Raw genomic sequence first — 55468 nt, 5'->3', positions numbered from 1 at the left:
TGCGCCGCTATTACTGATCTCTGATCGGCTGAGCCAACGAAGCGCCCGTTCGCGTGGATGCGGACGGGCGCTTTGCTTTTTAGCGCTTCATCAGCCCCAGCCTGACAGCACCGACATAAAGCGAAAGCACGGCGGCATTCGAGACGTTGAGGCTCTTGATCTCGCCGGGCATGTCGAGCCGTGCCACGACGCTGCAGGTCTCACGCGTCAATTGCCTGAGGCCCTTGCCCTCGGCGCCGAGCACCAGGGCGAGCGGCTCGCGCAAGGTCACGTCAGAGAGATCCGCGCTGCCCTCGCTGTCGAGGCCGACGGTCTGGAAGCCGCGCTCGTTCAGGGCGGTCAGCGCACGGGCGAGGTTTTGCACCGTGACCATGGGCACCAGCTCCAGCGCGCCGGAGGCGGCCTTGGCGAGCACGCCGGTTGCTTCCGGACTGTGACGCGCGGTCGTGACGATCGCCTTCACCGCGAACGCCGCGGCCGAGCGCAGGATGGCGCCGACATTGTGCGGATCGGTGATCTGGTCGAGCACCAGCACCATGCCTTCCTGCTTCAAAGTCTCGATGTCGGGCGAGGGCAGGGGATCGGCCTCGGCGAGCAGCCCCTGATGCACGGCATCGGGCGAGAGCAGGCGGTCGATCTCCTGGGGACGGACGATCTCGGGCGCGATCCGGGTTTGGATGTTTTCATCGGCCAGGCGCCGTGCGGCGTTCTCGGTCAGCGTCAGCTTGCGGATCCGCCGCTGCGGGTTTGCGAGCGCCATGGTGACGGTGTGCCAGCCGTAGAGAATGACGGGCCTATCGGGGTGCGAATCGCGCTCGCGCCAGGCCGGCCGGCCAGCCGATTTTCCTGTTCTGTTGAAGGGCTTAGCCCCGCCACGGGGCCCCCTCGGGGCAATCTTTTTGTCCTTCATGGGCTCGCTTGTGTCACGGGTGCCGGAATATGGCAATTTGGGTGCCTTCAAGGGCGATTTTAGCTGTTCGCCTCGGTTGACTTTGCCCCACCGCATCGCCCATAAACGCGCCCGGTCGCGCCCCCATCCGGGCTGTCGCGGCCTTCACGTTCCATGGCCGTCTTCGGTCCGCCGGCAAGGTCCGGCCCGATTGTGCTGCCGTCGAGCGGGGGAGTGTCCCGAGTGGCAAAGGGAGCTGACTGTAAATCAGCCGCCTCATGGCTTCGCAGGTTCGAGTCCTGCCTCCCCCACCAGCCTTCGCTCGCTTCGCGAGCTACGGCTCGGCAGGCCAGCCCAGATGCTCGTCGCGAAGCTAGCGAAGGCTGCCGCGCCGTAGCCCGAAGGGCGCAGGCGGGCTGTGTACCGGCTCATTCTACCCTTCGTTGCGATCCGTCGACGCTCCATGCGAGCTCGGTATAGAGCGGAAGCGCACCGACCGGCGCGAAGCCGAGACGCAGATAGAGCCGCAGTGCCGCGGGGTTGCTGGATGCGACCTTGAGGCGGATCTCGCGGTTTGTCTGTCGCGCTTCCTCCATGAGGGACTGCAGGATCGCCGTGCCGATGCCGCGGCCGCGCATCTCTGGCACGATCGCCCAATCGACGATCGCGATATGATGACCAGCACGATCGGTGACCAGCCGTGTTCTCTGAACTGCGGCGGTACCAGGCCTATGCCGAGGCGCAGGCTGCACTCGGACGCATCTATGCGACGCTGGGCGTCGATCCGGTGCCGAGCGCGGCCGCTTCCTATGACGTCATCGAGCTGTCCAGGGAGATCAGGCGCGGCATGCTGGAATGGCAGCGCGGCCAGATCGCTGAGCCGGTGGCGGATGCAGGGCAGGGCGCCGCGCCGTCCGACGTTGCCAGCACGGCAACCGCCAAGACTGCAACGACCAAGCCGGAAACCGCCAAGCCGGAAGCGGTGAAGTCAGAAACGGTCAAGTCGGAGACCGCCAAGACCGTTCCGCCGAGCGCCGCGCCATCCAGCGTCGCCACCGCCACCACGGCTGCACCTCCGGCGTCCGATCAGAAGACCGGCGTCAACTGAGCAGGGGCGATGCCGGCGCATGAGCAGAAATGCGGGGCAGATCGAGCAGTCAATCTGCCCACGCGACGCCGCGGCGTGAAGCGCCGCTTTGCTCGGCTCGCTGCACTGGCGGTCCTCCTCGGCGTCTCGGCACCAGGCGCGCGTGCCCAGGCTCTGCCTGATGGCCCGGATGCTGCCGCGCTGGAATCGGGCCAGGAAATTCGCGCCCAGCTCACGCCGCGCCAATACACCACGCTATCGAGCGAGATGGCGGCGCGGATCGATCGCATCGCGACCCGGGTCGGCGAGCGCTTCAAAAAGGGCGATGTTCTCGTGGCTTTTGACTGTGCCGCCCAGAAGGCGCAGCTGGCGCATGCCCAGGCGGTGCTGACCCAGGCTGAGAAAACCTTCGTCATCAACCAGCGGCTGATGCAGCTGAAGTCGACCGGCCAGCTCGAGCTCGATATCGCGGCCGCGGAGGTCGAGAAGGCCAAGGCCGATCGCTCCGCCGCCGAAGCCGCGGTGGCCAAATGCACCATCATCGCACCCTTCGACGGCATTGCTGTGGACCAGAAGGCGCGCGAATTCCAGTACACCAATGCCGGCCAACCTCTGCTCGACATCCTCGATGACCACGGCCTCGAGGTCGAATTGATCGCGCCGTCGCGCTGGCTCGCCTGGCTCAAGCCCGGCATGGCTTTCAAGGTCGAAATCCACGAGACCGAGAAATCCTATACCGCAAAGGTGACGAGGCTCAGCGGGCGGGTCGACCCCGTCAGCCAGACCATCAAGGTGATCGGCGAGATCTCGCAGACCGCGCCGGAACTGATGGCCGGCATGAGCGGCCGTGCGGTGATCGCCCCACCGAGCGGGCAGTGAGGCGCGGCAAACATTTGCCGTTCGCTCGCTGTTACGCCGAATATCGGCCGTTCTCTTCCTATCTTGCGTGCTCTTCGCGCTCGTGGATCACGTTGGCGCGCCCGACCAGGAGATCGTCGACCATTCCGATCCGCTTGGTGTCCTTGCCGGCATAGGGCATCGCATGCAGCACGTAGCGCATCGCATTGAGCCGCGCGCGCTTCTTGTCGTCGGACTTGATGACGATCCACGGGCAGTCCGCCGTGTCTGTGTGGAAGAACATGCCTTCCTTGGCCCGCGTGTAGTCGTCCCATTTGTCGAGCGAGGCGAGATCGATCGGCGACAGCTTCCACTGCTTCAGCGGATGGCCCTCACGCTCCTTGAAGCGGCGCCGCTGCTCCTCGCGGCTGACGGAGAACCAGAACTTGATGAGATGCAGGCCGCTGCGAACGAGGTTGCGTTCGAATTCCGGAACCTGGCGCAGGAATTCATCGTATTCCGTCGGCGAGCAGAAGCTCATGACGCGCTCGACGCCAGCACGATTGTACCAGCTGCGGTCAAACAGCACGATCTCGCCGGCGGTCGGCAGATGCTGCACATAGCGCTGGAAATACCATTGCCCGCGTTCGACATCGCTTGGCTTTTCCAGGGCCACGACGCGGGCGCCGCGCGGGTTGAGATGCTCCATGAAACGCTTGATTGCGCCGCCTTTACCGGCCGCGTCGCGGCCCTCGAACAGAAGAACGAGGCGTTGCCTGCTCTCTTTCATCCAATTTTGCAGCTTCAACAACTCTGTCTGAAGAACGAACTTCTGCTCTTCGTAGTCGCGGCGGTACATCCGGGACTTGTAAGGGTAGCCGCCAAACCGCCAGTCGTCGGCCAACTCGTCGCTGGTGGTCCGCTTGGCACGCTTGGCTTCCTTGCCAACCAGAAGCGCCTGCAGATGCTTCGCATCGTCGGGCGCCGCGCCCGTGAGAATGGCTTGTACCGGCTCGCTATCCGGTCCGAGGGCCGGCGGCCCCGTCAAGACGCTGTCGAGTGCGGCCATCTCGGCCTGCAATGCGCCGGCGGATGATTGCTCGGCGAAGGAGCGCTCGATCGGAGTAAGCTCGATCGCTTGCGTCCGCGCGGCCGCTGATTTGGCCCGCCGGACCGGCTTGACGTCATTCTTTCGAGCGCGAGCCTGCCGGGACTGCCGGGGAAGAGATGTCATTCGTCTGCCTGCCCTGAGATGCGCCGGAATCCGCTTCTACCCGGAAATCGCCCGCATGCGGCTTGACGTGGATCAAACGGGAGCTTCAGGCGAGCATCTCCCTGACCATCGGCACCACCTTCCGCCCGTAAAGCTCGATGCCCTTCATCAGCTTTTCGTGCGGCAGCGGCCCCGCCGAATATTTCAGCTGAAACCGCGCAATGCCGAGCGCCTTGGCCGTCTTCGCGATCTTGCGCGCCACCGTTTCCGGTGAGCCCACATAGAGCGAGCCGTGCTCGGCCTCGCTGACGAACTCGTCGCGACCCATCGGCGGCCAGCCGCGCTCGCGGCCGATGCGGTCGCGCATCGCCTTGTAGTCGGGCCACAGCTCCTCGCGCGCCTGCTCATCCGTTTCGGCGACATAGCCGGGCGAATGGACGCCGATCGACTGCGCCGGACGGCCGAACTCCTTGAAGGCACGGTGATAGAGATCGACGTAAGGCGCGAAGCGCTCTGGATCGCCGCCGATGATGGCGAGCATCAGGGGCAGATCGTAATGCGCGGCGCGCACCACCGATTTCGGACTGCCGCCGACGCCGATCCAGGTTTTGAGCTGGCCGTTCTCGACCGGCGGATAGACCAGCTGCTCCTTCAGCGGCGGGCGCAGCTTGCCTTGCCACGTCACCGGATTCTGCGCCAGCAATGCGGCGAACAGATCGAGTTTTTCCTCGAACAGCTCTTGGTATTTGCGCAGGTCGAAGCCAAACAGCGGGAAGGACTCCGTGAACGAGCCGCGGCCGAGGATGACCTCGGCGCGTCCATTGGAAAGTGCATCCAGCGTCGCAAAGCGCTGGAACACGCGGATCGGATCGTCCGAGCTCAGCACCGTTACCGCTGAGCCGAGATGAATGCGCTTGGTGCGCGAGGCGACCGCCGCGAGCACGGTCTCCGGCGAGGAGATCGCAAAATCAGAACGGTGGTGTTCGCCGAGGCCGATGAAGTCGAGGCCGAGCTCGTCGGCCAGCACTGCCTCGTCGACGACGTTGCGGATCACCTGCGCATGCGGAAGCATGTTGCCGGTGGCGTCCTTGGTGACGTCGCCAAAGGTATCCATTCCGAATTCGAGCGGTGCGGTCATCGATCAGGTCTCTGTGGGGAGGATCGACCAGATTTAATTGATAGCCGCGACGTCACAAGGCTGCATTCCGGAAATGCTCGGTTTCCGTTTGTGCGTCTATTTCGAGATGCGCACGACCATCTTGCCGAGCGCCCCGCGTGTCTGCATCGTCCTGAACGCCTCGCGAAAGTCTTCCAGCGAGAAGACGCGGCCGACGACGGGCTTCAGCTTGCCGTCGGCGAGCCAGCCGGTCAGCTGCGCCATCAGGCGCTTCTGCACATCGGGCTCGCGTGTGGGGATCTGCGCGAGGTCGACACCCAGCAGGGCGCCGCCCTTCAGCAGCGGCAGATTGAACGGCAGCGCGGGGATCGCACCGCCGGCAAAGCCGACCACCAGGTGGCGCCCGCGCCAGGCGATCGAGCGAAAGGCCTGCACCGAGATGTCGCCGCCGACGGGGTCAAAGATCACGTCGGCGCCATGTCCTGACGTCAATTCTTTCAGCGTGTCGCGCCAGCCGGCCTGCGTGTAGTCGATGACAGCATCGGCACCGTGCGCCAGTGCGAATTCGCGCTTCTCCGGCGTCGACGCCGCTGCGATCACGCGAGCGCCGAGCAGCTTGCCGATCTGCACCGCCGCGATGCCGGTGCCGCCCGCTGCCCCCAGCACGAGTAGCTGCTCACCCGCGACGATTGTGGCGCGCGCACTCAGCGCATAGAGCGCCGTCAGATAATTGGCGCGAAACGAGGCGGCGACCTCGGCGGCAACGCCGTCCGGCAGAGGATAGACCGCCGACGGGTCGACGACGATTTCCTCGGCAAGTGCGCCCGACCGCGTCATTCCCACCACGCGCATGCCGGGCTGAAAGCCGCCAGGCCTGCCCGGAGCCTCGGCCACGACCCCAGCGAATTCAGTCCCGGGAGTGAAGGGCAGTGGATCCTTGGTCTGATAGCGTCCCTCGATCTTCAAGCCGTCGACAAAGCCGATTCCGGCTGCTTCCACCCGAATGCGCAGCTGCCCGGGCTCCATGATCGGGTACGGGATGTCCTTCAGCTCGATTTGATCGATGGGCGCGTATTGCTCGACGACGACAGCTTTCATCTCGGACCTCAGTTGTTCCAGTCATCCTAGCAGATCCCGAGACCAGCCTCTTGCGTCTACCGCCACATCCCCCGCATCCGCGCCCCGATGTCAATCTTCGGCCCCTGTGATCCGGTGCGCGCGGCTCCCGCAGCGGCCTTCGGCCAGGCGGTACGCTCGAACAGATAGACGAGCTGCTCCGGGATGAAGCGGGTGCGCGAGGCGTAGACATGACGATCGCCCTTGGCGGCCTGGCCGTGCACGAAGAAGCGCTGCGGCACGACGAGATGCAGATCATCCTTGGCGCGGGTCATCGCGACATAGAGCAGGCGGCGCTCTTCTTCCAGCTCGGCGCTGGTGCCGGCGCCGAGATCGGAGGGCATGCAGCCGTCGACGACGTTGAGCACGTACACCGACTTCCATTCCTGGCCCTTCGCTGAGTGAATCGTGGAGAGGATCAGATAGTCCTCATCGCGGAGCGGAGGTCCGGATTTGTCGCTGGTCGCGTCAGGCGGATCGAGCGTGAGCTCGGTCAGGAATTTCTCGCGCGAGGAATAGCCGCTCGCGATCTGCTCGAGCTGCATCAGATCGGCGCGTCGTGTCTCGGAATCCTCGTGGATGCGATCGAGATGCGGTTCATACCAGAGCCGCACGCGCTCGAGATCCACAGGCCATTCCGAGTAGCGCAAATTCTCGACCGTGCGGACGAAGCTGGTCCAGTCATCGCCGGTGCGCGCCGGCACCGGGAGATGGGCGAGCGCGTGCAGCGGGTCCATACTCTCCGCCATCTGGTCGAGCACGCGCTGCGCGGTGGCTGGGCCGATGCCCGGCAATAGATGCAGGATGCGAAAACCGGCGACGCGGTCGCGCGGATTTTCGGCGAAACGCAGCAAGGCCAGCACGTCCTTGACATGCGCGGCGTCGAGGAATTTCAGCCCGCCGAACTTCACGAACGGAATGTTGCGGCGGGTCAGCTCGATTTCGAGCGGGCCGGAGTGCGAGGACGTCCGGAACAGTACCGCCTGGTGCTTGAGCAACGCACCTTGCTCGCGGTTCGCCAGCACCTGCTCGACGATATAGCGCGCCTGGTCGGCCTCGTCATGGACGGTGACGAGCTGCGGCTTTTGCGTGGAGGTGCGGTCGGTCCAGAGGTTCTTGGTGAAGCGCTCGCGCGCGAGGCCAATAACGCCGTTTGCCGCCGCCAGCACGGGTTGCGTCGAGCGGTAGTTGCGGTCGAGCGTGATCATTTCCGCGCGCGGCGAGAAGCTCTGCGGAAAGTCCAGGATGTTGCGCACGGTCGCAGCGCGGAAGGAGTAGATCGACTGCGCATCGTCCCCGACGACGGTGAGCCCGCGGCCGTCAGGCTTGAGCGCCAGAAGGATCGAGGATTGCAGGCGATTGGTGTCCTGATATTCGTCGACCAGCACATGATCGAAGCGGCCGCCGATCTCGTCGGTGATCAGCGCATCGCTCATCATCTGCGACCAATAGAGCAGGAGGTCGTCGTAATCGAGCACGTGCTGCGCCTGCTTGGCCTCGACGTAAGCGGCGAACAGCCCCTTCAATTCGGCCGCCCAGCCCGCGCACCAGGGATAATGCTGACCGAGCACTTTCTCGATCTCCATCTCGGCATTGACGCAGCGCGAGTAGATCGACAAGCATGTGCCCTTGGCCGGGAAGCGGCTCTCGGTCTTCGACAATCCACGCTCGTGCCGGACCAGGTTCATAAGGTCCGCGGAATCCTCGCGGTCGTGGATGGTGAAGGCGGGATCGACGCCGATGCGCTCGGCATATTCGCGCAAGAGCCGCGCGCCGATGCCGTGGAAGGTGCCGGCCCAGGTCAGCGCGTCGCGCATGATCGCGGCATTGTTCTCGCCCAGCACTTTTCGGGTGATGCGCTCGACGCGTCCGGCCATCTCGGCCGCGGCGCGGCGGGAGAACGTCATCAGTAGGATACGGCGGGGATCGGCGCCGGCGACGATCAGATGCGCGACACGATGGGCGAGCGTATTGGTCTTGCCGGAACCGGCGCCGGCAATGACGAGCAGGGGTGCGCCCACGGTCGCGCCATCGGCCACGCCATGCTCTACGGCGCGGCGCTGCTCCGCATTGAGCGTGTCCAGATATGACGTCACGAATCGCCCCGATGAAGTGGTCAGAATCAACGATCCCCCGCCGAATCGCAATGCGGCTGGACGCCAGTCGCCTGAGGATTTAGGGGAGAGGGCAGCTCAAGTTCCAGTCCGGACGGATTGCAGACGCGGATTGCAGACATGGCCGATCCCACGCCCGACCTTTTCGAGATGCGCCGGCTGGAATCGCTGAGCAACACCATCTTTGGTGTGGCGATGACACTGCTCGCCAACGATCTGCCCAAGGCCGGCGAGTTCAAGGCCATGCCCACCTGGAGCGATCTCGCTCAGCTTTATTCCGGGCGCCTGACCGGATTGATCCTGAGCTTCATCATCGCGGGCGTGTTCTGGATCAGCCATCACCGCCGGCTCGCCCGCCAGCCGGAGGCGGGCCGCCATATTGTGCTGCTCAACCTTTTGTTCCTGCTGTCGATCGTGCTCTTGCCGGTGACCAACGGCCTTTACGGCAATTACGGCGCAAGCAGCGCCGTGGCCGTGCTGTTTGGCCTGCATCTCACTGTCATCGCCGGCCTCAATGCCGCCCTGTGGTGGCTCGTGATGCACGGCTTCCGCCACCAGCTGATCGCAGCCCTGTTTCCGCTGGCCGTATTTTTGCCGGGAACCATCGTGGCTGCGTTTGCCCCGCAATACGCATCCTATTTCTGGTTCCTGGCTTTTGGCGGACTGCTGATCCGCCGCCGCCTGGATACGGCGGCGGCCGGCAAGACCTGACGGCGCGGCTGTCGGTCATCCCTTTGACGGTGTCGCACCGAACCCGTCGGCCGGCACGTAAAGCTTGACCGGCCGGATCTCGTAGACCGCACTCGGGTTGACCTCACGCAGCTTCCGCGCCGCCGCGATCGCCTCTTCATCCGTGTCGTAGTTGACGAGGTGGAAGCCGAGAAGCTGCTCCTTGGTCTCGGCAAACGGGCCATCCAGCACCATGCCTGCGCCTGGGCCGCGCAAGGTCCGGGCCTTTTTGGTGTCATCCAGACGAGCGGCCGGCCCGAGATGTCCGCTGGCCCGCAAGGGTGCCTGAACCTCGATGACCTTGGCGACGACCGCGGCGTCCTGCTGCGGCGTCCATGCCGAAAGCTCGTCTTCCACGTGGTAGGCCAGGATCGCGTAAAGCATTCTCACCTCGCTTGTTTTTTTGGCGCGCAACCGGAAGGATGTATCACCGCCGCCGATGCCGGCAATGGCCGGTGCGCAAAATATTGCGTCACGGCGATGCTGACGAAACCATTCTGAAACCCGATTGCGGCCCGGCACCGTGAACGCCGGCCAAACGCGGGGCGACTGATGGCCACCAAGAGCAATCAAGGACTCGGAGGCGGCCATGTCGACCATCAAGATCATCTGCGACGCGCGGCGGGCGGGGAAGTCGGAGCCGGCTGATCTGCATGACCAGGCAGGCCATCACCGCTACTACGGCAGCTCGGTCGAGAACGGCGGCGAACGCATTGTCGAGAGCCGCCGCGGCAAGCGCGCGTCCGTGCTCGCCATCTTCGGATTTTGAATCGCGCTTTCAGCCGGCATCGTCAGGGCGTGTTCAGCACCTGCTTGACGAGCGCCTCACGCAGCGTCGCCAGCTCGCCGCTCGCCTCCATCTGCGCAATCACCTGTCCAACCTTCGGCACCAGGTCGCGGTGGCTTTCGTGCAGATAATGGAAGATGCGGATACGCTCCAGCTGCGGCGAGAGCGGATAGATTCTCGCTTGCAGATTGAGCTTGCGGACCGCGACCAGCCCGCTGAAGAGGTCGGTGACCATCACGTCGAAACGATCCGCATCCAGCATCGTGATCATGTTCTCGATGCCGGTGGTTGCCGTGACGCGGTCCATGCCGCGCGTGCCGGCTTCCGACGAGCCGACGCCGCGGACGATGCCGATGCGGTAGTCCCGGATCGAATTCCAACCGTCCACGACGAAATGGAGTTTGGTGGTGAACACGGCCGGCTCGATGTAGTTGATCGAGGGCGTCACCTGCAGCAGCGTCGGGTAATCGCGCGACAGCGTTCCGATGCGCTGGATTTCGCCGTCGACCTCGCCGGCGCTAGACAGCGCGAGCGCCCGCTTGCCGGGGACGTCTACGAATTCGAGCTTGATGTTCAGCTTGGCGTAGACGGTGCGCAGCATTTCGCCGCCGACATATTGATCCGGGATGTCGGCGATCCGGGCCAGCCGGATCACCGACTGCGCCTGGGATGCGCCGGCTGCAAACAGCGACAGGCAGACGACGATGATCCGCCACATTAGCGCCTCTCGGCCGTTCCTTGCTACCATTGAGTTCTGATACGAGCGCGATCTACCGGAGATGGCGGCGGCGCGGAGCCACAACGCTCACCGCTCGCCCGCCATGCGCGCGAATCCCTGATATCACCAATGTCATTCTAGCACGCGAAGTGGTAGTTTGCGCGAATATCCTGCTGCTGGGCGCGAGATATGACCCCGCCGACCTCAGATCGCCCAAGGGCCGACAGGATTGCTGCGCGCACCGCGTGCTGAGGAAGATTCAAAATCGTCGAATCGCGTGCGGCTGCGACCAGCAGGCCGAAGAGGAGTGTCGCCATTTTTCGGGGCGGGGTTCATGGGCAACGCAGGTAAAGAGAGTCCCGATCGCAGCCGCGCTGTTGCGCCAGCGGCGGCGAAGCAGGATTTGAGTGGCATCGGAGCTGCGTTCACGTCCCCGATGCTCGCGAGCCTGTCGTCGCGGGCATTCAACTGGTCGCGCAGCGGTATCGGGCCACGCCTGCTTGCGGCCGTGCTGCTGTTCTCATCGATCGTGACGCTGACCCTGACTGCGCTCCAGCTCTATCTGGACTACGATCGCGAAGTCGGCATGATCGAGACAAGGCTCGGGGAGGTCGGCCGCAGCACTACGGGCAGCCTCGGCGAGAGTCTGTGGAGTCTCGATCAGAACCAGCTCAAGCTTCAGCTCGAAGGAATCCTGCGGCTACCTGGTCTGCGCGCCGCCGAGGTCCGCGAGATCGCCGATCGGCCCAACCCTATCAGTGTCGCCGTCGGCGAACGAGGTCGCCGCTCGGTCGTCACGCGCGACTATCCCCTGATTTACACGGTTCAAGGGACCGCACGCCGAATCGGCGTGCTCCATGTCGAGGCGACGCTCAGCGACGTCTATCAGCAATTGCTGAACCGGGCCCTCGTCATCCTGGCAAGTCAGGCCGCAAAGACGTTCCTCGTCTCGCTGTTCATCATCTATATGTTCCACGTTCTGGTGACGCGACACCTGGTCGCCATCGCCGAGTTCGTCAGCAAATACAGTCTGGCGCGGCCGCCTCCTCCATTGCATCTGGAACGCCGGCCCCCTTCCGATCCCGACGAGCTGGACAAGGTAATCGACGCGTTCAACGGCATGTGCACCAACCTCGAGCGTGCCTATGGCGAGCTGCGCGAGGCCAATGCGAATCTCGATCGTGATCTGAACATCCGCCGGCGCGCCGAAGAGGATGCGCGCGCGAGCGAGCAGCGCTTTCGCGACTATGCCGAGACCGCCTCCGACTGGTTCTGGGAAACCGGACCGGATCACGTCTTCACCTACATCTCCGAGCGGGCCGATGCCTTCGGAATGGACCGCCAGGCCCTGATCGGCAAGCGACGTCCGGATGCCGCCTTCGACCAGAACGCCGAAGTGGAGAAGTGGCACGACCACATGGCGACGCTGGACCGCCACGAGCCGTTCCGGAAGTTCGAGTATCGCGGCCGCGACGGGGCCGGGCGTCTGCATTGTTTCAGCGTCAACGGCCAGCCGGTGTTTGGCGACGGCGGACATTTCATGGGCTATCGCGGCTCCTCCACCGATCTCACCGCGCAGCACGAGACCGAGGAGCGGCTTCGCCAATCCCAGAAGATGGATGCGATCGGCCAGCTCACCGGCGGCGTCGCGCACGACTTCAACAACGTGCTGACCGTCATCACAGGCACCATCGAGATCATCCAGGAGGGGCTCGCGGACAAGCCCGAGCTCGCCGCGATCGCCCAGCTGATCGACGACGCGGCCTCGCGCGGCGCCGAGATCACCTCGCAACTCCTGACCTTCGCGCGGCGCCAGCCGCTGGAGCCGCGCGAGATCGATGTCAACGCTCTCGTCGCCGAGACGGCGAAGCTGTTGCGGCCGATCCTCGGCGAGCATGTCGAGATCGTGACCCGGCTCGCTGACGATGCGTGGCCAGCCATGGCCGATCCGTCGCAGCTTTCGTCGGCGATCGTCAATCTCGCGGTCAACGCACGCGATGCGATGCCGGGCGGCGGCAGACTGACGCTCGAGACCGTAAACCGGGAATTCAACGGCACCGACAATGGTGAAGGCGAAGCGGGCTCTTACGTCATGATCGCGGTGGCCGACACCGGTCACGGCATTCCTGCCGAGATTCGCGACCGCGTGTTCGAGCCGTTCTTCACCACCAAGGGGGTCGGTCGCGGTACCGGACTTGGATTGAGCATGGTCTACGGCTTCGCCAAGCAGACCGGTGGCACCGTCGCGATCGAGAGCGAGGAGGGGCGCGGCACGGTGATGCGGCTGTTCCTGCCGCGATCGGCGGGCGAGGCGACGGCGCGGACGGAGCCGGCTCCGACGCCGGCGCTGACGCGTGGACACGAGACCATCCTCGTGGTCGAGGATGATCCGCTGGTGCAAGGCTACGTCATCGCCCAGCTCGGCAGCCTCGGCTATCGCACGCTGACGGCCAGCGAGGGCGCAACCGCGCTGGCGTTAGTCGACCGGGGAGCGAGCTTCGATCTTCTGTTTACAGACATCATCATGCCCGGCGGCATGAACGGGCGGGAATTGGCAGAGTCCGTCCGGCTCCGCCGGCCGGACGTGCGGGTGCTCTACACCTCCGGCTATACCGACAACGCCATCGTTCACGAAGGGCAGCTCGATCCCGACGTGGCGCTGCTCCGCAAGCCATACCGGAAGGCTGACCTGTCGCGAAAGATCCGAGAGGTGCTCGGGGGGCGGGGGCGCTCTGAGTGAGGGGCGCGATATCAGCGAAAATGGCCTGACCAAAGAAAAGGCGCGGCGGGGAGACCCCGTCGCGCCCGATTTCTTGCTCGCTGGTCCAGGGCTGAGAGCGCCCCGATGCCAAGCCCAATCCAAGGCTTAGCGGGCGATCCCAGCGAGGTGACAGCGCTTGGTAAAAGACACTGGATCACCTCCTTTCGTTGATTGCGGGAGACCTCAATATAGGGCGGAAGTCCGTACCTGTTAAGGGGGCGGCAGGCCGAGCGGAACCGGCTCCTGTGCGCAAAGGGCGGAAAGCCCGCGAAAGCCGTCCTGGGGGCAGTTGAGACCGCCGCCCGGCCGTGTTAGGGAGCCCCTGTCGCGGGTGTAGCTCAATGGTAGAGCAGCAGCCTTCCAAGCTGAATACGAGGGTTCGATTCCCTTCACCCGCTCCAGACTTTTCATAGACTTCGCTCAAAGACTTGGCGGGTGGTCGGATTTCATTCTGACCACTGGGCCGCTTGACGCGTTCTGACGCGTCTTTCCCATTGCGTGTTTTGCGTGTCGCTTGATGTATAATCCCGCTCAGCGCGCGTCTCGCTCGACCGAACCCAGATGCAGGTTGACGAAAACATGGTCAACCGGTCACTAGGCATGGCCGTCACTGTTGAAATCAAGACCGGCTCGCGCGCCGTCATCACACATCTGCTCTCGCCACTCCTGCGACGTAAGCAGAAGGCCTTGCGTGAGAGGTAATAGCGACTTGGTGTCGGCTCTCGACTGATCCCACCACATCCCAATTGATCTGGAGGACGGGACGCCGCGCGCCCGTCCTCCCGTTGGGTTACTTCTTCATCGCTTCGATGACGGCGAAGCTGTAGGCGCCTTCGGGCTTCTTGGTGATGACGGGATCGGAACCGCCCGACATCAGCGTGGCCACGGTACGCTCATAGTCCTTGACGTCGAGCTTGCCGTCGGTGTCCCCAAGCAGCTTGCTGATCTCGCCCATCATCCGCTTCTGATCCTTCTCGGTCTTGGCGCCGGTCGTGTCGGCGGCGAGGATGATCTTCACGGCCTCGTCCGGGTGCGCCTTGGCATATTCCCAGCCCTTCATCGAGGCCTTCACGAACTTCGCCATCTTGGCGACGAAGGCCGGGTCCTTAAGGTTCTTCTCCAGCACGTAGAGGCCGTCCTCCAGCGTGGCGACGCCTTCGTCCTCGTACTTGAAGACGACGAGCTGGCTCGGCTTGTAGCCGCCGTCGATGACCTGCCAGTACTCGTTGTAGGTCATCGTGGAGACGCAGTCGGCTTGCTTCTGCAGGATCGGGTCGACATTGAAGCCCTGCTTGATCACCTTGACGCCGCCCGCCGAGCCGTCGGTCTTGAAGCCAAGCTTCGACATCCAGGACAGAAACGGATATTCGTTGCCGCCATACCAGACGCCGAGCGTCTTGCCCTTGAGGTCGGCCGGCTTCTTGATGCCGGTGTCGGCGCGGCAGGTCAGCTCCAGGCCGCTCTTCTTGAAGGTCTGCGAGATATTGACGAGCGGCACGCCCTTCTCGCGCGAGGCGAGCGCGGACGGCATCCAGTCGACGGTCACGTCGGCGCCGCCGCCGGCGATCACCTGCGGGGGCGCCACGTCGGGGCCGCCCGGCTTGATGGTGACGTCGAGGCCGGCCTCCTTGTAGAAGCCCTTGTCCCTGGCGACGAAGTAGCCGGCGAACTGCGCCTGGGCGACCCATTTGAGCTGGATGGCGACGGGTTCGGCTGCTTGTGCGTTCGAAAGCGTCAGGCCGAGCGAAAGAGCTGCGGCCAGTGCCAATGCGTGCTTCATGCAAGACTCCAATTCAACGTGGACCTCGCCGACCTAGGTCCGATAGGACGGATGCCAGAACGTTGTCGCGCGTTCGGCCAGCGTGACAATGCCGTAGAAAGCCATCCCGGCGAGGGCGGCCAACGCGATCTCCGCCCAGACCATGTCGATGGCCATGCGGCCGGCCTCGGTGGAAATGCGAAATCCGATACCCTGCGTCGGAGTTCCGAAAAATTCTGCAACGATCGCGCCAATCAGGGCAAGCGTGGCGTTGATCTTGAGCGCGTTAAAGATGAAAGGCAACGCGGCGGGCAGATGGAGCTTGGTCAGCGCCTGGGCATGGGTGGCGCCGTAGGAGCGCATCAGGTCGCGCTCGATATGGCCGGCTGCATTCAGCCCCGCGATGGCGTTGACCAGCATCGGGAAGAAGGTCACGAGCACGACCACGGCGGCTTTCGACGGCCAGTCGAAGCCGAACCACATCACCATGATCGGCGCGACGCCAACGAGCGGAAGCGCCGAAAAGAAGTTGCCAAGCGGCAACAGGCCGCGGCCGAGGAAGGCGTAACGGTGCGCCAGGATCGCGACAAGAAGCCCGGCGCCGCAGCCGATGACATAGCCCGCCAGCACGCCGCGCACGAAGGTCTGGACGAAGTCGGCCCCGAGGATCGGCAGCGAATGGATGAATTTGGTCGCCGCCGCGCTCGGTGACGGCAAAAGCACGGCTGGCACGCCGAAGCCGCGCACCGCGACCTCCCAGAGATAGAACACGGTGAGGCCGAACAGGAGCGGGACCAGCAGATCGACCGCGCGCCGCCGCCTACCCCGGGCTTGATGCGTCCCGGCGAGATTGACCACGCCAAGTGCCGCCGACAGCCAGCACGCCATCACGATCATCCAGAAGCTGGCACGTGCGGTCCCCGCCATGGCCGGATCCTCCAGCAGGATGAGTGAGGCGGCGGCGGCGAGGATCGCGCCGGCAAGACCGAGAATGGTCGCCCGCTGATCCGACAGCCAGGCCGCCAGCAGGAACAACAAGCCGGCTGCGCCGACGACGGGCCAGAGGGCGGGGCGAGCCGACAAGGGCAGCGATTGCGGCGCGAGCGGAAGGGCGAAGGCGAGCGCCAGAGCGGCGGTTGCGGCGATGAACCCCAGCCTCAGCTTGCGCGGATCCATCAATGCACTCCCATGCGCCGGCCGACGGTTCGTTCGATCAGTCCGATCAGCGCGATCAAGGCGGAGGAGAGGACGGCGGCGGCGACCAGCGCGGACCAGAGTTGGACCGTCTGGCCGTAGTAGGAACCCGAGAGCAGCCGCGCGCCGATGCCGGCTTCGGCGCCGGTCGGCAATTCCGCGACGATGGCGCCGATCAGCGAAATCGTCACGGCGACCTTGAGGCTCGCAAACAGATAAGGCACCGAGGCGGGCCAGCGCAGTTTCCACAACACCTGGCGCGGCGTCGCCGACCATGTCCGCATCAGTTCGAGCTGGAGCGGATCGGGCGAAGCAAAGCCCTTCACCATCCCGATCGTGATGGGAAAGAAGCACAGATAGGCCGAGATGATCGATTTCGGCAGCAGTCCGTGCAGTCCCAGCGCCCCCAGCACCACGATGAAGATCGGCGCCAGCGCCAGCACCGGCACCATCTGCGAGCAGATGATCCAGGGCAGTAAGCTCCGCTCCAGCACCCGGCTGTGCAGGATCAGCAGCGCCAGCACGATCCCGAACAGCGCGCCGAGCAGGAAGCCAAGCAAGGTCGCCGACAATGTCACCAGCGAGTGGTAGACCAGGCTGCGCGGCGCCAGCGGCGGATAACCGAATACGGAATCGAGGAACGCGGCGGCGATCTGGTGCGGCGCCGGCAGCAATGGCCGCTCGGCATCCATCGTGCCCGCGAGCACGTCGCTCATGGTATAGGGCGTCTCTTCGCGCTCGAAGCCGTCGCGGACCAGCGACCAGTTCATGGCAACGGCCGCGACGTACCAGATCGCGACCAGCGCCAGCACCATGGCGAGAACCGGCGCGTAACGCGTGACCAAGGGATGGTCCCGAAGCGCGCGCGAGGGACGCAAGGGCAGGGCGAGCGTGCTACTCGTCATAGGAGTGCCCGGCGCGCAGGCCGTTGCGGACGCGCTGCGCCACCTTCAGAAATTCCGGCGTCTCGCGGATCTCCAAGGATCTCTCGGTCGGGAAATCGCAGTCAATGACATCGATGATGCGGCCCGGGCGCGGCGACATCACGACGATCCTGGTCGACAGGAATACGGCTTCCGGAATCGAATGGGTCACGAACAGCACGGTCTTGCCGGTCGACTTCCATAGCTGGAGGAGTTGCTCGTTGAGGTGATCGCGCACGATCTCGTCGAGTGCACCGAACGGCTCGTCCATCAGCATCAGCGCCGGATCGAACGACAAGGCGCGCGCGATCGAGACCCGCTGCTGCATGCCGCCGGAGAGTTGCCAGGGGAACTTACGCTCGAAGCCGGTGAGGTTGACCATCGACAGATAGCGCTCGACCCGCTGCTGCTGCTCGATCTCGGAATAGCCCATGATCTCCAGCGGCAGCTTCAGGTTCTTCTCGATGGTCCGCCATGGGAACAGGGCCGGCGCCTGGAACACATAGCCATAGCTGCGGGCAAGGCGCGCCGCTTCCGCGCTCATGCCGTTCACCGTGAGCGTGCCGGAGGAGGGCTGCTGCAGATCGGCGATCACCCGCAGCATCGTGGTCTTGCCGCAGCCGGACGGCCCGATGAAGGAGACGAACTCGCCCTCGGCGACTTGCAGGTTGACGTCGGAGAGCGCCTCGACCCGGCCGTCGGCCGTGTCGAAGGTCAGCGAGATGTTTTGGGCGTCGACGACGAGCCGCCCCGGTCGGGAGTCGGCGAGCGGTTCGTCGGGTACGGAGAGACTTGGCTTTGGCATGGCGATGCGAAATATTGTCGCAAAAGCGGATTGTCGTGGCGCGCCCAATGTTTGCGCAGGTGAGGCGCATAATAAGCAGGTTCTTGTCCGATTTCGAAGCAATTGACGCGCGGGTGGCTTTTGACTTGCGTTGTTCACAGCAGATAGTTTCGTGTTCGCTTTCGCAACAAGCGCGCGAGCCCTCGATATGCGAGCCATATGAAGCCTGCTCCGTTCAAATATGTCCTGGCGTCGTCGCTCGACCATGCGCTTGCGCTGAAGGCCGAACATGGCGACGAAGCGCGCTTTCTCGCAGGTGGCCAAAGCCTTATCCCGGCAATGAATTTTCGCCTGGCGCGGCCTTCGGTGCTGATCGACATCAACGGGCTCACCAGCCTCGCCGGCATCGATCGCCCGGAAGCGGGGCAAGTCAGGGTCGGTGCTCTGATGCGCTACCGGGCGCTCGAGCGGGATGGCGAGTTTCTCAGGAGCTGTCCGCTGTTTGCCGACGCGCTGCCGCATATCGCGCATCCCCAGATCCGTAACCGCGGCACCATCGGCGGCAATCTCTCCCACGCCGATCCGGCCTCGGAGCTGCCGGCGCTGGCGGTCGCCATGCAGGCGAAGATGCGGATCAGGTCGGCAGCGGGCGGGCGAACGGTGGCGGCGTCCGACTTCTTCGCCGGCCTGCTCACCACCGACCTTGCCAGCGACGAGATGCTGGTCGATATCACTTATCCGGTCCTGGCCCCGCGCAGCGGCGCCTGCTTCATGGAAGTCGCGCGCCGCCGCGGCGATTTTGCCATCGCCGGCGTTGCGGCTGTCGTGACCTTGGATGAGGAGCGCCGCTGCGCGAGTGTCCGGCTCGCGCTCTGCGGTGTCGGAGAGACGCCGGTCGATGCCGGCGCGGCAGCATTGCCCATGGTCGGCAGCCGCGTGACGGGCGAGTCGATCGACGCAGTCGCCGCGGGCGTGCGGGAGCTGATCGCGCCGTCCGGCAATGTTCACGCCAGCGCCGACTACCAGCGGCATGTGGCCGGCGAGCTGGTCCGGCGCGCCATCCGCACCGCTCATCAACGGATCAGCCATGCAGCCTGACCAGCACGAGATTGAGCTCACGGTCAACGGCACCCGATATCGGCGCACGGTCGAATCGCGCATGCTGCTGTCCGATTTCCTGCGTCACGAGCTCGGGCTGGCTGGTACCCATGTCGGCTGCGAGCACGGCGTCTGCGGTGCTTGCACCATCCTTCTCGAAAGTGATCCGGTTCGCTCCTGCCTGATGCTCGCGGTGCAGGCCAATGGCCGCGCGCTCGCGACGGTCGAGGGGCTGGCGTCTGCGGACGGGGAGCTGCATCCGGTGCAGCAGGCAATGCACGCGCATCATGGCCTGCAATGCGGCTATTGCACGCCCGGGATCCTGATGACCATGACGGCCTATCTGACCGAGCATCCGTCCCCCTCGGAGGACGAGGTGCGAGAGGCGCTATCAGGCAATCTCTGTCGCTGCACCGGCTATCAGAATATCGTCGACGCGATGATGGACGCGGCCGCGCGGATGCGGGAGGAGGCGTCATGAGCACCCGCTTCTTCGGCGCACCGGTCAAGCGCAATGAGGACAGGAAGCTCCTGACCGGGCAGGCGCTGTTCATCGACGATGTCGAGCTGCCGGGTATGCTGCATGTCGCCTTCCTGCGCAGCCAGGTCGCGCATGCCCGCCTGAAGCATATCGACGTATCGCGCGCGCGGAAGCGGCCGGGCGTCGTCGCGGTCTATGTGGCCGAGGACTACGGCGACTATTGGCAGCCCTGCCCGCTTCTGGTGCAGCCGCCGCCGATTCCGGGAAGCACCTTCAATCCGCGCACCCAGGTGCCGCTCGCAAGGGACAAGGTGCGTTATGTCGGCGAGCCACTCGCTGTCGTCGTCGCGGAAAGCCGCTACCTCGCCGAGGATGCACTCGACGATATCGACGTGGAGCTGGAGTCGTTGTCCGCGGTCGTCGACATCGAACGGGCGCTGAAATCCTCATCGGCGCGGGTCCACGACGATCTCGGCTCGAATATCGCGGCGCATGTTCACCAGATGAAGGGCGACTATCGCAAGGCCGCCGCGAACGCGCAGATCATCGTCAAGCGCCGCTTTCGCTATGAGCACGGCATCTCGTCGCCGATCGAGACCCGCGGCGTGGTCGCGCACTGGAATGCACGGGGCCAGCAGATGACGATCTGGGACACGACCCAGGCGCCGGTCTTCATCCGCAACGGCCTTGCCGCCATGCTTGGCCTCGGCGAGCGGCAGGTGCGCGTCATCGCGCCCTTCGTCGGCGGCGGCTTCGGGCCGAAGATCATGATGTTCTATCCGGAAGAGGTGGCGCTGCCGTGGATCTCCATGCGGCTCAACCGTCCGGTCAAATGGATCGAGGACCGGCTCGAGCATTTCGTTGCGACCACGCACGAGCGCGGTCAGATCCACGACGCCGAAATCGCGCTCGCGGCCGACGGACGGATCCTCGGGGTCAAGGACGTCTTCCTGCACGACACCGGTGCCTACAACACGTACGGCCTGACGGTGCCGATCAACAGCCAGTGCACAATGCTCGGGCCCTATGTGATCCCGGCCTACGACAGCACGTTCACGGCCGTGTTCACCAACCTGCCGATCGTCACGCCCTATCGCGGCGCCGGCAGACAGCACGGGGTGTTCGTGATCGAGCGGTTGCTGGATCTCGCCGCACGGGAGCTCGACATCGATCGCGCCGAGATCCGGCGGCGCAACCTGATTCCGCCAGACGCCTTCCCGTACAATAACGAGATCATCTTCCAGGACTTTGCCCCGCTCAGCTATGACAGCGGCAATTACGAGCCTGTTCTCGCCAAGGCGCTCGACGCGATCGGATATCAGCGCTTCCTGAAGGAGGAGCAGCCGAAGTTTCGCGAGGAAGGACGCTGTGTCGGCATCGGCATCGCCTGCTACGTCGAGGGGACCGGCATCGGTCCCTATGAGGGCGCCAAGGTGCAGGTGCAGGCCAACGGCAAGGTCAATGTGGCGACCGGCATCGGCACCCAGGGGCAGGGGCATTTCACGAGCTTCGCGCAGATCGTCGCCGACCAGCTCGGCATCGATCCTTCCGATGTCGATATCGTCACCGGTGATACCGACCAGTTCTACTGGGGCGCCGGCACCTTTGCCAGCCGCGGCGCGGTGGTGGCGGGCAACGCCGTCAACGAGGCGTCGGCCGCGGTCAGGCGGAAAGCCCTGAAGCTCGCGTCCGACGCCTTCGAATGCGCCGAGGAGGACCTCGTTCTTGCCGACGGAAAGGTGTCTATCGCGGGGATTCCGGGAAAGTTCATCCGCCTCGGCGAACTTGCGCAGCGCGCCAATCCGATGCGCGGTGCGGTGAGGCCGGGCACCGAACCCGGTCTCGAGTCCACGCAATATTTTGGCCCGCCCTCAGGCGCCACCGCCAACGGTGTTCATGCTGCGATCGTCGAGATCGATCCGCTGACCTTCGAGCTGAAGGTGCTTAGATATGTCGTGGTCCATGATTGCGGCACGGTGATCAATCCGATGATCCTCGAAGGCCAGATCCACGGCGGCGTCGCGCAGGGCATCGGCAATGCTTTCTTCGAGAAACTTGCTTTCGACGATCAGGGCCAGCTTCTGAACGCGTCGCTCGCCGACTATCTGCTGCCGACTGCGCTCGACGTCCCGCGCATGGAGCTCGACCATACGGTGACGCCGTCGCCGCTCAACCCGCTCGGTATCAAGGGCGCCGGCGAGGCGGGAGCCATTCCGGTCGGGGCCGTGTTTGCACAGGCGATCGAGGATGCGCTGCAGCTCACCTCGCGCAAGATCGAGCTGTTGGAGATTCCGCTGAGCCCGAGTCGGCTGTTCGAGCTGACCCGACAGGAGGGCACATGAGAACGGCGCGCGTGTTTCGCCTGTCAATGGCCCATCCCGGCGACCTCTCCGAGCTCGACGAACTGATCGTGCGCGGCACGATCAAGGCGGCCGATGTCGCGGCCATCATCGGCAAGACCGAGGGCAATGGCGGCGTCAACGATTTTACCCGCGGCTACTTCACCCAGACGCTGATGGCGCTGCTGTCGAAGCATCTCGGACGGCCGGCCGCCGAGCTGATCCGCGAGGTTCCCTGCGTGCTCTCCGGCGGCACCGAGGGGGTGATGAGCCCGCATTACAGCGTCTTCTGTGTCAGAGAGGGGGAAGCCGCAACGCGATATCCGTCCGCGCTGGCAATCGGAACCGCCTTCAGCGCGCCGGTGCCGGCCGAAGAGGTTGGCCGACGCGCCCATGTCGAGAGCGTGGCGGCGACCGTGCGCGCCGCCATTGTCGATGCCGGAATTGAGAAGCCCGAGGACGTACACTTCGTCCAGGTGAAATGCCCCTGCGTGACGGTGGCGCGTGCGGCCGCGGCTATCGCAGCCGGCAAGGCGCCGCTCACCAGCGATCCCAACAAGTCGATGGCCTTTGCGCGCGCCGCCGGTGCCTTTGGCGTCGCGCTCGGGCTGTCCGAGATCAAGCCGGATGACTTCTCCGATGCCTCGCTGCTCGCCGATTTCTCGATCCAGTCGCCGCGTGCCAGCATTTCTTCGGGCGTCGAAGTCGAGAGCAACGAGGTCGTGGTGCTCGGCAATAGCCCGAGCTGGGCGGGCGATTTGCGCATCGCGCACCGGCCCATGATCGATGCGCTCGACATCGGTGCGGTCGTCGACGTGCTCGCCGATCTCGGCATCGCGGCCAGCCCGCAGGTGTCCGCCGCGGACTCGGAGCGCATCGCTTCGGTTCTGGTCAAGTGCGAGCCGGACCGTCGCGGCCGGATCCGCGGCCGCCGCCACACCATGCTCGACGACACCGATATCAACGCGCAGCGCCATATCCGCGGCGCGGTTGCCGGCCTCGTGGCCGGCGTGATCGGCGATGGACGGATTTTTGTGTCGGGCGGCGCCGAGCATCAGGGGCCGGATGGCGGCGGCCTGATCGCCGTGATCGCGTCGCAGGAGGGGGCTGGCTAGATGCGGATTGTCATCATCGGCGCCGGCGTCGCGGGATGCGTGATGACACGCAAACTCGCAGCTCTCGACGGCGTCGAAGTCGTCTGCCTCGAGCGGGTCAGCCGCGACGACCATTCCGAGGCCGGCACCGGGCTCAATGTCGGGCCGAATGCGGTGAAGGCGCTCAGCGCGGTCGATCCGGAGCTTGCCGCGCGCATCACCGCTGCGAGCTTTGTCTGGGCGAATTGGCGCATCTCGCTGACCGACGGCACCGTGCTGTTCGACCTGCCGCTCAAGGACGTCGCCGAGGGGCCCGGCTGGCGCATTCGCTGGTCGGAGCTCTATCGCGTTCTGCGCGAGGCGGCCGGTGAGCGCGTTGCCTATGGCTGCGAGATCACGCATATCGCACGCGATGCTACCGATCCGCGCAAGACGGAAGTCGCCTGGCGCCAGGATGGCCGCGAGCATCGGCTCGACGGCATTGATCTTTTGATTGCCGCCGACGGTCGTTACTCCGATGTGCGGCGGACCATCTCCGGCGAGGTGCCGGTGCGCCTCACGGGCGTTGCGATCTCGCGCCTGCTGGTGCCGGACAGCTCGCGCGGCCTGATCGATGACTATGAGCAATGGTTCAACGGGCCGAACCGGCTTTTGGCGTTCCGCGTGCCGCCGGATCACGTCTATCTGGCCGGCACGTTCCCGATCGAGTCCGAGATCCCCGAAGCCCGCAAGGCGCCCGAGGCGCTGCGCGCCGCCTATACGCCGGCTCAAGCGCCGCCGAGCGATCAGGCGCGCTGGCTGATCGACCAGCTCTGCAGTGGTGTCACTGATACGCATTGGGCACGGATGCAGGAGCATGATTTGCTTTACCGCGCCGCCGACTGCAACGTGTTATATCTTGGCGACGCCGCCCATGGCATGGTGCCGACGCTCGGCCAGGGCGCGACCCAGGCGATCGAGGATGCGGCTTGCGCTGCTGCGCTGATCACGCAACGTCACGAGGTCGGCGCCCGTGACGTCGCGCGTTGGCTGAGCGAGATCGAGGCGCTGCGGTCTGATCGTATGCGCTTCGTGATGGAGTTTTCGCTGGCCGCGAGCGACACGATTCTCGCCGGCGGAAATCCGGTCGCCGGGACGCGCAAGAAAAGCGACGAGCCGTTTCGCAGCAATCTGAAGGCGCTGTATCGTCAAATCGGCCTGCCGGTCGACGGCGGCCAAGCGTGAGGAGATATTGAGATGACCGATCTGCCGCTCGCGACCGTCCATGGTCTCTATCACATTGCGATCAAGACCGATGATCTCGCAGCGACCCGGACGTTCTGGACCGCGATCATCGGGCTGCGCGAATTTCCTCGGCCCGATTTCGGCTATCCCGGTGCCTGGCTCGGCTGCCCCCAACCGGGCGGGCTCGGCATCATCCATGTCTATGCCGGCGGTCCCGCGCTCGGGCCCGAGGGCAAGGCGCCGGCCGGCACGGCGGCGATCGATCACGTCTCGCTGTCCTGCTCGGGCTATCGCTCCTATGTATCGCGCTTCAAGGCAGCCGGTCTCGACTGGCGCGAGTTCATCGTGCCCGGAACCTCGCTGTGGCAGCTCTTCGTCTACGATCCCTCCGGTGTGCAGCTCGAACTGACGTTCGAATGCGGTGGCGAAGGCGAGGAGAAGCCGGATATGTCGCCGGGCCGCAAATATGTCGCGGGCGCGAGCTTCTTCGACAAGGCGACCTATCCGAAGCTCGCTTGAGATGGACGATCGCGCTCCGCTCTGGGCGATGTCGGCGTGTGAGTTCGCGCGTGCCTTTGCGGATGGCCTTTCGCCGCGCGCGGTGATCGAGGCGACGCTCTCGCATATCGCTGCGACCAATCCGCGCGTCAATGCGATAGTCACGCTGGATGCTTCAGGCGCGCTCGCTGCGGCCGATGCAAGCGCGAAGCGTTGGCGCGACGGCCGCCCCGCAAGCGCACTAGACGGCGTGCCTGTTACGGTCAAGGACAACATCCTCGCCGCGGGGCTACGTGCGACCTGGGGGTCAAAGCTCTATCGCGATTTCGTGACCGGCGAAGACGAATTGCCGGTGCGTCGGCTGCGCGAGGCTGGCGCCATCATCCTCGGCAAAACCAATGTGCCTGAATTCACCGTGCACGGTTACACCGACAATGCGCTGTTCGGTACCACCGGCAATCCCTGGGATCCGGCTCTGACGCCAGGTGGTTCGAGCGGCGGTGCGGTGGCAGCGGTCGCCAGCGGCATGTGCGCGCTTGCGCTCGCCACCGACGGCGGCGGTTCGATCCGGCGCCCGGCCGCTCATACTGGCCTCGTCGGCTTCAAACCCTCACGCGACATTGTGGCGCGCGGCAAGGGCTTTCCGGCGATCCTGGGTGAGTTCGAGGTCATCGGCCCGATCGCGCGCTGCGTCGAGGATATTCGCGCTGCTATGGAGGTGATTGCTGCGCCTCTGTGGTCGCGCCTCATGGCCGAGCCGACCCTGCCGCGGCTGCGCATCGCCTATGTGCCGACATTCGGCGATGCGCCCGTCGACCCCATCATTCGCGACGTGATCGAACGCACGATCGTGCAGGCTCGGGCCCTCGGCCTCGACGTCGAGACCGTCGCGCCGTTCACACTGGCCGATCCGCTTGATGCTGTATGGCCCGTGATCAGCCAGACCGGTATTGCCTGGCTCCTGGAACGGCATCCGGGTTGGCAGGGCCAGGTTAGTCCCGCCATCGTCGAGATGGAGGCGGCCGGGCGCAGCTTGTCAGCGCGCGACTATCTCAATGCACTTGACCAAGTCGCGGCGTTGCGGCGGTCTTTCGATGCGTTGTTCGCCCAGTACGACTTCCTGATCACGCCGTCCACCGCGGCGATGCCGTGGCCGGCTACCGAATCCCATCCCGCCGTCATCGACGGCCAACCGGTCGGGCCGCGCGGCCATGCCGTGTTCACGGCGATCGCAAACGCGCTCGGCCTGCCTGCAATATCTCTTCCCTGTATCATCCCGGACGGTGCACTTCCTGTCGGACTGCAAGTGATCGCGGACCGCGATCATGATGGCCGGCTGATCAGGTTTGCCCGTGAATACGAAGGCCGGTTGTTCGTCCACCGATGGCCGAGTTCACCCTGATGGCTGCTGTGTAACGGCGTGGTTCGGCAGTCTCCAGACGCCCCGGCGGGTCAATCCTTCAACGCGTAGGCGATGACGTAATCACCGCGCTTGGTACCGAACGAGCCGTGACCGCCGGCTGCGGTGACGACATATTGCTTGCCGCCCGCCTCGTAGCTCATCGGTGTCGATTGGGCGCCGGCGGGCAGGCGGTCTTCCCAGAGCACCTTGCCATTGCGCACGTCGTAGGCCCTTATCGTGTACTCGTAGGTCCCGGTGTAGAACGCGACCCCGCCGGCGGTCGTGATCGGCCCGCCCAGCATCGGCACGCCCATCCTGAAAGGCAGCGGCAGCGGCGTGGTGTCCCGGATCGTTCCGTTGGGATGCTGCCAGACAATCTTCATCGTCTTCAGATCGATTGCGGCCATCGAGCCCCATGGCGGCCGGTAGCACGGCACGGAGAGGGGCGAGAGGAAGCTCTGGATATCCACGCCGAACGGCGTGCCATACATCGGCTGGGTGCCGACCTCGCTGCCGACAGGCTTATCGGCCGTCGGCGCGGGCGGATTGCCGGGGCCGCGCGGAATGAGCTTCGAGACGAAGGGCAACGACATCGGATTGGCAATGGCGATCTGTCTCACCGGATCGATCGCGATGCCGCCCCATTCGAACATGCCGAGATTGCCGGGAAAGACGAGCGTGCCCTGCAACGATGGCGGCGTGAACGTGCCCTCGTAACGCAGCCGGTTGAACATGATCCGGCACAGAAGCTGGTCGAAAATCGTGCCGCCCCACATGTCCGCTCCGGTCAGCTTCGCCTCGGGGCGGAATGTCAGCTCGGAGAACGGCTGCGTCGGCGCAGTACGGTCGCCGGGCGCGGGGCCTTGCGGCACGGGGCGCTCCGGCGCCGGCACGATCAACTCGCCGGTCCGTCGATCGAGCACGAAGATGTTGCCCACCTTGGTCGGCTGAACGATGGCGGGAACAACGCCCCTGGCCGTGGTGACATCGACCAGACTCGGCTGCGAGGGAACGTCCATGTCCCAGAGATCGTGATGCACCGTCTGGTATGACCAGACGCGTTTGCCGGTGTTGACGTCGAGTGCAACGATCGAGCTGGAGTAGCGCTCGACCAGCCCATTGCGATTGCCTCCCCAGATGTCGGGCCCGTTATTGCCGGTGGGGATGTAGACGAGGTTCAATTTCGGATCGAACGAGGCGGTGATCCACGAATTCGGCGAGCCGTTGGTGTAGTGACGCGTCGGCGACGGCAGCTCATTTTCATCGGCTGCACCGGAGTCCCAGGCCCAAACCAGTTTGCCAGTGTAGACGTCGAAGCCGCGGATGACGCCCGACGGCACGTCGACCGCATAATTGTCAATCACAGCGGCGGCGACGACCAAAATCTTGTCGCTGACGACCGGCGGCGATGTCGGCTCGAAGAAGCCCGCCGTCTTGATCCCCATGCCTTGCTGGAGGTCGAGGCTGCCATGGTCGCCAAAACTCTCGCACAGCTTGCCGCTGTCGGCATCGAGCGCGATCATGCGGCCGTCGTTGACCGGCAGGAAAATCCGGCGAGGGCATTCGGCGGGGGCTGGAGCACCGCCGCTGTCGACGGCGCCTGCCGTGGTTTCGTGGTAAGAGACCCCGCGGCAGGTCATGTGCTGGAACGTCTTGTTGAACACCAGCTTGGGATCGTATCGCCAACGTTCCTTGCCGGTGCTGGCGTCGAGCGCAAACAGCACCTGGTGCTGCGAGCAAAGATAAAGCGTGTCGCGCACCTTGATCGGCGTAACCTCGAAGGTCGTTTCGCCGGAATCCTCTGGCGTCGGCACGTCGCCGGTGCGGAAGGTCCAGGCGACCCGCAGCTTGCCGACATTGTCGGGCGTGATCTGCTTCAGCGGTGAGTAGCGCTGTCCGAATTGTGTGCGTCCATAGGCCCGCCAATCGCTATCCGGTTGAGGGTCGGCTTCGCTTTGCGGCACGGCCGATGCTTGCTCGGCGATCGTGCCGTTGACGTCGTGATAGCTGGACACAAGTGCGATGATAAGGACGACGGACGACGCAGCAACGGCGACCCAGAGTGGCAGCGTCGCGCTTCGATACGACACCGGCTGGTCTCGCAGCAGCCCGCGAACGATCACGGGCATGAGCAGCCAGAGCGCCATGGCGAAGACGATGTCGCCGCGCGATGCCAGCGGCCACCAGTCGAACTGCACTTCCGAGATGGCCCACGCCACGGTGCCGACCAGCACGATCGCAAACAGCCATAGCGACTGACGGCGCTGCGCCAGCAACAACGCGGCCGTCGCGAGAACGCCGACACCGAGAACAATATAGAAGATGGATCCGCCCAGCGCGGCGAGCCAGAGGCCGCCCCCCGCGATCACCAGACCGATCAGAGCATAGACGAGACCTGTGACAAAGACGGCCGTGGATCGCTGCATGGCTGCTCCGGTGCGGCAAGAAGATCGAGCACTGTCAGGTGCAAACGCAGCAGACGGCGCTGAGTTGCAGTCACTGTGGTCCAGTCAACCAGGGCTGGCAACCTTCAACTGCTGCGTCGATGCAACATCTGCAGGCAAAAACTTGCGATCCGATGTGATAAGTCTTTGTTCGGAATTGCGCGCTCGTTGAATACCATCATTGTTGCGCATCGCGTCCTCAGGACTCGCACCACCCCGGGAACCACATTAGTCATGTATCTGGGCATCGATCTCGGCACCTCCGCAGTCAAGACCGTTCTCGTCGACGGCGCGCAGCGCGTCATCGCGAGCGAGAGCCGGGCGCTGACGATCGCCTCGCCGCAGCCAGGCTATTTCGAGCAGGATCCGGCGCAGTGGATCGAGGCGACTTTTGTCACGCTGGACGCCCTGAAGGCCTCGCATGGACAAGAGCTGGCGAGGGTCGAAGGCATCGGGCTGTCAGGCCAGATGCATGGCCCGACGCTGCTCGATGCCAACGACACGCCATTGCGGCCCTGCATCCTCTGGAACGACGGACGCTCTGCCGGGGAGTGTCGCATTCTGGAGCAGCGCTGGCCCGCCTTGCGCGCGATAACGGGCAACAAGGCGATGCCTGGCTTCGCAGCGCCAAAGCTGCTCTGGATCGCAAAGCACGAGCCCGGGATCTTTGCGGCGACGAGGCGCGTCTTGTTGCCGAAAGCCTATCTGCGCCTCGTTCTATCGGGCGAGGCAGTCGAGGACGTCTCCGACGCATCGGGATCGCTATGGCTCGACGCGGCGCGCCGGGACTGGTCGGATGCGGCATTGGCCGCGACCGGCTTGTCACGCGCGCACATGCCGCGTCTGGTTGAGGGGTGCGCGTTGGCGGCCACGTTGCGCAGCGAGCTTGCGCAGCGTTGGGGCATGGTTCGCCGGCCGATGATCGCAGGCGGCGCTGGCGACAATCCGGCCGGCGCCGTCGGCATCGGCGCGATCAGTCCGGGGACCGCGTTCATCTCGCTGGGAACCTCGGGCGCATTGCTGGCGCCGACCGACCATATTGCCGCCAATCCGGACCGCGTGGTCCATACCTTCTGCCACGCAATCCCACGCATGTGGATTCAGGCCGGCGCCATCCTCTCGGCGGCGTCGTGCCTTGCCTGGGCCGCGCGCCTGTTCGGCGTCCCGGAAGCGGATCTGCTGTCCCCGCTGGGGGCGCACCCGCAGGCGCCGTCGCCGGTGCGCTTCCTGCCATATCTTGCGGGCGAGCGGACGCCGCACGATGATCCCGTCGTGCGTGGCATGCTCGATGGGTTGAGCCACGGTACCGACCGCACGGCGATCGTGCAGGCCGTGCTGGAGGGTGTTGCCTTCGCGCTGGCCGATTGCCGGGACGCGCTTGGCGATGCCGGCATTGCAGTGACGGAAGCCGATGTCATCGGCGGCGGTTCGCGATCCAGGTTCTGGCTGTCGGTGCTATCAAACGTTTTGAACGTTCCGATTCATCGCTTTGCCGAAGGCGAGACTGGTGCCGCGTTCGGTGCGGCGAGATTGGGGCGGCTTGCTGTCACCGGCGAGGCAATCGAAGCCGTCTGCACGCCACCGCAACGCGTCGAGACTTTCGAACCCGATCGCGTGCTGGTGCAGGCCTATGCCGAGCGGCTTCCCGCCTGGCGCCAGCTATATCGGCCACGCCACTAACATCGCTTTGGTTGCGCATTTCTCCCTGTTCGCTGTTGCCCTGCGCGATGGCCTTTTGTTTAATGGGCGAACCGCGCCTGAAATGAAACGCGGACAAGAAATGCATTGTGCGCCGGGAGGCACGATGAACGATCCAATCCTCGAGATGCGAGGAGTGTCAAAATCCTTCTTCGGCATCAAGGCGCTGCGTGCCGTTGATCTGACCGTCTACGCCGGCGAGGTCCATGCCTTGATGGGCGAGAACGGCGCCGGCAAATCGACCCTTATGAAAATCCTGTCGGGGGCCTACCGGCCCGATCCCGGCGGCGAGATCCGCATCGAGGGCAAGCCGGTGCGGATCGAAGGTCCGCTCGGAGGCCGCGCCGCGGGCATCTCGATCATCTATCAGGAACTATCTTTGGCCCCCAATCTGAGCGTTGCGGAGAATATTTATCTCGGTCGTGAGATGTCGCGTTCAGGTTTGCTGGCGCGCGGTGCCATGCGCGAAGGTGTTGGTCCGATCCTGGAACGGCTGGGCGCGGATTTCCTGCCGTCGACATTGGTGGCGCATCTCTCGATGGGGCAGCGCCAGCTCGTCGAGATTGCGCGTGCACTGCACGCGCGCTCGAAAATCTTGATCATGGATGAGCCGACCACGGCGCTGTCCGCCGGCGAGAGCGAGCGGCTGTTTGCGCTGATCCGGCAACTTCGCGCCGAAGGGCTTGCCATCATCTACATCTCGCACCGCATGGACGAGGTCTATGCGCTCGGCGACCGCGTCACCGTGCTGCGCGATGGCCGGCTGGTCGGTTCGCTCGACAAGCAGGACATCCGCGCCGACGCTATTGTTCGCATGATGGTCGGACGCGACGTCTCCTCCTTTTACAAGAAGGATCACGATCCCGAGGCCGGGAAGGGGCATCCCGTGCTCACGGCCACCGACATGGCGGATGGGCAGCGCGTCAAGGGTTGTTCGCTCACCGTCCATGCGGGCGAGGTGGTGGGGCTTGCCGGATTGATTGGCGCCGGCCGCACCGAACTTGCGCATCTCATTGTTGGCGCCGCACCGAAGACGTCAGGCCATCTCGAACTCGAAGGTCAGCCGATCGACATCCGCACGCCCGGCGAGGCGCTCGAGGCCGGCATTGCCTATCTGACCGAGGACCGCAAGGCGCTTGGCCTGTTCCTCGACATGTCGTGCCTAGACAACATCAATCTCGCCGTAATCGGACGCGATGCCAAGCTCGGCTGGTTCCTGGATCGCGACAAGGCGCGCGAGCGCGCCGACAGGGCGTTTGCGGGACTCAGCATCCGCGCCGCCAATGCCGGCGTACCCGCAGGAGGCCTGTCCGGCGGCAACCAGCAAAAGGTCCTGTTGTCGCGGCTGCTCGCCATTGCACCGAAAGTACTGATCCTCGACGAGCCGACGCGCGGCGTCGACGTCGGCGCCAAGTCGGAGATCTATTCCATCATCGACAATCTCGCCAAGGCCGGCACCGCAATCCTCGTCATCTCGTCCGATCTGCCAGAAATCATCGGTATCTGCGACCGCGTCCTGGTGATGCGGTCGGGGCATATCGCAGGCGAGGTCAGGCGAACCGAGACAGCGCCTTTGACTCAGGAAGACATCATGGCCCTCGCCACGGGGACGGAGCATCTCGATGCCTGACAACGGATCGACGCAGGCGAAGGCCGCGACTGCAAACGGCCTTGCCGCTGCCCAGGAGACAAAACGTCAGCGCATCAGGCTCCTGATCCGCGCGGCCGGCATGTTGCCGGTGCTGCTATTGCTATGCATCGGCTTCCACTATCTGTCGGAGGGCCGTTTCTTCACCGGACAGAATCTCGGCATCGTCCTGCAGCAGGCTGCCGTCAACACCGTGCTCGCCGCGGGCATGACCTTCGTCATCCTCACCGGCGGCATCGATCTCTCGGTCGGCTCGATCCTGGCGGCGTCGGCAATGGCCGGCCTGACGATGTCCAAACTGCCCGAGTTGAGCGCGCTCTGGCTGCCGGTCGCTGTGCTCACCGGTCTTGGCTTCGGCATCGTCAATGGCGCGCTGATCGCGCTGTTGCGCCTGCCGCCCTTCATCGTCACGCTCGGCTCGCTCACCGCCGTGCGCGGACTGGCGCGGCTGCTCGGCGCCGACACCACGGTGTTCAATCCGTCGATTCCCTATGCCTTCATCGGCAACGGTTCGCTCACGCTGATCCCCGGCGTGGCCTCGATTCCCTGGCTGTCGGTCATTGCGCTGCTCGTCATTTTCGTTTCGTGGGTGGTGCTGCGCCGGACCGTCCTGGGTGTGCACATCTATGCGGTCGGCGGCAATGAGAGCGCGGCGCGGCTTGCCGGCATCAAGGTTTGGGCCGTCCTGATCTTCGTCTATGGCATCTCGGGATTGTTGGCCGGATTGGGCGGCGGCATGCAGGCGGCGCGGCTCTATGCCGCCAACGGCTTGCAGCTCGGACAAAGCTACGAGCTCGACGCCATCACCGCGGTCATCCTCGGCGGCACGTCTTTCGTCGGCGGCATCGGATCGATCTGGGGGACGCTGGTCGGCGCACTGATCATCGCGGTGCTCTCGAACGGGCTGATCCTCGTCGGCGTCTCCGACATCTGGCAATATGTGATCAAGGGCCTGGTGATCATCGGCGCGGTGGCGCTGGATCGCTATCGGTTGCAAGGCTCCGCCAGAACTTGAACGGTTCTGCGCGCATCTGAGCGCGCGGTGTGAAATTCGGTTGCGGCAACTGGTCTGCCGTACCGTCTTTGAAAACAGACCAGGGAGGAAGACAATGTTGAAGATGACCATGCTCGCCGGCGCCGCGATGGCGCTTGCCCTCGCCACCGCACCGGCCTCTGCCAAGGAGCTCAAGTCGATCGGCGTCTCGCTGGGCTCGATGGGCAATCCGTTCTTCGTCGCGCTGTCAAAGGGCGCCGAGTTCGAGGCCAAGAAGACCAATCCCAATGTGAAGATCACCACCGTCGGCTTCGAATACGACCTCGGCAAGCAGGTCACCCAGATCGACAATTTCATCGCCGCTGGCGTCGACCTGATCCTGTTGAACCCCGGCGACCCCAAAGCGATCGGGCCGGCGATCAAGAAGGCGCAGGCGGCGGGCATCGTCGTGGTCGCGGTCGATACCGCGGCCGAAGGCGCCGACGCCACGGTGACCACCAACAACGTCCAGGCCGGCGAGATCTCGTGCCAGTACATCGTCGACAAGCTGGGCGGTAAGGGCGACGTCATCATCGAGAATGGGCCGCAGGTCTCCGCGGTGATCGACCGCGTCACCGGCTGCAAGAACGTCTTCGGCAAGAATGCCGGCATCAAGGTGCTGTCCAGCGACCAGGACGGCAAGGGCTCACGCGAAGGCGGCCTCACCGTCGCGCAAGGCTATCTGACCCGCTTCCCCAAGATCGACGCCATCTTCGCCATCAACGACCCGCAGGCGATCGGCACCGATCTCGCGGCGAAACAGCAGAACCGCAGCGGCATCATCATCACCGCGGTCGACGGCGCGCCCGACATCGAGGCCTCGCTCAAGGATGCCGGGTCGCCGCAGATCCAGGCGTCGGCATCGCAGGACCCGTTCTTCATGGCACGGCGCGCGGTGCAGGTCGGCGTCGGCATCCTCAATGGCCAGAAGCCGGCCTCGACCGTCGAACTGCTGCCCTCGAAGCTCGTGACCCGCGACAATATCAAGGATTACAAGGGCTGGACCTCGGACCGTTCGCAGTAGCGCCTCCGCAGCTTTCGCGGGCTGCGGTCCAATTCGACAGTGGCGCCCGGGAAACCTGCCCGGGCGCTTCTGCGAGGTTGACCTCAGCGATCGATATGTCAAAGAAGGAGGGAATTTTGACAGTGGGGCGACCGTATGGGCGCGCCCACAGGTGCTATCGGGATATTGTGAATGGCAAGCGGACCGTTTGAGCTGAAGGGCAAAAGCGTCTACGTCGCTGGCCATCGCGGCATGGTCGGTAGCGCGATCGTGCGCCGGCTGGTGCGGGAGGACGTGAATCTCGTCACCGTGGACCGTCGCGAGGTCGATCTCTGCAATCAGGCCCAAGTGTTCGACTGGTTCGCGCGCGTGCGGCCGCAGGTGATTTTCCTCGCCGCAGCCAAGGTCGGCGGCATCGTCGCCAACAACACGCTGCGCGCCGAGTTCATCTACGACAACATCGCGATCGCCGCGAATGTGATCCAGGCCGCGCATCAAAACGGCGCCGAGAAGCTGATGTTCCTGGGCTCGTCCTGCATCTATCCGAAGCTGGCGCCGCAGCCCTTGCGCGAGGACTCGATGCTCACGGGCCCGCTGGAGCCGACCAACGAGCCCTATGCGATCGCCAAGATCGCCGGCATCAAGATGGCGGAGGCCTATCGCAGCCAGTACGGCAGCGACTTCATCAGCGTGATGCCGACCAATCTTTATGGCCCCGGCGACAGTTATCACCCTGAATTGAGCCACGTCGTAGCCGCCCTGATCCGCCGCTTTCATGAGGCGAAAGAGTCTGGCGCCAAGAGTGTCGTCGTCTGGGGCACGGGGACGCCGCGGCGCGAGTTCCTCTATGTCGACGACATGGCGGATGCCTGCGTGCATCTGATGAAGACCTATTCAGGCAGCGACCTCGTCAACATCGGCACCGGAGAGGACATCGCCATTGCCGAATTTGCCCGCGTGGTCGCCGAGATCGTCGGCTATCGCGGCGAGATCTCCTACGATACGTCGCGGCCCGATGGCACGCCGCGGAAGCTGCTCGATGTCGGCCGTCTGGAAAGGCTCGGCTGGCGCGCGACGACCTCGCTCAAGGATGGTCTGAAGCGCGCTTACGAAGCTTATCGGGCTGGCTTGGTCGTCCACGCACAACAGTAGGAACTATCGCTCGCAGCACGAGTTGGCCGATCGGGTGGGTAACACACGAGGCCCTCAGTGCAAGACATCGTGCGCGTGCGCTCCATAGCGCAAATCGCAGGCCATCCCATTCATCCGATGCTGGTGCCGATCCCGATCGCGTGCTTCATCGGCGCGTTGCTGACCGACATCGCCTATCTCGTCTCCGCCGAGATCATGTGGGCGGATTTCTCCGCCTGGCTTCTGGTCGTCGGCGTCGTCTTCGGTGTGCTGGCGGCGATCGCAGGCCTGACCGATTTCCTCGGCAATCGCTTGGTGCGTGCGCAGACGCCGGCCTGGCCGCACCTGATCGGCAATGTCTTGGCGATGATCCTCGCAACCATCAATGCGCTGATTCACACGCGCGATGCCTGGACCTCGGTGTGGCCGTGGGGGCTGGTTCTTTCGGTTCTCACCGTGCTGATCCTGCCCGTCACCGGCTGGCTCGGCTGGGCCATGGTATATCGCTACGGTGTGGGAGTTGCGCGATGATGTCTTTTCCCATGCGCGCGCTGCTGTGCGCTTCGTTCCTCGCTCTTCTCGCCGGCTGCAATGACGGCAGCGGCGATCCCAAGGCGCAAATCGGCGCCAATCCTGTACTCCCTGACATCCAGCAATATCTGCTGCCGCCGATGCACATCGCCCGCATCATCGGCTGGAAGGAGGACGAGGCGCCGACGGTTGCACAAGGTTTGCAGGCCAAGGCATTCGCCACCGGCCTGCAGCACCCGCGCTCCATCTACGTGCTGCCCAACGGCGACGTGCTGGTGGTGGAATCCAAGGCGCCGAAGGCCGCCGCGATCAAGCGGCCGAAGGAGATCGTGATGGGCTATATCGAGTCCTGGGCGACCTCGGGCGGCGATACCGGACCCAGCAATCGCATCACGCTTCTCCGCGACACCAACGGTGACGGTGTGCCGGATACGCAGAGCGTCTTCCTCGACCATCTCAATTCGCCGTTCGGCGTGGCCCTGGTCGGCAACGATCTCTACGTCGCCAATACCGATGCGATCGTGAAATATCCCTACGCCGAAGGCGACACCAAGATCACCGCACCGGGCACGGTGCTGGCACCGCTGCCGGGCGGCCCGATCGACCATCACTGGACCAAGAGCCTGGTCGCAAGTCCGGACGGCTCAAAGCTCTATGTCGGCGTCGGCTCCAACAGCAACATCACCGAGAACGGCATGGAGGCCGAGCACAATCGCGCCGATATCCTCGAGGTCGATCGCGCCAGCGGTCGCTGGCGGATTTTTGCCAGCGGCCTGCGTAATCCGAACGGCCTCAGCTTCGAACCGCAGACCCACGCGCTGTGGACCGTGGTCAACGAGCGCGACGAACTCGGGCCGGATCTCGTGCCTGATTACATGACTTCGGTGAAGGACGGCGCCTTCTATGGCTGGCCCTACAGCTATTACGGCCAGCACGTCGATCCCCGCGTCAAGCCGCAGCGGCCGGACCTCGTGAAAAAGGCGATCGCGCCCGACTATGCGCTGAGCTCGCATGTCGCACCGCTCGGACTTGCTTTCTCCACCGGCAGCAGCTTGCCGGAAGCCTATCGCGGTGGCGCCTTCGTCGGCGAGCATGGCAGCTGGAACCGGCAGGTTCTGAACGGCTACAAGGTCGTCTATGTGCCGTTCACGAACGGCAAGCCGAGCGGACCGGCACAGGACGTCGTCACCGGCTTCCTCACCACCGACAACCAGGCGCGCGGCCGTCCCGTCGGCGTCGCCTTGGACAAGACTGGCGCGCTGCTCGTTGCCGACGATAGCGGCAACACGGTGTGGCGGGTGACGGCGGCCCATCCGCAAGTAACGCAGCGATAGACAAGCCGCGCAGCGATAGGAGAGGAATGATGGGCCTTGCCCAATACGCGATCGTACCGGTCCAGGACGAATGGGGCGTGCTGCATGACGGCAACGTCAAGAGCAGATACGCCACGAAGGAGGCCGCGTTCGAGTCGGCGGTTGCTGCAGCATCTCTGGCGCTACGTGAGGGCCACGAAGTCCATGTCAGCGTGCCTGGCCGCCAACAGGGCGAAAACGCGCTCGGAATCTAGCCGCTTCACACGATTAACCGGCCGCGCCGCTTGGCGATCCCGATCGTGACTTCGGCGCCCGCGTTGAAATCGAGCCGGTCGGCTTCGACGCCGTCGCTGAAGATCACGCCGTTCTCGGCCATCAGCGAACGGATGCGCAATTGCTCTTCGGATGCAAGCCGACCGCAGACGAGATTGGTCTGCGAGTGGCGGCTCGGAAAGGGCTCGCGGACGGCAAAGCGCAGCTCGGCTGCGTCCCAGGGCACGGCGTCGTAGCCCGTCAGAGCGGGCGGCTGGCCGAAGCTGCCGGCGATCGCAAGCGAGCCGGTGACGATGCTCTTGAACCAGGCGGTCGATCCGAGCCCGGTCGAGACGATCAGCCCGCTCGAGGATTGCCGCTCCGTCGTCCCGCCGGCCGCGATCTCGTAGATCGCAGAAACATGCGTGCGCGCGCCGATGAAGAGGTCGTTCACGGCGTGAAGCACCTGGCCGTCGCTGAGCCGCGCTTCCGCCATGGTCACGGCCTTGCTGTCCCGCTTGTCGGCGGCGACATCAGGTAGCAGCTTTGCAAGATCGCGCGGCGCGAAGGGCAACAGAATGCCGTCATAACGCGCGGGATCCGGGTTGAGTCCGATCAACGGATGGTCGTCGAGATATTTCATCGTATTGGCGACGACGCCGTCCTGGCCAAGCGCGACGACGATGTCGTCAGGGGCGAACATGAAGTTCGGCAGGAAAGCACGCTCGATCACCTGATAGCGGCCCCATTTCTCGAGCACCTGAACCGTCGCGTGCCGCTGCGCATGATAGATCTCGTGCTCGCGCTCATAGTCGGAGAAGTCGGCGCCGAGATGCTCGACATAGAAGCGTGCCTGCGCCGCCGTCAGGTGACGCGCGACCAGGTCTTCCAGCCTGGTCTTGCGCGTCACCAGCACGATCTTGCGGTCATTGGCGGCGGGCATTGGCAGCCTCCGGCTTCGGCTTCTCGATCAGCTGGCTGAGCAGGTCCGGCGAGACGTTGAGCTGACCGATCTTCTCCGCCTTCTCGGCGATGCCGGTGAAGGCCTGCGCGATCAACTGGCCCGGCTGCATGCCGGAGGCGGCGAGCGCCTGGATCACGCGGGTGTCGACGCCCTCGAAGATCTTCATCAGCGCGCCGACGCGATAGGCCTCGGCATCGGCCAGCGTGCGGGTGTTCTCGGCGTTGAGGCCGACGAAATCCTTACGCTTGCCTTCCAGCACGATATCCGCGGCCATGCCGGCCTCGCGCAGCTCGTTGCGCTTGGCGGCAACGCTCGCCTCGGCGTCCATCTGGGTCTCGCGGATGGAGCGCTTCTTCTGCTCGACCGCGATCTCGGTGTCGAGCTCGCTCTCGCGAATGGCGCGCTCCTGCTCGACGGCGAAATTGCGCCGCGCGAAGATCGCTTCGTCCGCGTTCTTCAGGATTGCCTCGCGTGCCTGCGCCTCCAGCGCCTTGGCTGTATCCGGCGTCGGCTTGATGCCGCGGATCGATACGCCGAGGATTTCGAGGCCAAGCGCTTCAATGTCGGCGCGGCCCCGCAAGCCGCTCGCGATGATGTCGGCGATGCGGTCGGAGGCCTGCAGCGCCTCCTTCAGCGTCAATTCCTTGATCGCCTGCTGCGCGAGTACCTCGACCGTGCCGAGAATGCGCTCAGGCAGCTTCTCGGGATCGTCGCTCTCATAGGTCTTGCCGTCGGGCTTCAGGGTGAAGTTGAGCATCGAGGCCGCCTTCTTCGGCTCGCTGACGCGATAGGTGACGTGGCCCTGCACGGTCAGGGTCTGAAAGTCGCGCGCGATTTGCTGAAAGATGAAGGAAGCGTCGCGGCTGCCGACGGGCACGGCGACCAGCGTGGTCACCGGAGCGTAGTAGAACGCGGAAAGGCCGGTGCCCTCCGCGACAACAGCACCGGCGCGGTACTTCATCAAATAGGTGGTGGGCTGGGCCTTGATGAACCTGATGCCAAACATGGCTGTCTCCAATGGTGAGCTATAAGTTTGTCTGAGCAACTAAGTAAGTTGGACTGTACAACTAACTGTGCTACTGTCAAGACCCAACAGGGGAGGCCGTCGATGGCGGGCGAGGATCGGGCCGAAGGCTCTGAAAAATCAGGACATCTGGACTTCCCGCGGCCCCTGACCACGGTCGACGTCGTGATCTTCTCGATTCGCGACGACAGGCTTCAGGTGCTCCTGGTGCAGCGCCCGGCCGGCGAGGGCGAGCCGTTTCCGCTGACCCTCGCTCTGCCGGGCGGCTTCGTGGACGTCGCGAAGGACCGCGATCTTGCAGCCTGCGCGGCGCGCAAGCTGAAGGAGAAGACCGGGGTCACCAGCCCTTATCTGGAGCAGCTTGGAAGCTGGGGAAGCGCGTCGCGCGATCCGCGCGGCTGGTCGGCAACCCACGCTTATTTCGCGCTGATTCCGGAAGAGGCGGGCGTGCTGACATCGGATGCGCGTTGGTTTCCGATCCGAGACGGCAGGCTCAAGGAAAAGCTCGCCTTCGATCACGGCGATATCCTCGCCAGCGCGATCCAGCGCCTGCGCAACAAGGTGGAGTACACCTCGCTGCCTGCCTACCTGATGCCTCCGGAATTCACGCTGCCTGACTTGCAGCGCGTCTACGAGCGCGTGCTCGACCGACCGCTGGAGAAGAGCGCCTTCCGTACAAGGATCCTGTCGGCCGACATGATCGAGCCGGTCGCAAAGATGCGGCGCGGCCCGAACCGCCCGGCGCAGCTCTATCGCCTGAAGAAGAACAGCGAGCCCGTGTACTTCGTACGGACGTTCAATCCGCCTGAGTGATGCAGCTCCGGGCGCTCCGGCCGCTAGAATAACATCATGTTAGGTTTATCGCATAACTGGGTAATTGTGTTAGGCGAGCGAAAGCCTATTGTCGCGTCATCAAGCAGCTATCGGCAGTGACGAACGCTTGCGGAAAGTCCGCACGGCGCGCGGAGAATGCTGCCCATTTTCTCCAAGAAGCCCGCCCACGGGCCGCCCGCAAAAACAAATTTGGAGGACTCCCAGGATGACCGGAATCCATCACGTGAGCCAGTCAAGGAAGGCCGCTGCGAGCGGCTGGATCGGGTCGGCTCTCGAATATTATGACTTCTTCATCTACGCGACCGCCGCGTCGCTGATCTTCCCGCAGATATTCTTCCCGTCGGAAAATCCGACCGTCGCCATCGTCGCATCGCTGGCCACTTACGGCGTCGGCTATATAGCCCGGCCGATCGGCGCCTTCGTGCTCGGACATTGGGGCGACACCCATGGCCGCAAGACCGTTCTTATCGTCTGCATGTTCATGATGGGTCTGTCGACCATGGCGGTGGGCCTTCTGCCGACCTATCAGCAAGTCGGTATCCTCGCGCCGATCCTGCTGGTCATCCTTCGCCTGATCCAGGGCTTTGCCGTTGCCGGTGAAATCTCCGGTGCGAGCTCGATGATCTTGGAGCACGCGCCGTTCGGACGCCGTGGCTTCTATGCGAGCTTCGCGCTTCAGGGCGTGCAGGCCGGACAGATTCTCGCAGCCGCCGTATTCCTGCCGCTGGCGGCCTATATGCCGACCGACGCCTTCAACAGCTGGGGCTGGCGGATTCCCTTCCTGCTCAGCTTTTTCGTCATCGTCGCAGGCTACATCATCCGCCGCGAGGTCGACGAAACTCCTGCCTTTGCCCGCGAGGACCAAAGAGGAGAAACGCCGCGCTCGCCCATCATCCAGGCCATCAAGCTGAGCTGGCCCGACATGCTCAGGGTCATCTGCATGGCGCTAATGAACGTCATCCCTGTCGTCGCGACCATCTTCGGTGCGGCCTACGCGGTGCAGCCGGCCTATGGCATCGGTTTTGCCAAGGACGTCTATCTGTGGATCCCGGTCCTCGGAAACATGCTGGCCATCTTCGTCATTCCCTTCGTCGGGAATCTCTCCGACAAGGTCGGCCGCAAGCCTCCCATCGTCGTGGGCGCGCTACTCTCCGGCTTGCTCGCCTTCGGCTATCTCTATGCCATCAGCATCAAGAGCGTGCCGCTCGCGATCCTGCTGTCGCTGTTGATGTGGGGTGTGGTCTATCAGGGCTACAACGCGATCTTTCCGAGCTTCTATCCGGAGCTGTTCCCGACGCGCACCCGCGTCTCGGCGATGGCGATCTCGCAGAACATCGGCACCACCATCACCGCGCTGCTTCCGGCGCTGTTCGCGACCGTAGCGCCTCCCGGCTCGGCCAACATTCCCTTGACGGTGGGGGCGATCGCCTTCGGCATCACGGTGATCGCGGCGCTTGCAGCCGTTACGGCCCGGGAAACCTATCGTATTCACATCGACGATCTCGGCAATCCCACGGCCGTCCCGATCGCGCGGGCCGACTATGATCGGCAGCGTGCAGGCGCCGCGCACGGCGCAGCCGCAGCTCGGATCTGACGACGGGAGGCCGCGCCGCTGCGATTGATAATGTTCGCAGCGGCGCAGCTTCACGATATAAGCGGACTGTCGATCGAAGATTTACGCGCATGAGCGCGATCATGACGAGGGTGCTGTATGAATCCCGCTGTTGTTGCCGTTGCAATCACTGGCTCCGTTCCGCGCAAAAAGGATAATCCAGCAGTGCCGATCTTGCCGGCCGAGCAGATCGAATCGACGCACCAGGCCTTCGAGGCCGGTGCCACGCTCGCCCATATCCATGTCCGCAACGACGACGAGACGCCGTCCTCCGATCCGGAGCGCTTCGCGCTGGTGCAGGAAGGCATCCGAAAGCATTGCCCCGGGATGATCGTGCAGTTCTCGACCGGCGGGCGCGGCCGCGATCCCTCAGCACGTGGGTCGTCGCTCTATCTGAAGCCGGACATGGCCTCGCTTTCCACGGGGTCGGTGAACTTTCCGACGATCGTCTACGAGAACAGCGCCGCCCTGGTCGAAACTCTCGCCACCGGCATGAAGGCCAATGGCGTTCGTCCGGAAATCGAGATCTTCGATCTGTCGCATCTGCACGGCGCGCGGCGCCTGATCGAGGCGGGGCTGATGGATGCGCGCCCGCATGTGCAATTCGTCATGGGCGTCAAGAACGCGATGCCGGCTGACGAGCATGTGCTCGACATTCTGCTGGTAGAACTGCGGCGCCTGATCCCGAAGGCGACCTGGACCGCGGCCGGGATCGGACGTCATCAGGCCGAGGTCATGGACTGGGCCCTGACGCGCGGCGCCGATGCCGTTCGCACCGGGCTCGAAGACAATATCAGGGTCGACAAGACGCGCCTTGCCGCCAGCAATGCGGAGCTGGTGAGCATCGCCTGCGAGGCTTTGGCGCGCCACGGACGCCGAGCCGCAACCGCAACGGAGGCGCGATCCTTGCTCGGGATTGTGCGCTAGGGACGGCCGTCCGCGCCTGACATTGGCCTGACATGCTCCTGGCTGCCTTCTGCCATTCGGCGGCCGGCGTTCCCGTGTGCTGAGTCTGCGGGTAAGAGAGGCTCACAGGCGCGATCAGCGCCTGCCGGGCGGGCAACGACTGGAATGCGGTTCTTGAAATCTGACAGCAGGCTCATCGGGGTTCTGCTGGTGCTTGCAATCACCCAACTCATTGGATGGGGTACGATCGGCCTTCCGGCCGTGGTCGGTCGCGATCTCGGGGCCGATCTAGGTATGAGCTTGCCGGCGGTGTTCGCGGGCAGTTCGGTCCTCTATGTCACCATGGGCCTGTGCGCGCCCTGGCTCGCCAAGGCCTTTGCGCGGCACGGCGCGCGCAAGGTGATGATGGTGGGCACTGTTGTCTCTGCGCCGGGCTACGTCGTTCTGTTCTTCGCGCGCGAGCCGATCCTCTATTTCGCCGGCTGGATATTTCTCGGCATGGGTGGCAGCGCCACGCTGTCGACCGGCGCCTACATCATGCTGAACGAGGTCGCGGGGCGGGGCGCCAAGAATGCCATTGGCGGGCTGATGCTGGTGACGGGTCTCTCCAGCAGCATCTTTTGGCCGACCACGTCGTTCTTCAGCGATTGGTTCGGCTGGCGCGGGACCTGTCTCGTTTATGCGGCCATGTTGCTCGCCATCAACCTTCCGCTCTATGCGTTTGTTGCGCCGCGCCGCAAGATCGTGACCGACAATCGTGGCGAGGCCTTCAAGGCAGCGCCGCCGCCTGCGATTCCAAGGAGCACCTTCGGACTCGTCGTCTGCGTGATCACGATGAACGCCTTCGTGAATTTCGGCATCAGCGCGATCCTGATCGAGTTGTTGCGAGCGGAGGGCCTCGCGCCCGCGCAGGCCCTTGCATTCGGCTCGATGCTGGGCGTGATCCAGGTCAGCGCCCGCGGCCTCGACTTCCTCGGCGGCGGCCGATGGGACGGCATCACCACCGGGCTCGTTGCCGGCACGGCGCTGCCCATCGCCATGGTACTGCTGATGCTGAGCGAGGGCGCGACCTGGGCGGTCGCGACCTTCATCCTGCTCTATGGTGCCGGCAGTGGTGCAATGGCGGTGGCGCGCGCGACGATCCCGCTCGTCTTTTACGACCAGGCCGAGTTCGCCAAGGCGATGTCGATGATCGCATTGCCGCTCAATCTGGCCTCCGCCCTCTCGCCGCCGCTGCTTGCCGGCCTGCTCACCCAGTTCGGCAGCCGCGGCGCACTCGGCCTCACGCTGGTGATTTCTTGTGCGACGGTGCTGATCCTGGTCCTGCTCGGACGGCGTCGGCCGCGATTGGCTGCGGCAGCCGCGACCTGAGGCGTTATTCGCGGCGTGGAATTCGTCGCTGCGGGACTGCGTCCGCCGCCGGGGCAGGGATGGCCGCATGCCGCCAGTGCAGTGCTCAGGACGCCAAAATGGTGTATCGGCAGGGAGCGCGCGGCCTCGGGCCGCCGCGCCAAGATCCAGTTCCCCGGAGGAAATCGACATGTCGGCCCTGCCGCTCTCAGGCATCAAGATCCTTGATCTCACGCGCGTGCTCGCCGGGCCCTTGTCGGCCCAGATGCTGGGCGATCTCGGCGCCGAGGTGATCAAGATCGAGCGGCCCGGCACCGGCGACGACGCGCGTGCCTTCGGCCCGCCTTACCTCGCCGACCCTGAAGGCAAGGCCAACAACAACAATTCGTTCTATCTCTGCGCCAACCGCAACAAGAAATCAGTCACCGTGAACATCGCCAAGCCCGAGGGGCAGGCGATCATCCGCGAGCTCGCCAAGGACGTCGACGTCTTCATGGAAAACTACAAGGTCGGCGATCTCAAGCGCTACGGCCTCGACTACGAAACCATCAAGGCGATCAACCCCAAGATCATCTATTGCTCGGTGACCGGGTTCGGCCAGACCGGCCCTTACGCGCCGCGTGCCGGTTACGACGCCATTCTGCAGGCAATGGGCGGCCTGATGAGCGTCACCGGTCATATCGACGGCGAGCCGGGCGAGGGCCCGATGAAGGTCGGTCCCTCCATCGTCGATTATATGACCGGCATGAACGCCTCGATCGGGATTCTCTCGGCGCTCTACCATCGCGACGCCAATGGCGGCGTCGGGCAGCATCTCGACGTCTGCCTGTTCGACACCGTGATCGCCTCGCTCAGCCACTGGCTGCAGATCTACCTCGTCAACGGCAAGACGCCGCCGCGCCGCGGCACCTGGGGCAATGGCGGCATGCCGGCCGGCGTGTTCCGCTGCACCGATGGCGAACTGATGCTGGTGGTCGGCAATGACGGCCAGTTCCAGCGCACCTGCGCCGTGCTCGGCGAGCCCGGGCTTGCCAGCGATCCGCGCTTCATCAAGAACAACGACCGCGTCGTGCACGGCAAGGAGATCATGGCGATCTTCGCCGGCCTGTTCCTGAAGAAGCCGGTAGCCTATTGGCTGGACAAGCTCGAGGAAGCCGGCGTGCCGTCAGGTCCGATCAATAATTTCGAGCAGGTTTTTTCCGATCCCCACGTGCAGTCGCGCGGCATGCGGGTGAAGGTGGACCATCCCTTCCAGCCCGATCTGTCGCTGATCCGCAATGCGCTCACACTCTCGGGGACTCCGATCACGGACTACCGCGCTCCGCCGCTGCTCGGCGCCGACACCAAGGACGTGCTGGCGACCATCGGCTACGACGAGGCCAAGGTCGAGGCGCTGAAGGCACAGGGGATTTTGTAATCTTCTGCGGCGGCTGGCGCGACCTTCGATAGTAAGGAGCCGTCACGCTTCCGTCGATGATTGCGGCGTGGCGTCGTCGCATCGCCGTCCGGCGCGGATGTCGGACGGCGTCGCACCGTAGCGTTGGCGGAAGCTGCGGTTGAAGTAGGACAAATCGCCGTAGCCGCACTCGAAGGCGATGCGGCGCGCACGCCGCGGAACCTGGCCACGTGCGCCGCCTCGCGCGTTGCGCCGACGGCCAATGCGAGTTCGACGGCTGCGTCGATCTTGGCAATGGCATGGTCTGGTCGCCCTTTGCCAATGCCGCGCATGAGTTCAATCCGACCCGTAACGTCACGGCGACGCTGGTCAACATGCCAGTGCCGTCATTCACCGTCGATGGCGCGCGCGCGGCCGCCGATTCCGGACGGGTCGAACTTGGCTCGCGCCTGGCGCTCAACCGCTGGTCAGAGCTGTCTGGAAGGGTCACCGGTGAATTCTCGCGGGCAGGTCAGAGCTATGCCGGCATCGGATCGCTGCGCATCACCTGGTGACGGAAGCATGACGATGGCGCGGCCTTACGTGAGGCTTGCGCGCAATCCCCAGATAAACCCGGTCCGTACTCGCACAGGCTTTCGCTTCGGCCCCGACTCAGATTCGATCTCATCACTGAGTTCGGGGAGACAAGTGCATGTCCTACACGATCGGGTTCCAGGCGAAGAACCAGAAGGCAATTCTGGCGACTGAAGCGGCGACGGCCAACCAGGCTGTCGCGATCATTGCCGCACTGCGGCAAAGTGCCGAGGAGATCAAGTTCATCCGCTCGCCGCAGGAAGGCGACATGGGCATCGAGATGCTGCTGCTGCTCGCCAAGGAAGAGGCCGAGGAGATGCCGCAGCGGGCGTAGTACCGCAACTACACTTCGAGCTTTAGCGAAGCGTGCCGGCTGCAGAATAATGTAGTCAGGCAGCGGTCTCGCTTGAACCGAAGGTGGTTGCCCATGAAACGCGAAGCGCTCCGCGTCGAACCGATTTCGTCCTTTCTCGATCGCGTGAAGGCGCCGACTTCGCCGGTCACGCGCGCCGGCAACATGATCTTCGTCGCCGGCCTGCCGCCATTCGACCCGGAGACGGGCGAGATCGGAGGGATGAGTATCGAGCGGCAGAGCGAGATCATCATGGAGCAGATGAAGCTGTGCCTTCAGACAGCCGGCGCTTCGCTCGACAACGTCATGAAGTGCAACGTCTACTGCACCTCGACCAAGCACTTCGCCGCGTTCAACACGATCTATGCGCGCTATTTCCCTGAAGATCCGCCGGCGCGAATCTTCGTCGTGACGCCGGAATGGTTCGGCCCCTTCGACGTCGAGATCGACTGCATCGCGATGATGTAAGGATCAAAACGTTTTCGAGCGAAGTGGACCGCCGGTTCGCGTGAAGAAAACGCGTCAAACAAGAGTCTAACGTGCGGCGACCTTTGATAGGCCCTTGGCTTCGGCCTTGCCTGCCGTCAGCGCCATCGTCGCGACGCTGACGACGCGCTGCACCACGTCCTCAACGTCGTCGAGGTCGCATTTTCCTTCCGACAATTTCGTCAGGCGCTCGCTTTCGCGGATGGTGTGGTGCGCCATCGCCAGCGCAAAGTTGAGGCCCCAATAGATATCGACATCGCTGCGGTCGGGCAGGGAGCGGCGCATCGCGCCCGCGAATTTGCGCAAATGGTCGATCTCGCGGTTCTTGATGCGTCGGATCGGCGGCACGGATTCGATCGAGGCGCGGATCATGAAGCGCGCCGCGGTCGAGCGCTGGTTCTCCGGCCCCAGGCAGCCGCGCAAGGTCGGTCCGACCAGCGCGCGCAGGATCACCTCGACCGGCGCGCGGCCACCGCCGGCTTCCTCGGCCGCCTTCAGTTCACGCAAGCGCTCGCGATTGGTCGCGATCGAGCGGGTGACAAATAATTCCGCAATCAGTTCGTCCTTCGAGCCGAAATGATAGTTCACCGCCGCCAGGTTGACGTTGGCCTCGGCGACGATGTCGCGCAGCGTGACGTCGCCAAAACCGCGATCGGCATAGAGCCGTTCGGCGGCGGCGAGAATGGCAGACCTCGTATGATCGCTGGCCATGGATTGCCCTCAAGGAGGGGAGTTGCAATTCAAACACTTGTATGAAACTATCGTTTGAAGGTCGGAGAAAGTCAATCCGCATGATGGAATTGTGCCGCACCATGGTGCCGCCGGTTCCACGCCCCGCAATCCGCCTGATGGCGCTTGCGGGCCGCGCATCGCGGGAGGACAGTCCGACGCAAAACAGGCTTTCAAAGCGAGACCGAGGAGCGTCCCATGGATTTCGATCTGTCGCCCAAGCAGAAGGAATGGCTCGACCGCGTGCAGTCCTTCATGGTCAAGCACGTGCGTCCGGCGGTGCCGATCTATAATGAGCAGGACAAGAGCGGCGACCGCTGGAAGGTCATCCCTGTTCTCGAAGATCTCAAGAAGAAGGCGAAGGCCGAAGGCCTCTGGAACATGTTCATGCCGCCGAACGAGCATGAGGACGATGAATTCCGCGGCGCGGGATTGACCAATCTCGAATACGCGCTGCTGTCGGAGCAGATGGGCCACATCTCCTGGGCCTCGGAGGTGTTCAACTGTTCCGCGCCCGACACCGGCAACATGGAAGTGTTCATGCGCTACGGCTCCAAGGAGCAGAAGCGCAAATGGCTGCGTCCACTGATGGACGGCGAGATCCGCTCGGCTTTCCTGATGACGGAACCGGCGGTGGCTTCGTCCGACGCCACCAACATCGAGACCAGCATCAAGAAGGACGGCGATCACTACGTCATCAACGGCCGCAAATGGTGGTCGTCGGGCGTCGGCGATCCCCGCTGCAAGATCGCGATCCTGATGGGCAAGACCGATTTCAACGCCGCAAAACATCAGCAGCAGTCGCAGATCCTGGTTCCGCTCGACACCCCAGGCATCAAGGTCGAGAAGATGCTGCCCGTGTTCGGCTTCGATGATGCGCCGCATGGCCACGCCCAGGTGCTGCTCGAGAACGTGCGCGTTCCCAAGGAGAACATCCTGCTCGGCGAGGGCCGCGGTTTCGAGATCGCGCAGGGCCGTCTGGGGCCTGGCCGTATTCATCACTGCATGCGTACCATCGGCAAGGCCGAGGAAGCGCTGGAGAAGATGGTGAAGCGTCTGATGTCGCGCACCGCCTTCGGCAAGAAGATCGTCGAGCACTCCGTGTGGGAGCAGCGCATTGGCGAGGCCCGCACCAATATCGAGATGACGCGTCTTCTCTGCCTAAAGGCTGCGGACATGATGGACAAGGTCGGCAACAAGACCGCGCAGGCCGAGATCGCGATGATCAAGGTCGCAGCTCCGAACATGGCGCTGAAGATCATCGACGAGGCGATCCAGGCCTTCGGTGGCGCGGGTGTCTCCGATGAGGCTGGTCTTGCCAAGGACTATGCCGGCATCCGCACGCTGCGGCTCGCCGACGGTCCGGACGAGGTGCACAATCGCGCCATTGCCAGACTTGAAATCCGGAAGTATGCCAACTCTCCCAAGCATTAATTGGGAGAGCCGGGACGCGCTCCCGACTTGAAGAAACGAGCCGGCGTGATCCAACTGGGGTGACCGCTTGACGCAAGTGCGTCAGCGGTTACCGATTAGGATCATGTTCGGACTGCAGAGGGAGCGTCACCGTGACTGACGGCGTCAGGAAAGACGAAGAGTTCTCGGGCACCAAGCCGGTCGAGGAGCGTCATCGCTTCGACGAGCTCAGGCTCGAGACCTGGATGCGCGAGCACGTCGAAGGCTTTGAAGGCCCGCTGGTCGTCCTGCAGTTCAAGGGCGGCCAGTCCAATCCGACCTACCGGCTCAACACGCCCAAGCGCTCCTACGTGATGCGCAGGAAGCCGTTCGGCAAATTGCTGCCGTCGGCGCATGCGGTCGATCGCGAGTATCGCGTCATCGCTGCCCTTGGAAAGCAGGACTTTCCGGTCGCGCACGCCTATGCGCTGTGCCAGGACGACAGCGTCATCGGCGCCGCCTTCTACATCATGTCGATGGAAGAGGGCCGCGTGTTCTGGGATCCGACGCTGCCGAGCCAGGACAACGATGCGCGTCGAAAGATCTTCACCAGCAAGATCGAGACGCTGGCGAAGCTCCACATGTACGACCCAGTTGCAATCGGTCTCGGTGATTTCGGCAAGCCCGGCAACTACTTTGCACGCCAGATCGACCGCTGGACCAAGCAGTATCGCGCGTCCGAGACCCAGCACATTCCGGAATTCGAGAAGGTCGCCGAATGGCTGCCCAAGACCGTGCCGGAGCAGGCGCGCGTCTCGATCGTCCATGGCGACTACCGCCTCGACAACATGATTTTCCACGCGACGGAACCGCGCGTGCAGGCAGTACTCGATTGGGAGCTGTCGACGCTCGGCGATCCCATGGCCGACTTCACCTATCTGTTGATGCAATGGATCATGCCGGGCCTCGAGGGCGCCGACCTCAAGGCGCTCAACATCCCGAGCGTGGAGGAAGCCGCGCAGATCTATTGCAACCTCACCAAAATGACGGTGCCGGATCTGAACTGGTACTTCGCTTACAACCTCTTCCGCCTCGCCGGCATCACGCAAGGCATCGCCGGCCGCGTCCGCGACGGTACCGCCGCCAACGCCAAGGCGCTGGAATCCGCCAAGCGCACCGTGCCGCTGTCGAAAGCGTCATGGGAATACGCGCAGAAGGCCGGCGCGGTTTAGGAATGGTGAAGGCGCGGTCGATGGCCGCGCCTTTTTGTTTTGTGCGATGCTGCTCCCCCACACACCGTCATTGCGAGCGAAGCGAAGCAATCCAGACTGTCTCAGCGGCAGTCTGGATTGCTTCGTCGCAGCAAGAGCTCCTCGCAATGACGGGGAGGCCAGCCTGTCCTTGTCCAGCCACCAAGCGTGACCATATCTCCTCCCCAAGGAGACGGTCATGATCCAGCAATTGCGCATCTACGAAATCTTCGAGACAAACAAGGCCGCATTCCACGCCAGGTTCCGCGACCATGCCGCGCGCATCATGCGAACCAAGTACGGCTTCCGGATCGTGGCGATGTGGGAGACGAAGTCAGGCGACCGCACCGAGTTCGCCTATCTGCTGGAATGGCCGGACGAGGCGGCCAAGACATCGGCGTGGTCAGCCTTCATGGCGGACGCCGAGTGGAGCGAGATCAAGCGGATCACTCACGCGGAGCACGGACTCATGGTAGGTCAGATCGAGGACCGCCTGCTCGTGCCGGTGGACTATTCGCCGTCGTTCAGCCTCCTGAACTGATCCGCCTTCGGAGCCGCGACCATGATCGACCACGCAACGCTCGTCACCTACGTCCTGATCGTCTTCGGTTTTGTGTTCATTCCAGGTCCGGCGACGCTACTGACCATGGCGCGGGCAGCCAGCTCGGGAACGAGGGTGGGCATCGCGACCGGCGCCGGGATTGCGGCCGGCGACTTGATCCACACCAGCATGGCCATCGTGGGCCTCTCGGCGATCATTGCCGCCTCCGCGCTGCTCTTCAGTATCGTCAAATATGCGGGCGCGGCGTTCCTGATCTATCTCGGCATTCGCGCCATGCTCGACAAGGCGCCGATCGAGCTGAACGGCGGTGCGCCCGCCATCAGCGCGGGCCGCGCCTTCCGGCAGGCTGTGCTGACCGAAGTGCTCAATCCCAAGACCGCGCTGTTCTTCCTCGCCTTCCTGCCGCAATTCGTGCGGCCGGAGCACGGCTCAATCGGACTTCAACTTGCGACCCTCGGCATTGTCTTCGTGTTGCTCGGTCTCGTCAGCACGGTGGTGTTTGCGGTCGGCGCCGGTCGCCTTGGCAGTCTCCTGCGCCGCCATCCCTCTGTGGTGAAGTGGCAGGGCAAGGTGGTCGGGACCATCTACTGCGCCGTCGGCGTGCGTCTGGCCTTGCAGGAACCATGAGGGGGCAGCACTGGCTCCTCCGCTAGCTATCGTAGAGTGGGCAAAGGCGCGTAGCGCCGTGCCCACCAGTCGTTCGTGAAGGATACAGATCGTGGGCACGCTTCCGCCTTCGCTCTTCGAGCTACGGCGGACGAGCCGCTTTGCCCACCCTACGACACCTACGATGTCGTCTTCGCGCAATGCGCGATCAGCTTCTCCACGAAGCCTGCGCACTTCTCCAGTTCCGCCATCGCGATGAACTCATCCGGCGTATGCGCCTGCGCAATTGAACCGGGACCGATCACCACCGAAGGGATATCGGTCATGCTGGTGAACAGGCTCGCCTCGGTGCCGAAGGCGACCTTGGCGTGGTCGTTGCGGCCGGCGAGGCTTTTGGCGAGCGTGACAATGGCTGCGTCGGCCTTGGTGTCGAGCGCGGGGTAGTCGAGGATCTCCTCGAAATCGATGCCGCACTCGGAATGTCTCGCCTTCATCGCGGGCTCGAGCTCGGCCTTGGCCCAGGCGACGATCGCATCGGTCACCTCCTTGGACTCGGTGATGCCGATGCCGCGGCATTCGAAATCGACCGTGCAGGTATCAGGCACGATGTTCAGCGCGGCGCCGCCATGCACGATGCTGGTCAGCAGCGTCGAGTGCGGCACATCGTAGAGACTGTTGCGTTCGGCCTCAGTCGCGAGCTTCACGGCGCGGCGGCGGATCTCGGTGATCAGCTCGGCGGCATATTCGATGGCGTTGACGCCGTCGGGCGCGATCGAGGAGTGGCGGGCAAGGCCGTGGAACGTCGCACGCACGCCGTGCTTGCCCTTGTGGCCGATGGTGACCTTCATCTCCGTCGGCTCGCCGATGAAGGCGCCAAGCGGCCTGATCTTTTTCTTGGCGACCTCGGCAAGCATCGGCCGCACGCCGACGCAACCGATCTCCTCGTCATAGGAGATGGCAAGATGGATCGGCGTGGTCAGCTTCGCTTCCAACATCTCCGGCACCATGGCGAGGCACACCGCAACAAACCCTTTCATGTCGGTGGTGCCGCGGCCATAGAGCTTGCCGTCGCGTTCGACCAGCTTGAATGGATCGTGGCTCCAGTCCTGGCCCACGACGGGCACGACGTCGGTATGGCCTGACAGCACGAGACCAGGTTTATCCTCCGGTCCGATCGTCACCCAGAGCGAAGCCTTTTGCCCTGTTTCGTCGGTGATGCGTTCACCCTTGACGCCGAGGAAGGCGAGATAGTTCTCGATATGCGCGATCAGAGGCAAATTGGTGCGATCGCTGATCGTGTCGAAGGCAACAAGCTCGGCAAGCATGTTGCGGATGCGATCAGGACGTGAACTCGGGAAGATCGGATTGGGCATTGTCACTTCTTGTCGGAGATTGCGGAGGCTCAAGTTGCCTGCATGAACCATACCAATGTGACGGCCAGTCCGGCAAATCAACATCGAGGTTCCGGGCTTCGAGGCCACAACACCTTGCGTTGCCTGGCGGGCAAAACACCCTGGGCGTAGGGCATTATCCGCCGGCAAAAACATTCCACTTTACCGAAATTCGGAAACGGCGCATGTGTCGCGCAGCCCGGCCCATGGAGGAGGGGCGTATCGCGATCGTCACGACGCGGGCCGGACGGGTGGGCGTGGGTCACGTCGGCGCGAAGGGCTTTGCAGGGCGGGCAACCGTGAGCGAAGACCTCGCGCAAACGACCGGTGTGATCCGCGTACGGCAAAACCGTGTGGTCCTGGCGTCCAGCGCTATTTTTGCTTGCGGGGAACAGGGTAAGCCACAGAAAATGCAAGAATTATCGTTTTTCCTCGATAAACGGGGCAACCTATTGGGCCCCCATAGGCCCTAGTTTCACACTGCTTCATGATTGGCTATTAACTTTGGCCACATGGCCTGGCGTTGTGCGCGCTTCGATGCCGCCTCATCGCTTTTGCAGCGCTTTACAGCAGCGAGGGGGCGATATTTGGCCCTGGCGCTCGTCTCCACCGAGGTGGAGTGGCCCGGGCAGCGTTGAGCTGGCTGGGCTTGCTGACGAAGATCAGTGCTGGCTGACGTCGCTGACGGTGAGCACCAGTCGTGTTGCCCCACCATCATGGCCGACGATCATGATATTGATTGGCGTCTTGAAACCGTGATCCTCCAAATGCTGGGTCAAGGTTTCCGGGCCGCCGCCCTCATTGATCCGAGTGGCCAACACGCTGCCGTTCGAGGCGATTGCACATACCACGAGGGGAAATTTCATCGTCTCATCGACCCGTTGCGTCAGTTCAGCAACGAAATGCTCCAGTATTGCTACGTCCATCTTGGGTCTCCATCAGGTTTTTTCAGGTCGGCGACCTCATCGTGCGGCGTTGATGCCCAGAAGTGGCGGGTTAAGGACGCGTTTCCGTCCGATCTTTTGTTCAGCTGGATCCACGCCGCCGGCCCTTGCCCCGTCCCCGGTGCGGATCGAATTCATCGACCGCGTTCTGCCACGCAGCGATCTCGTCTTCGAACCAGATTTTCCTGTTCGGCGCGACGTAAACGGCTCTCGGAAACCGACCCGCCTTCTGCATGCGATGGAGCGTCGTACGTGAAACCGGAATGATCTCCAGCAGCTGCTTCTCGTTGAGCATGCGGCGAGGTCGCAATTCTTGTGCACCGCTCTCCACGTCAACCTCCTCCCGATCCGCTGTTGGCATTGCAGAGTCCTACCGATTGGACGGCGGTGTAGACACCTTGCTGTTTCAGCTAGTTTTTGCCGTAATGTCGGAATGGAGTACAGGTAAAGCGGCGACTCGTTTTTGATCCGCCGCTTTAGCTGAGCCGCACCACATGGCCCCAAAGCAGCCATCTCGGAAGCACTTCGCCGAGCATTACCCATTGGTGATGCAGCGCGCCGGGCTGACAAAAAGTGATGATCGTGCGAGACGGTTTGAGGCTGCTGTTTTCACGATTTTCAATACTTACTGGGACGCGCGCAACCAGCCCACCATCGCTGGCTTCCGGGAGGCGTTGGCTCGGTATGCGAAGGGTCAAGCGATGGTGCTCAAGGCGCTTCGGTCGCTCGACCCCATATACAGTGAGATAAATTTTGCGGCGCAACTCCCTGACTTGCCTGCCGCAAGACGCGAACATGAAATCGAAAGGTATCTCTCTATACGCGGGCTGGTCGATCGTCGCAGGTCGGACGGAGGAGCATCGATCCGCGATCTCGACTCCATGATCGCCCGGCGGGATCGCGGAATTTATTATTTGAGAGATAATCCCGATACGCTCGCGCGTCTGCTCAGGCGGCAGCGCGGCGACTATCGGAAAGACCCAGAAACCGCGCAGGTAGTCGAACCGGCACTCCAGCTGCTGGAAGAAATTGGTTTCACTCCATCGCGCAAGCTGACGCGCAAGGCATTTTGATGCGCTGTTCGACCTCATCGGAATTGATAAGAAACAGCGGCCAACGCACCGAAGCATCGACGTGATCGCAAGCAATCGCCGTGCGGCCCCAAAGCGGCGGCCGAAATAGCCATCCCCGGTTTAGCTAAAGCTGCGGCTCGAAGCTGGCTGACCGCTTTAGCTGTACGAAATCACAACAAGGTTCATGATGACCGAACGCAAAATGCCCGGCAGGGAGCCGGGCATTTCGCAGATCAATTTGTTGCACTCTCTCCGCGCCGCACCACCAGCACGAACAGGGCTTATTAGTATGCCTTGCCGACTTTATCCGCAAGAGCGGCCTTCGGCAGAAGCCGGCACAAGCGGGCTGACCGCCGCACTACCCCCAATCGCGAAGATTGCCGAGCTTCTCGGCGGCGACGTGCAGGGCGGCCAGGTTCTCTGTCCTGGACCCGGACACAGTGCCGCAGACCGCAGCCTGTCGGTGAAGCTGGACTCGACCGACCACGAAGGCTTCGTGACCCACAGCTTCGCAGGCGACGACTTTAAGGATTGTCGCCCGAAGATTCCGTATCGGCTGCCGCAACTCATCGCGGCGCCCACCTCGGCTTCGGTCTATGTCTGCGAGGGCGAGAAGGATGCCGACAACCTCACGAAGATCGGCTTCGTGGCCACGACGGCATCCGAGGGCGCCGCCGCCAAATGGGACGCTGCACTGACACCGTACTTCGTGAATCGGGACGTCGTCATCCTGTAGCGCGGCAATCTGGGTAGGAAGTGCGCGGCGATCAGGATGGCGAGGCAGTGTCGCGGCCTGATGATGATTGC

General features: G+C 63.9%; 55 protein-coding genes, 2 tRNA genes and 1 pseudogene (1 of these 58 cut by a window edge). 38 read left to right on the top strand and 20 right to left on the bottom strand.

Translation table 11 applies throughout. The features are described from left to right. Positions 1–17, top strand: the end of a protein-coding gene (locus XI06_RS17445; protein ID WP_237861334.1) for a hypothetical protein. Its footprint begins 484 nt before the window's first position; 17 of the gene's 501 nt are visible here — the last part of the coding sequence; the start codon falls outside the window, past its left edge; it ends in the stop codon at positions 15–17. A gap of 62 nt (positions 18–79) precedes the next feature. Here the strand turns inward: XI06_RS17445 and rlmB are convergent, their stop codons facing one another. Then, positions 80–910, bottom strand: a complete 831-nt coding sequence (gene rlmB, locus XI06_RS17440) for a 23S rRNA (guanosine(2251)-2'-O)-methyltransferase RlmB (RefSeq protein WP_237874037.1) — start codon at positions 908–910, stop codon at positions 80–82. Positions 911–1117: 207 nt separating this feature from the next. On the opposite strand from rlmB, the gene XI06_RS17435 reads away from it, so the two are divergent. After that, positions 1118–1203, top strand: a tRNA-Tyr gene (locus XI06_RS17435). Positions 1204–1317: 114 nt separating this feature from the next. On the opposite strand, the gene XI06_RS17430 is transcribed toward XI06_RS17435, so the two are convergent. Beyond that, complete coding sequence (locus XI06_RS17430) at positions 1318–1641, bottom strand: GNAT family N-acetyltransferase (protein WP_271605984.1); 324 nt, start codon at positions 1639–1641, stop codon at positions 1318–1320. On the opposite strand from XI06_RS17430, the gene XI06_RS17425 reads away from it, so the two are divergent. Continuing rightward, positions 1590–1997 carry a hypothetical protein gene (locus tag XI06_RS17425; protein ID WP_237861336.1) on the top strand — a complete coding sequence of 136 codons (408 nt, stop codon included), beginning with the start codon at positions 1590–1592 and terminating at the stop codon, positions 1995–1997. The two genes, XI06_RS17430 and XI06_RS17425, sit on opposite strands and share 52 nt — an antisense overlap. Before the next feature lie 75 nt (positions 1998–2072). Further along, positions 2073–2855 carry an efflux RND transporter periplasmic adaptor subunit gene (locus XI06_RS17420; protein WP_271605983.1) on the top strand — a complete coding sequence of 261 codons (783 nt, stop codon included), beginning with the start codon at positions 2073–2075 and terminating at the stop codon, positions 2853–2855. Positions 2856–2913: 58 nt separating this feature from the next. Here the strand turns inward: XI06_RS17420 and ppk2 are convergent, their stop codons facing one another. The 4 genes from ppk2 to XI06_RS17400 all read right to left on the bottom strand — a co-directional run bounded on the left by ppk2 (position 2914) and on the right by XI06_RS17400 (position 8355). Further along, a complete protein-coding gene (ppk2, locus tag XI06_RS17415; protein WP_237861338.1) occupies positions 2914–4047 on the bottom strand; it encodes a polyphosphate kinase 2 in 1134 nt (377 codons plus the stop codon). A gap of 85 nt (positions 4048–4132) precedes the next feature. Beyond that, a complete protein-coding gene (locus XI06_RS17410) occupies positions 4133–5164 on the bottom strand; it encodes an LLM class flavin-dependent oxidoreductase (protein WP_237861339.1) in 1032 nt (343 codons plus the stop codon). Between the two features lie 96 nt (positions 5165–5260). Beyond that, complete coding sequence (locus tag XI06_RS17405; RefSeq protein ID WP_237861341.1) at positions 5261–6241, bottom strand: NADPH:quinone oxidoreductase family protein; 981 nt, start codon at positions 6239–6241, stop codon at positions 5261–5263. A gap of 56 nt (positions 6242–6297) precedes the next feature. Beyond that, a complete protein-coding gene (locus XI06_RS17400) occupies positions 6298–8355 on the bottom strand; it encodes an ATP-dependent helicase (RefSeq protein ID WP_237861342.1) in 2058 nt (685 codons plus the stop codon). Between the two features lie 138 nt (positions 8356–8493). Between XI06_RS17400 and XI06_RS17395 the strand changes: the two genes are divergently transcribed. Next, positions 8494–9084 (top strand): TMEM175 family protein, encoded by a 591-nt coding sequence (locus XI06_RS17395; RefSeq protein ID WP_237861343.1) that lies wholly within the window; start codon positions 8494–8496, stop codon positions 9082–9084. Between the two features lie 15 nt (positions 9085–9099). Here XI06_RS17395 and XI06_RS17390 read toward each other — a convergent pair whose 3' ends face one another. Further along, positions 9100–9486, bottom strand: a complete 387-nt coding sequence (locus XI06_RS17390) for a YciI family protein (protein ID WP_237862547.1) — start codon at positions 9484–9486, stop codon at positions 9100–9102. A 205-nt stretch (positions 9487–9691) separates the two neighbouring features. Here XI06_RS17390 and XI06_RS17385 point away from each other — a divergent pair, with 205 nt between their 5' ends. Beyond that, positions 9692–9871, top strand: coding sequence for a hypothetical protein (locus XI06_RS17385; RefSeq protein ID WP_237861344.1), 180 nt, complete (start codon positions 9692–9694; stop codon positions 9869–9871). A 22-nt stretch (positions 9872–9893) separates the two neighbouring features. Here XI06_RS17385 and XI06_RS17380 read toward each other — a convergent pair whose 3' ends face one another. Next, a complete protein-coding gene (locus XI06_RS17380; RefSeq protein WP_271605982.1) occupies positions 9894–10607 on the bottom strand; it encodes a substrate-binding periplasmic protein in 714 nt (237 codons plus the stop codon). A 334-nt stretch (positions 10608–10941) separates the two neighbouring features. Here XI06_RS17380 and XI06_RS17375 point away from each other — a divergent pair, with 334 nt between their 5' ends. The 3 genes and pseudogenes from XI06_RS17375 to XI06_RS17365 all read left to right on the top strand — a co-directional run. Then, complete coding sequence (locus tag XI06_RS17375; RefSeq protein WP_237861346.1) at positions 10942–13347, top strand: ATP-binding protein; 2406 nt, start codon at positions 10942–10944, stop codon at positions 13345–13347. Between the two features lie 348 nt (positions 13348–13695). Further along, positions 13696–13769, top strand: a tRNA-Gly gene (locus XI06_RS17370). A 130-nt stretch (positions 13770–13899) separates the two neighbouring features. Next, positions 13900–14070, top strand: a pseudogene (locus tag XI06_RS17365) (HlyD family type I secretion periplasmic adaptor subunit); the annotation flags it as partial. 88 nt (positions 14071–14158) lie between these two features. Here XI06_RS17365 and XI06_RS17360 read toward each other — a convergent pair. Genes XI06_RS17360 through XI06_RS17345 form a run of 4 tightly spaced genes read right to left on the bottom strand, consistent with a single transcriptional unit; the run spans position 14159 to position 18049 of the window. Further along, positions 14159–15148: an ABC transporter substrate-binding protein gene (locus tag XI06_RS17360; RefSeq protein WP_237861347.1), complete on the bottom strand. Its 990-nt coding sequence runs from the start codon at positions 15146–15148 to the stop codon at positions 14159–14161. 33 nt (positions 15149–15181) lie between these two features. Next, the gene (locus XI06_RS17355) at positions 15182–16303 is read right to left on the bottom strand and encodes an ABC transporter permease (protein ID WP_237861349.1); all 1122 of its coding nucleotides are present in this window, start codon (positions 16301–16303) and stop codon (positions 15182–15184) included. After that, positions 16303–17226, bottom strand: a complete 924-nt coding sequence (locus XI06_RS17350; protein WP_333909341.1) for an ABC transporter permease — start codon at positions 17224–17226, stop codon at positions 16303–16305. Before XI06_RS17350 ends, XI06_RS17355 begins: the two co-directional genes overlap by 1 nt. Continuing rightward, a complete protein-coding gene (locus XI06_RS17345; protein ID WP_237861351.1) occupies positions 17216–18049 on the bottom strand; it encodes an ABC transporter ATP-binding protein in 834 nt (277 codons plus the stop codon). Before XI06_RS17345 ends, XI06_RS17350 begins: the two co-directional genes overlap by 11 nt. A gap of 198 nt (positions 18050–18247) precedes the next feature. Here XI06_RS17345 and XI06_RS17340 point away from each other — a divergent pair, with 198 nt between their 5' ends. Genes XI06_RS17340 through XI06_RS17310 form a run of 7 tightly spaced genes read left to right on the top strand, consistent with a single transcriptional unit; the run spans position 18248 to position 26164 of the window. Next, a complete protein-coding gene (locus XI06_RS17340; protein WP_237874040.1) occupies positions 18248–19126 on the top strand; it encodes an FAD binding domain-containing protein in 879 nt (292 codons plus the stop codon). After that, a complete protein-coding gene (locus tag XI06_RS17335; protein ID WP_237874042.1) occupies positions 19116–19607 on the top strand; it encodes a (2Fe-2S)-binding protein in 492 nt (163 codons plus the stop codon). Before XI06_RS17340 ends, XI06_RS17335 begins: the two co-directional genes overlap by 11 nt. Next, complete coding sequence (locus XI06_RS17330; RefSeq protein WP_237874044.1) at positions 19604–21949, top strand: xanthine dehydrogenase family protein molybdopterin-binding subunit; 2346 nt, start codon at positions 19604–19606, stop codon at positions 21947–21949. Before XI06_RS17335 ends, XI06_RS17330 begins: the two co-directional genes overlap by 4 nt. Next, positions 21946–23061: a ring-opening amidohydrolase gene (locus XI06_RS17325; protein WP_237874046.1), complete on the top strand. Its 1116-nt coding sequence runs from the start codon at positions 21946–21948 to the stop codon at positions 23059–23061. Before XI06_RS17330 ends, XI06_RS17325 begins: the two co-directional genes overlap by 4 nt. Next, entirely contained in the window at positions 23062–24264 is a 1203-nt protein-coding gene (locus XI06_RS17320; protein WP_237874047.1) for an FAD-dependent monooxygenase, read from the top strand. 12 nt (positions 24265–24276) lie between these two features. Further along, positions 24277–24783 carry a hypothetical protein gene (locus tag XI06_RS17315; RefSeq protein WP_237861357.1) on the top strand — a complete coding sequence of 169 codons (507 nt, stop codon included), beginning with the start codon at positions 24277–24279 and terminating at the stop codon, positions 24781–24783. A gap of 1 nt (position 24784) precedes the next feature. After that, a complete protein-coding gene (locus XI06_RS17310; protein WP_271605981.1) occupies positions 24785–26164 on the top strand; it encodes an amidase in 1380 nt (459 codons plus the stop codon). Positions 26165–26214: 50 nt separating this feature from the next. Here the strand turns inward: XI06_RS17310 and XI06_RS17305 are convergent, their stop codons facing one another. Next, positions 26215–28590, bottom strand: a complete 2376-nt coding sequence (locus tag XI06_RS17305; protein WP_237874049.1) for a glucose/quinate/shikimate family membrane-bound PQQ-dependent dehydrogenase — start codon at positions 28588–28590, stop codon at positions 26215–26217. Positions 28591–28842: 252 nt separating this feature from the next. Here XI06_RS17305 and xylB point away from each other — a divergent pair, with 252 nt between their 5' ends. From xylB to XI06_RS17265, 8 genes are all read left to right on the top strand, one after another. Further along, positions 28843–30288: a xylulokinase gene (gene xylB, locus XI06_RS17300; protein ID WP_237874050.1), complete on the top strand. Its 1446-nt coding sequence runs from the start codon at positions 28843–28845 to the stop codon at positions 30286–30288. A gap of 124 nt (positions 30289–30412) precedes the next feature. Further along, positions 30413–31936: a sugar ABC transporter ATP-binding protein gene (locus tag XI06_RS17295; RefSeq protein WP_237874051.1), complete on the top strand. Its 1524-nt coding sequence runs from the start codon at positions 30413–30415 to the stop codon at positions 31934–31936. Beyond that, the gene (locus XI06_RS17290; RefSeq protein ID WP_237861362.1) at positions 31929–32969 is read left to right on the top strand and encodes an ABC transporter permease subunit; all 1041 of its coding nucleotides are present in this window, start codon (positions 31929–31931) and stop codon (positions 32967–32969) included. Before XI06_RS17295 ends, XI06_RS17290 begins: the two co-directional genes overlap by 8 nt. Before the next feature lie 94 nt (positions 32970–33063). Beyond that, the gene (locus XI06_RS17285) at positions 33064–34011 is read left to right on the top strand and encodes an ABC transporter substrate-binding protein (protein WP_237861363.1); all 948 of its coding nucleotides are present in this window, start codon (positions 33064–33066) and stop codon (positions 34009–34011) included. 171 nt (positions 34012–34182) lie between these two features. Further along, complete coding sequence (fcl, locus tag XI06_RS17280) at positions 34183–35142, top strand: GDP-L-fucose synthase (RefSeq protein WP_271605980.1); 960 nt, start codon at positions 34183–34185, stop codon at positions 35140–35142. 57 nt (positions 35143–35199) lie between these two features. After that, positions 35200–35652, top strand: a complete 453-nt coding sequence (locus XI06_RS17275; protein ID WP_237861364.1) for a DUF2231 domain-containing protein — start codon at positions 35200–35202, stop codon at positions 35650–35652. Beyond that, positions 35649–36986 (top strand): PQQ-dependent sugar dehydrogenase, encoded by a 1338-nt coding sequence (locus XI06_RS17270; RefSeq protein WP_237861366.1) that lies wholly within the window; start codon positions 35649–35651, stop codon positions 36984–36986. Before XI06_RS17275 ends, XI06_RS17270 begins: the two co-directional genes overlap by 4 nt. 29 nt (positions 36987–37015) lie before the next feature. Further along, complete coding sequence (locus tag XI06_RS17265; RefSeq protein ID WP_237874139.1) at positions 37016–37219, top strand: hypothetical protein; 204 nt, start codon at positions 37016–37018, stop codon at positions 37217–37219. Between the two features lie 5 nt (positions 37220–37224). Here the strand turns inward: XI06_RS17265 and XI06_RS17260 are convergent, their stop codons facing one another. Next, a complete protein-coding gene (locus XI06_RS17260) occupies positions 37225–38160 on the bottom strand; it encodes a sugar kinase (protein WP_237861368.1) in 936 nt (311 codons plus the stop codon). Beyond that, the gene (locus XI06_RS17255) at positions 38144–39187 is read right to left on the bottom strand and encodes an SPFH domain-containing protein (RefSeq protein WP_237874110.1); all 1044 of its coding nucleotides are present in this window, start codon (positions 39185–39187) and stop codon (positions 38144–38146) included. Before XI06_RS17255 ends, XI06_RS17260 begins: the two co-directional genes overlap by 17 nt. Before the next feature lie 102 nt (positions 39188–39289). Here XI06_RS17255 and XI06_RS17250 point away from each other — a divergent pair, with 102 nt between their 5' ends. The 5 genes from XI06_RS17250 to XI06_RS17230 all read left to right on the top strand — a co-directional run bounded on the left by XI06_RS17250 (position 39290) and on the right by XI06_RS17230 (position 45324). Continuing rightward, positions 39290–40018: an NUDIX hydrolase gene (locus XI06_RS17250; protein WP_237861370.1), complete on the top strand. Its 729-nt coding sequence runs from the start codon at positions 39290–39292 to the stop codon at positions 40016–40018. 226 nt (positions 40019–40244) lie between these two features. Then, positions 40245–41633: an MFS transporter gene (locus XI06_RS17245; protein ID WP_237861371.1), complete on the top strand. Its 1389-nt coding sequence runs from the start codon at positions 40245–40247 to the stop codon at positions 41631–41633. A gap of 117 nt (positions 41634–41750) precedes the next feature. Beyond that, the gene (locus tag XI06_RS17240; RefSeq protein ID WP_271605979.1) at positions 41751–42578 is read left to right on the top strand and encodes a 3-keto-5-aminohexanoate cleavage protein; all 828 of its coding nucleotides are present in this window, start codon (positions 41751–41753) and stop codon (positions 42576–42578) included. A 144-nt stretch (positions 42579–42722) separates the two neighbouring features. Then, positions 42723–43928, top strand: a complete 1206-nt coding sequence (locus XI06_RS17235) for an MFS transporter (protein ID WP_271605978.1) — start codon at positions 42723–42725, stop codon at positions 43926–43928. Between the two features lie 169 nt (positions 43929–44097). Continuing rightward, positions 44098–45324 (top strand): CaiB/BaiF CoA transferase family protein, encoded by a 1227-nt coding sequence (locus XI06_RS17230; protein ID WP_271605977.1) that lies wholly within the window; start codon positions 44098–44100, stop codon positions 45322–45324. A gap of 42 nt (positions 45325–45366) precedes the next feature. Here the strand turns inward: XI06_RS17230 and XI06_RS17225 are convergent, their stop codons facing one another. Continuing rightward, positions 45367–45504, bottom strand: coding sequence for a helix-turn-helix domain-containing protein (locus XI06_RS17225; protein WP_442869458.1), 138 nt, complete (start codon positions 45502–45504; stop codon positions 45367–45369). Between the two features lie 29 nt (positions 45505–45533). Here XI06_RS17225 and XI06_RS17220 point away from each other — a divergent pair, with 29 nt between their 5' ends. From XI06_RS17220 to XI06_RS17210, 3 genes are all read left to right on the top strand, one after another. Then, positions 45534–45857 carry an autotransporter outer membrane beta-barrel domain-containing protein gene (locus XI06_RS17220; protein ID WP_271605976.1) on the top strand — a complete coding sequence of 108 codons (324 nt, stop codon included), beginning with the start codon at positions 45534–45536 and terminating at the stop codon, positions 45855–45857. 137 nt (positions 45858–45994) lie between these two features. Continuing rightward, the gene (locus XI06_RS17215) at positions 45995–46210 is read left to right on the top strand and encodes a hypothetical protein (protein ID WP_045008240.1); all 216 of its coding nucleotides are present in this window, start codon (positions 45995–45997) and stop codon (positions 46208–46210) included. A gap of 93 nt (positions 46211–46303) precedes the next feature. Then, positions 46304–46696, top strand: coding sequence for a RidA family protein (locus tag XI06_RS17210; protein ID WP_271605975.1), 393 nt, complete (start codon positions 46304–46306; stop codon positions 46694–46696). Positions 46697–46762: 66 nt separating this feature from the next. Here the strand turns inward: XI06_RS17210 and XI06_RS17205 are convergent, their stop codons facing one another. After that, positions 46763–47425 carry a TetR/AcrR family transcriptional regulator gene (locus XI06_RS17205; RefSeq protein WP_271605974.1) on the bottom strand — a complete coding sequence of 221 codons (663 nt, stop codon included), beginning with the start codon at positions 47423–47425 and terminating at the stop codon, positions 46763–46765. 216 nt (positions 47426–47641) lie between these two features. Between XI06_RS17205 and XI06_RS17200 the strand changes: the two genes are divergently transcribed. The 4 genes from XI06_RS17200 (at position 47642) to XI06_RS17185 (ending at position 51274) form a co-directional block, all read left to right on the top strand. Then, complete coding sequence (locus tag XI06_RS17200; RefSeq protein ID WP_271605973.1) at positions 47642–48877, top strand: acyl-CoA dehydrogenase family protein; 1236 nt, start codon at positions 47642–47644, stop codon at positions 48875–48877. A gap of 131 nt (positions 48878–49008) precedes the next feature. Next, entirely contained in the window at positions 49009–50067 is a 1059-nt protein-coding gene (locus tag XI06_RS17195) for a phosphotransferase family protein (RefSeq protein WP_237861381.1), read from the top strand. A 217-nt stretch (positions 50068–50284) separates the two neighbouring features. Then, the gene (locus tag XI06_RS17190; RefSeq protein WP_237861382.1) at positions 50285–50626 is read left to right on the top strand and encodes an NIPSNAP family protein; all 342 of its coding nucleotides are present in this window, start codon (positions 50285–50287) and stop codon (positions 50624–50626) included. Positions 50627–50647: 21 nt separating this feature from the next. After that, positions 50648–51274, top strand: a complete 627-nt coding sequence (locus XI06_RS17185) for a LysE family translocator (protein ID WP_237861383.1) — start codon at positions 50648–50650, stop codon at positions 51272–51274. 158 nt (positions 51275–51432) lie between these two features. On the opposite strand, the gene argE is transcribed toward XI06_RS17185, so the two are convergent. The 3 genes from argE to XI06_RS17170 form a co-directional block, all read right to left on the bottom strand. Further along, the gene (argE, locus tag XI06_RS17180; RefSeq protein ID WP_271605972.1) at positions 51433–52626 is read right to left on the bottom strand and encodes an acetylornithine deacetylase; all 1194 of its coding nucleotides are present in this window, start codon (positions 52624–52626) and stop codon (positions 51433–51435) included. Positions 52627–53306: 680 nt separating this feature from the next. Next, a complete protein-coding gene (locus XI06_RS17175; protein ID WP_237874116.1) occupies positions 53307–53570 on the bottom strand; it encodes a hypothetical protein in 264 nt (87 codons plus the stop codon). A 100-nt stretch (positions 53571–53670) separates the two neighbouring features. Beyond that, positions 53671–53949, bottom strand: a complete 279-nt coding sequence (locus tag XI06_RS17170) for a helix-turn-helix transcriptional regulator (RefSeq protein WP_237874118.1) — start codon at positions 53947–53949, stop codon at positions 53671–53673. A gap of 133 nt (positions 53950–54082) precedes the next feature. On the opposite strand from XI06_RS17170, the gene XI06_RS17165 reads away from it, so the two are divergent. Together XI06_RS17165 and XI06_RS17160 are read left to right on the top strand one after the other, a co-directional pair. Continuing rightward, on the top strand, positions 54083–54661 hold the full coding sequence (locus XI06_RS17165; protein WP_237874120.1) for a hypothetical protein: 579 nt from the start codon (positions 54083–54085) through the stop codon (positions 54659–54661). A gap of 184 nt (positions 54662–54845) precedes the next feature. Continuing rightward, positions 54846–55397, top strand: coding sequence for a toprim domain-containing protein (locus tag XI06_RS17160; protein ID WP_271605971.1), 552 nt, complete (start codon positions 54846–54848; stop codon positions 55395–55397). Positions 55398–55468 lie beyond the last annotated feature (71 nt).

It is taken from the genome of Bradyrhizobium sp. CCBAU 11434 (assembly GCF_028128895.1).
GTDB lineage: Bacteria > Pseudomonadota > Alphaproteobacteria > Rhizobiales > Xanthobacteraceae > Bradyrhizobium > Bradyrhizobium zhengyangense.
The sequence above is the reverse complement of the archived record's forward strand: the minus strand, read 5'-3'. Positions and strand labels throughout refer to the sequence as shown.

What these genes read in the sequence shown, in the direction of transcription:
- XI06_RS17335 (WP_237874042.1), top strand. Translation starts at nt 19,116, where the DNA reads ATGCAGCCTGACCAGCACGAGATTGAGCTCACGGTCAACGGCACCCGA.
- XI06_RS17320 (WP_237874047.1), top strand. Translation starts at nt 23,062, where the DNA reads ATGCGGATTGTCATCATCGGCGCCGGCGTCGCGGGATGCGTGATGACA.
- XI06_RS17380 (WP_271605982.1), bottom strand. Translation starts at nt 10,607, where the DNA reads ATGTGGCGGATCATCGTCGTCTGCCTGTCGCTGTTTGCAGCCGGCGCA.
- XI06_RS17330 (WP_237874044.1), top strand. Translation starts at nt 19,604, where the DNA reads ATGAGCACCCGCTTCTTCGGCGCACCGGTCAAGCGCAATGAGGACAGG.
- XI06_RS17410 (WP_237861339.1), bottom strand. Translation starts at nt 5,164, where the DNA reads ATGACCGCACCGCTCGAATTCGGAATGGATACCTTTGGCGACGTCACC.
- XI06_RS17210 (WP_271605975.1), top strand. Translation starts at nt 46,304, where the DNA reads ATGAAACGCGAAGCGCTCCGCGTCGAACCGATTTCGTCCTTTCTCGAT.
- fcl (WP_271605980.1), top strand. Translation starts at nt 34,183, where the DNA reads ATGGCAAGCGGACCGTTTGAGCTGAAGGGCAAAAGCGTCTACGTCGCT.
- XI06_RS17340 (WP_237874040.1), top strand. Translation starts at nt 18,248, where the DNA reads ATGAAGCCTGCTCCGTTCAAATATGTCCTGGCGTCGTCGCTCGACCAT.
- XI06_RS17345 (WP_237861351.1), bottom strand. Translation starts at nt 18,049, where the DNA reads ATGCCAAAGCCAAGTCTCTCCGTACCCGACGAACCGCTCGCCGACTCC.
- XI06_RS17230 (WP_271605977.1), top strand. Translation starts at nt 44,098, where the DNA reads ATGTCGGCCCTGCCGCTCTCAGGCATCAAGATCCTTGATCTCACGCGC.
- XI06_RS17385 (WP_237861344.1), top strand. Translation starts at nt 9,692, where the DNA reads ATGTCGACCATCAAGATCATCTGCGACGCGCGGCGGGCGGGGAAGTCG.
- XI06_RS17285 (WP_237861363.1), top strand. Translation starts at nt 33,064, where the DNA reads ATGTTGAAGATGACCATGCTCGCCGGCGCCGCGATGGCGCTTGCCCTC.
- XI06_RS17255 (WP_237874110.1), bottom strand. Translation starts at nt 39,187, where the DNA reads ATGTTTGGCATCAGGTTCATCAAGGCCCAGCCCACCACCTATTTGATG.
- XI06_RS17295 (WP_237874051.1), top strand. Translation starts at nt 30,413, where the DNA reads ATGAACGATCCAATCCTCGAGATGCGAGGAGTGTCAAAATCCTTCTTC.
- XI06_RS17190 (WP_237861382.1), top strand. Translation starts at nt 50,285, where the DNA reads ATGATCCAGCAATTGCGCATCTACGAAATCTTCGAGACAAACAAGGCC.
- XI06_RS17315 (WP_237861357.1), top strand. Translation starts at nt 24,277, where the DNA reads ATGACCGATCTGCCGCTCGCGACCGTCCATGGTCTCTATCACATTGCG.
- XI06_RS17360 (WP_237861347.1), bottom strand. Translation starts at nt 15,148, where the DNA reads ATGAAGCACGCATTGGCACTGGCCGCAGCTCTTTCGCTCGGCCTGACG.
- XI06_RS17250 (WP_237861370.1), top strand. Translation starts at nt 39,290, where the DNA reads ATGGCGGGCGAGGATCGGGCCGAAGGCTCTGAAAAATCAGGACATCTG.
- XI06_RS17235 (WP_271605978.1), top strand. Translation starts at nt 42,723, where the DNA reads ATGCGGTTCTTGAAATCTGACAGCAGGCTCATCGGGGTTCTGCTGGTG.
- XI06_RS17350 (WP_333909341.1), bottom strand. Translation starts at nt 17,226, where the DNA reads ATGACGAGTAGCACGCTCGCCCTGCCCTTGCGTCCCTCGCGCGCGCTT.
- XI06_RS17170 (WP_237874118.1), bottom strand. Translation starts at nt 53,949, where the DNA reads ATGCCAACAGCGGATCGGGAGGAGGTTGACGTGGAGAGCGGTGCACAA.
- XI06_RS17325 (WP_237874046.1), top strand. Translation starts at nt 21,946, where the DNA reads ATGAGAACGGCGCGCGTGTTTCGCCTGTCAATGGCCCATCCCGGCGAC.
- XI06_RS17375 (WP_237861346.1), top strand. Translation starts at nt 10,942, where the DNA reads ATGGGCAACGCAGGTAAAGAGAGTCCCGATCGCAGCCGCGCTGTTGCG.
- rlmB (WP_237874037.1), bottom strand. Translation starts at nt 910, where the DNA reads ATGAAGGACAAAAAGATTGCCCCGAGGGGGCCCCGTGGCGGGGCTAAG.
- XI06_RS17240 (WP_271605979.1), top strand. Translation starts at nt 41,751, where the DNA reads ATGAATCCCGCTGTTGTTGCCGTTGCAATCACTGGCTCCGTTCCGCGC.
- XI06_RS17265 (WP_237874139.1), top strand. Translation starts at nt 37,016, where the DNA reads ATGGGCCTTGCCCAATACGCGATCGTACCGGTCCAGGACGAATGGGGC.
- XI06_RS17395 (WP_237861343.1), top strand. Translation starts at nt 8,494, where the DNA reads ATGGCCGATCCCACGCCCGACCTTTTCGAGATGCGCCGGCTGGAATCG.
- XI06_RS17175 (WP_237874116.1), bottom strand. Translation starts at nt 53,570, where the DNA reads ATGGACGTAGCAATACTGGAGCATTTCGTTGCTGAACTGACGCAACGG.
- XI06_RS17200 (WP_271605973.1), top strand. Translation starts at nt 47,642, where the DNA reads ATGGATTTCGATCTGTCGCCCAAGCAGAAGGAATGGCTCGACCGCGTG.
- XI06_RS17355 (WP_237861349.1), bottom strand. Translation starts at nt 16,303, where the DNA reads ATGGATCCGCGCAAGCTGAGGCTGGGGTTCATCGCCGCAACCGCCGCT.
- XI06_RS17165 (WP_237874120.1), top strand. Translation starts at nt 54,083, where the DNA reads ATGGCCCCAAAGCAGCCATCTCGGAAGCACTTCGCCGAGCATTACCCA.
- ppk2 (WP_237861338.1), bottom strand. Translation starts at nt 4,047, where the DNA reads ATGACATCTCTTCCCCGGCAGTCCCGGCAGGCTCGCGCTCGAAAGAAT.
- argE (WP_271605972.1), bottom strand. Translation starts at nt 52,626, where the DNA reads ATGCCCAATCCGATCTTCCCGAGTTCACGTCCTGATCGCATCCGCAAC.
- xylB (WP_237874050.1), top strand. Translation starts at nt 28,843, where the DNA reads ATGTATCTGGGCATCGATCTCGGCACCTCCGCAGTCAAGACCGTTCTC.
- XI06_RS17245 (WP_237861371.1), top strand. Translation starts at nt 40,245, where the DNA reads ATGACCGGAATCCATCACGTGAGCCAGTCAAGGAAGGCCGCTGCGAGC.
- XI06_RS17215 (WP_045008240.1), top strand. Translation starts at nt 45,995, where the DNA reads ATGTCCTACACGATCGGGTTCCAGGCGAAGAACCAGAAGGCAATTCTG.
- XI06_RS17185 (WP_237861383.1), top strand. Translation starts at nt 50,648, where the DNA reads ATGATCGACCACGCAACGCTCGTCACCTACGTCCTGATCGTCTTCGGT.
- XI06_RS17310 (WP_271605981.1), top strand. Translation starts at nt 24,785, where the DNA reads ATGGACGATCGCGCTCCGCTCTGGGCGATGTCGGCGTGTGAGTTCGCG.
- XI06_RS17160 (WP_271605971.1), top strand. Translation starts at nt 54,846, where the DNA reads ATGATGACCGAACGCAAAATGCCCGGCAGGGAGCCGGGCATTTCGCAG.
- XI06_RS17260 (WP_237861368.1), bottom strand. Translation starts at nt 38,160, where the DNA reads ATGCCCGCCGCCAATGACCGCAAGATCGTGCTGGTGACGCGCAAGACC.
- XI06_RS17270 (WP_237861366.1), top strand. Translation starts at nt 35,649, where the DNA reads ATGATGTCTTTTCCCATGCGCGCGCTGCTGTGCGCTTCGTTCCTCGCT.
- XI06_RS17390 (WP_237862547.1), bottom strand. Translation starts at nt 9,486, where the DNA reads ATGCTTTACGCGATCCTGGCCTACCACGTGGAAGACGAGCTTTCGGCA.
- XI06_RS17305 (WP_237874049.1), bottom strand. Translation starts at nt 28,590, where the DNA reads ATGCAGCGATCCACGGCCGTCTTTGTCACAGGTCTCGTCTATGCTCTG.
- XI06_RS17405 (WP_237861341.1), bottom strand. Translation starts at nt 6,241, where the DNA reads ATGAAAGCTGTCGTCGTCGAGCAATACGCGCCCATCGATCAAATCGAG.
- XI06_RS17205 (WP_271605974.1), bottom strand. Translation starts at nt 47,425, where the DNA reads ATGGCCAGCGATCATACGAGGTCTGCCATTCTCGCCGCCGCCGAACGG.
- XI06_RS17290 (WP_237861362.1), top strand. Translation starts at nt 31,929, where the DNA reads ATGCCTGACAACGGATCGACGCAGGCGAAGGCCGCGACTGCAAACGGC.